The sequence below is a fragment of the Arthrobacter sp. NPDC058130 genome (assembly GCF_042884475.1).
Classification (GTDB): domain Bacteria; phylum Actinomycetota; class Actinomycetes; order Actinomycetales; family Micrococcaceae; genus Arthrobacter.
In genome coordinates this window covers 1-56,812 of record NZ_JBHVTV010000009.1, presented here as the reverse complement: position 1 = coordinate 56,812, position 56,812 = coordinate 1, and the positions used below count along the sequence as shown (strand labels likewise).

General features: G+C 67.9%; 48 protein-coding genes, 3 tRNA genes and 2 riboswitches (1 of these 53 cut by a window edge). Of the genes, 15 read left to right on the top strand and 36 right to left on the bottom strand.

All coding sequences use genetic code 11. The annotated features are described in order from the left end of the window. From ACFVTM_RS15350 to ACFVTM_RS15325, 6 genes are all read right to left on the bottom strand, one after another. A protein-coding gene (locus tag ACFVTM_RS15350) for an acyl-CoA dehydrogenase family protein (protein WP_390204380.1) crosses the window boundary here: on the bottom strand, positions 1-1,104 show its 5' portion. It extends 87 nt beyond the left edge of the window; only the first 1,104 of its 1,191 coding nucleotides appear in the window; its start codon is at positions 1,102-1,104; the stop codon falls past the left edge of the window. 213 nt (positions 1,105-1,317) lie between these two features. Next, positions 1,318-1,391 (bottom strand) — tRNA-Ile (locus tag ACFVTM_RS15345). A gap of 221 nt (positions 1,392-1,612) precedes the next feature. After that, positions 1,613-2,809, bottom strand: coding sequence for a glycosyltransferase (locus ACFVTM_RS15340; RefSeq protein ID WP_390204379.1), 1,197 nt, complete (start codon positions 2,807-2,809; stop codon positions 1,613-1,615). A 105-nt stretch (positions 2,810-2,914) separates the two neighbouring features. Next, on the bottom strand, positions 2,915-3,817 hold the full coding sequence (locus ACFVTM_RS15335) for a DMT family transporter (RefSeq protein WP_390204378.1): 903 nt from the start codon (positions 3,815-3,817) through the stop codon (positions 2,915-2,917). Continuing rightward, positions 3,817-4,440, bottom strand: coding sequence for a CDP-alcohol phosphatidyltransferase family protein (locus ACFVTM_RS15330; RefSeq protein ID WP_390204376.1), 624 nt, complete (start codon positions 4,438-4,440; stop codon positions 3,817-3,819). Before ACFVTM_RS15330 ends, ACFVTM_RS15335 begins: the two co-directional genes overlap by 1 nt. A gap of 55 nt (positions 4,441-4,495) precedes the next feature. Next, entirely contained in the window at positions 4,496-5,374 is an 879-nt protein-coding gene (locus ACFVTM_RS15325) for a phage holin family protein (protein WP_390204374.1), read from the bottom strand. Between the two features lie 184 nt (positions 5,375-5,558). Between ACFVTM_RS15325 and ACFVTM_RS15320 the strand changes: the two genes are divergently transcribed. Together ACFVTM_RS15320 and ACFVTM_RS15315 are read left to right on the top strand one after the other, a co-directional pair. Beyond that, positions 5,559-6,782, top strand: coding sequence for a multidrug effflux MFS transporter (locus tag ACFVTM_RS15320; protein WP_390204373.1), 1,224 nt, complete (start codon positions 5,559-5,561; stop codon positions 6,780-6,782). Positions 6,783-7,260: 478 nt separating this feature from the next. Continuing rightward, complete coding sequence (locus tag ACFVTM_RS15315) at positions 7,261-7,668, top strand: hypothetical protein (RefSeq protein WP_390204371.1); 408 nt, start codon at positions 7,261-7,263, stop codon at positions 7,666-7,668. Positions 7,669-7,798: 130 nt separating this feature from the next. Here ACFVTM_RS15315 and ACFVTM_RS15310 read toward each other — a convergent pair. The 7 genes from ACFVTM_RS15310 to ACFVTM_RS15280 all read right to left on the bottom strand — a co-directional run bounded on the left by ACFVTM_RS15310 (position 7,799) and on the right by ACFVTM_RS15280 (position 15,741). Continuing rightward, positions 7,799-7,871, bottom strand: a tRNA-Asn gene (locus ACFVTM_RS15310). 135 nt (positions 7,872-8,006) lie between these two features. Next, a tRNA-Asn gene (locus tag ACFVTM_RS15305) sits at positions 8,007-8,079 on the bottom strand. Between the two features lie 53 nt (positions 8,080-8,132). Beyond that, positions 8,133-10,091, bottom strand: coding sequence for a DNA primase (dnaG, locus tag ACFVTM_RS15300; RefSeq protein WP_390204370.1), 1,959 nt, complete (start codon positions 10,089-10,091; stop codon positions 8,133-8,135). A gap of 52 nt (positions 10,092-10,143) precedes the next feature. After that, positions 10,144-11,433, bottom strand: coding sequence for a deoxyguanosinetriphosphate triphosphohydrolase (locus ACFVTM_RS15295; protein WP_390204369.1), 1,290 nt, complete (start codon positions 11,431-11,433; stop codon positions 10,144-10,146). Continuing rightward, complete coding sequence (dusB, locus tag ACFVTM_RS15290; protein WP_390204368.1) at positions 11,426-12,604, bottom strand: tRNA dihydrouridine synthase DusB; 1,179 nt, start codon at positions 12,602-12,604, stop codon at positions 11,426-11,428. The genes ACFVTM_RS15295 and dusB overlap by 8 nt, the downstream gene beginning before the upstream one ends. A 78-nt stretch (positions 12,605-12,682) precedes the next feature. Further along, the gene (locus ACFVTM_RS15285) at positions 12,683-14,230 is read right to left on the bottom strand and encodes a YibE/F family protein (RefSeq protein ID WP_390204367.1); all 1,548 of its coding nucleotides are present in this window, start codon (positions 14,228-14,230) and stop codon (positions 12,683-12,685) included. A gap of 137 nt (positions 14,231-14,367) precedes the next feature. Then, on the bottom strand, positions 14,368-15,741 hold the full coding sequence (locus tag ACFVTM_RS15280) for an FAD-binding oxidoreductase (RefSeq protein WP_390204365.1): 1,374 nt from the start codon (positions 15,739-15,741) through the stop codon (positions 14,368-14,370). Between the two features lie 251 nt (positions 15,742-15,992). Here ACFVTM_RS15280 and ACFVTM_RS15275 point away from each other — a divergent pair, with 251 nt between their 5' ends. The 4 genes from ACFVTM_RS15275 to ACFVTM_RS15260 all read left to right on the top strand — a co-directional run bounded on the left by ACFVTM_RS15275 (position 15,993) and on the right by ACFVTM_RS15260 (position 20,100). After that, entirely contained in the window at positions 15,993-16,763 is a 771-nt protein-coding gene (locus ACFVTM_RS15275) for an alpha/beta hydrolase (RefSeq protein WP_390204363.1), read from the top strand. Then, positions 16,763-17,635 (top strand): DUF1295 domain-containing protein, encoded by an 873-nt coding sequence (locus ACFVTM_RS15270; protein WP_390204361.1) that lies wholly within the window; start codon positions 16,763-16,765, stop codon positions 17,633-17,635. The genes ACFVTM_RS15275 and ACFVTM_RS15270 overlap by 1 nt, the downstream gene beginning before the upstream one ends. A gap of 1 nt (position 17,636) precedes the next feature. Continuing rightward, the gene (locus tag ACFVTM_RS15265) at positions 17,637-18,590 is read left to right on the top strand and encodes a lysophospholipid acyltransferase family protein (protein WP_390204359.1); all 954 of its coding nucleotides are present in this window, start codon (positions 17,637-17,639) and stop codon (positions 18,588-18,590) included. Positions 18,591-18,660: 70 nt separating this feature from the next. Beyond that, entirely contained in the window at positions 18,661-20,100 is a 1,440-nt protein-coding gene (locus tag ACFVTM_RS15260) for a short-chain fatty acid transporter (protein ID WP_390204357.1), read from the top strand. Between the two features lie 85 nt (positions 20,101-20,185). Here the strand turns inward: ACFVTM_RS15260 and ACFVTM_RS15255 are convergent, their stop codons facing one another. From ACFVTM_RS15255 to ACFVTM_RS15245, 3 genes are all read right to left on the bottom strand, one after another. Then, positions 20,186-21,187, bottom strand: a complete 1,002-nt coding sequence (locus ACFVTM_RS15255) for a GNAT family N-acetyltransferase (protein ID WP_390204355.1) — start codon at positions 21,185-21,187, stop codon at positions 20,186-20,188. A 2-nt stretch (positions 21,188-21,189) separates the two neighbouring features. Then, entirely contained in the window at positions 21,190-22,575 is a 1,386-nt protein-coding gene (locus tag ACFVTM_RS15250) for a glycine--tRNA ligase (RefSeq protein WP_390204353.1), read from the bottom strand. Positions 22,576-22,708: 133 nt separating this feature from the next. Next, the gene (locus ACFVTM_RS15245) at positions 22,709-23,674 is read right to left on the bottom strand and encodes a DMT family transporter (RefSeq protein WP_390204351.1); all 966 of its coding nucleotides are present in this window, start codon (positions 23,672-23,674) and stop codon (positions 22,709-22,711) included. Positions 23,675-23,706: 32 nt separating this feature from the next. Here ACFVTM_RS15245 and ACFVTM_RS15240 point away from each other — a divergent pair, with 32 nt between their 5' ends. Further along, a complete protein-coding gene (locus ACFVTM_RS15240; RefSeq protein ID WP_390204350.1) occupies positions 23,707-23,943 on the top strand; it encodes an RNA-binding S4 domain-containing protein in 237 nt (78 codons plus the stop codon). An 18-nt stretch (positions 23,944-23,961) separates the two neighbouring features. On the opposite strand, the gene ACFVTM_RS15235 is transcribed toward ACFVTM_RS15240, so the two are convergent. After that, positions 23,962-24,618, bottom strand: coding sequence for an alpha/beta hydrolase (locus ACFVTM_RS15235; RefSeq protein ID WP_390204349.1), 657 nt, complete (start codon positions 24,616-24,618; stop codon positions 23,962-23,964). A gap of 94 nt (positions 24,619-24,712) precedes the next feature. Between ACFVTM_RS15235 and ACFVTM_RS15230 the strand changes: the two genes are divergently transcribed. Both ACFVTM_RS15230 and ACFVTM_RS15225 read left to right on the top strand, forming a co-directional pair. Next, positions 24,713-25,588 (top strand): SGNH/GDSL hydrolase family protein, encoded by an 876-nt coding sequence (locus ACFVTM_RS15230; protein ID WP_390204593.1) that lies wholly within the window; start codon positions 24,713-24,715, stop codon positions 25,586-25,588. A 91-nt stretch (positions 25,589-25,679) separates the two neighbouring features. Then, entirely contained in the window at positions 25,680-26,288 is a 609-nt protein-coding gene (locus ACFVTM_RS15225; RefSeq protein WP_390204348.1) for a hypothetical protein, read from the top strand. Between the two features lie 18 nt (positions 26,289-26,306). Here the strand turns inward: ACFVTM_RS15225 and ACFVTM_RS15220 are convergent, their stop codons facing one another. The 3 genes from ACFVTM_RS15220 to mmsB all read right to left on the bottom strand — a co-directional run bounded on the left by ACFVTM_RS15220 (position 26,307) and on the right by mmsB (position 29,388). Further along, a complete protein-coding gene (locus ACFVTM_RS15220) occupies positions 26,307-26,864 on the bottom strand; it encodes an isochorismatase family protein (RefSeq protein ID WP_390204347.1) in 558 nt (185 codons plus the stop codon). Positions 26,865-26,932: 68 nt separating this feature from the next. Next, positions 26,933-28,417, bottom strand: coding sequence for a CoA-acylating methylmalonate-semialdehyde dehydrogenase (locus ACFVTM_RS15215; protein ID WP_390204345.1), 1,485 nt, complete (start codon positions 28,415-28,417; stop codon positions 26,933-26,935). A gap of 68 nt (positions 28,418-28,485) precedes the next feature. Then, entirely contained in the window at positions 28,486-29,388 is a 903-nt protein-coding gene (mmsB, locus tag ACFVTM_RS15210; RefSeq protein WP_390204343.1) for a 3-hydroxyisobutyrate dehydrogenase, read from the bottom strand. A gap of 195 nt (positions 29,389-29,583) precedes the next feature. Here mmsB and ACFVTM_RS15205 point away from each other — a divergent pair, with 195 nt between their 5' ends. Next, positions 29,584-30,483 (top strand): LysR family transcriptional regulator, encoded by a 900-nt coding sequence (locus ACFVTM_RS15205; protein WP_390204591.1) that lies wholly within the window; start codon positions 29,584-29,586, stop codon positions 30,481-30,483. Positions 30,484-30,589: 106 nt separating this feature from the next. Here ACFVTM_RS15205 and ACFVTM_RS15200 read toward each other — a convergent pair whose 3' ends face one another. The 3 genes from ACFVTM_RS15200 to ACFVTM_RS15190 form a co-directional block, all read right to left on the bottom strand. Further along, entirely contained in the window at positions 30,590-31,969 is a 1,380-nt protein-coding gene (locus ACFVTM_RS15200) for an MFS transporter (RefSeq protein ID WP_390204342.1), read from the bottom strand. 166 nt (positions 31,970-32,135) lie between these two features. Next, positions 32,136-33,344 carry a homoserine O-acetyltransferase gene (locus ACFVTM_RS15195; RefSeq protein ID WP_390204339.1) on the bottom strand — a complete coding sequence of 403 codons (1,209 nt, stop codon included), beginning with the start codon at positions 33,342-33,344 and terminating at the stop codon, positions 32,136-32,138. A 12-nt stretch (positions 33,345-33,356) separates the two neighbouring features. Beyond that, positions 33,357-33,472: riboswitch (SAM riboswitch) on the bottom strand. A gap of 319 nt (positions 33,473-33,791) precedes the next feature. After that, entirely contained in the window at positions 33,792-35,108 is a 1,317-nt protein-coding gene (locus ACFVTM_RS15190; protein WP_390204338.1) for a bifunctional o-acetylhomoserine/o-acetylserine sulfhydrylase, read from the bottom strand. 63 nt (positions 35,109-35,171) lie between these two features. After that, positions 35,172-35,287: riboswitch (SAM riboswitch) on the bottom strand. 169 nt (positions 35,288-35,456) lie between these two features. On the opposite strand from ACFVTM_RS15190, the gene ACFVTM_RS15185 reads away from it, so the two are divergent. Then, entirely contained in the window at positions 35,457-36,095 is a 639-nt protein-coding gene (locus tag ACFVTM_RS15185) for a VOC family protein (RefSeq protein WP_390204337.1), read from the top strand. Positions 36,096-36,212: 117 nt separating this feature from the next. On the opposite strand, the gene ACFVTM_RS15180 is transcribed toward ACFVTM_RS15185, so the two are convergent. Then, positions 36,213-36,980, bottom strand: coding sequence for a CPBP family intramembrane glutamic endopeptidase (locus ACFVTM_RS15180; RefSeq protein WP_390204336.1), 768 nt, complete (start codon positions 36,978-36,980; stop codon positions 36,213-36,215). Between the two features lie 133 nt (positions 36,981-37,113). Between ACFVTM_RS15180 and ACFVTM_RS15175 the strand changes: the two genes are divergently transcribed. Continuing rightward, positions 37,114-37,794 carry a histidine phosphatase family protein gene (locus ACFVTM_RS15175; protein WP_390204334.1) on the top strand — a complete coding sequence of 227 codons (681 nt, stop codon included), beginning with the start codon at positions 37,114-37,116 and terminating at the stop codon, positions 37,792-37,794. A 20-nt stretch (positions 37,795-37,814) separates the two neighbouring features. On the opposite strand, the gene ACFVTM_RS15170 is transcribed toward ACFVTM_RS15175, so the two are convergent. The 5 genes from ACFVTM_RS15170 to tdh all read right to left on the bottom strand — a co-directional run bounded on the left by ACFVTM_RS15170 (position 37,815) and on the right by tdh (position 45,606). After that, the gene (locus ACFVTM_RS15170; RefSeq protein ID WP_390204333.1) at positions 37,815-39,041 is read right to left on the bottom strand and encodes an imidazolonepropionase; all 1,227 of its coding nucleotides are present in this window, start codon (positions 39,039-39,041) and stop codon (positions 37,815-37,817) included. A gap of 11 nt (positions 39,042-39,052) precedes the next feature. Then, positions 39,053-40,198, bottom strand: coding sequence for an NAD(P)/FAD-dependent oxidoreductase (locus ACFVTM_RS15165; RefSeq protein ID WP_390204331.1), 1,146 nt, complete (start codon positions 40,196-40,198; stop codon positions 39,053-39,055). Positions 40,199-40,224: 26 nt separating this feature from the next. Then, positions 40,225-42,621 carry a SulP family inorganic anion transporter gene (locus ACFVTM_RS15160; RefSeq protein WP_390204329.1) on the bottom strand — a complete coding sequence of 799 codons (2,397 nt, stop codon included), beginning with the start codon at positions 42,619-42,621 and terminating at the stop codon, positions 40,225-40,227. A gap of 632 nt (positions 42,622-43,253) precedes the next feature. Beyond that, positions 43,254-44,474 (bottom strand): glycine C-acetyltransferase, encoded by a 1,221-nt coding sequence (locus tag ACFVTM_RS15155; RefSeq protein WP_390204328.1) that lies wholly within the window; start codon positions 44,472-44,474, stop codon positions 43,254-43,256. Between the two features lie 85 nt (positions 44,475-44,559). Further along, positions 44,560-45,606 carry an L-threonine 3-dehydrogenase gene (gene tdh, locus ACFVTM_RS15150; RefSeq protein ID WP_390204327.1) on the bottom strand — a complete coding sequence of 349 codons (1,047 nt, stop codon included), beginning with the start codon at positions 45,604-45,606 and terminating at the stop codon, positions 44,560-44,562. Between the two features lie 123 nt (positions 45,607-45,729). On the opposite strand from tdh, the gene ACFVTM_RS15145 reads away from it, so the two are divergent. Next, complete coding sequence (locus tag ACFVTM_RS15145; protein ID WP_390204326.1) at positions 45,730-46,638, top strand: LysR family transcriptional regulator; 909 nt, start codon at positions 45,730-45,732, stop codon at positions 46,636-46,638. 2 nt (positions 46,639-46,640) lie between these two features. Here ACFVTM_RS15145 and gatB read toward each other — a convergent pair whose 3' ends face one another. The 4 genes from gatB to ACFVTM_RS15125 form a co-directional block, all read right to left on the bottom strand. After that, positions 46,641-48,146, bottom strand: a complete 1,506-nt coding sequence (gene gatB / locus ACFVTM_RS15140; RefSeq protein WP_390204325.1) for an Asp-tRNA(Asn)/Glu-tRNA(Gln) amidotransferase subunit GatB — start codon at positions 48,144-48,146, stop codon at positions 46,641-46,643. After that, entirely contained in the window at positions 48,146-49,744 is a 1,599-nt protein-coding gene (gene gatA, locus ACFVTM_RS15135) for an Asp-tRNA(Asn)/Glu-tRNA(Gln) amidotransferase subunit GatA (RefSeq protein ID WP_390204324.1), read from the bottom strand. The genes gatB and gatA overlap by 1 nt, the downstream gene beginning before the upstream one ends. A 5-nt stretch (positions 49,745-49,749) precedes the next feature. After that, on the bottom strand, positions 49,750-50,046 hold the full coding sequence (gene gatC / locus ACFVTM_RS15130; RefSeq protein ID WP_390204322.1) for an Asp-tRNA(Asn)/Glu-tRNA(Gln) amidotransferase subunit GatC: 297 nt from the start codon (positions 50,044-50,046) through the stop codon (positions 49,750-49,752). A gap of 190 nt (positions 50,047-50,236) precedes the next feature. Next, positions 50,237-51,697 carry a CitMHS family transporter gene (locus tag ACFVTM_RS15125; protein ID WP_390204321.1) on the bottom strand — a complete coding sequence of 487 codons (1,461 nt, stop codon included), beginning with the start codon at positions 51,695-51,697 and terminating at the stop codon, positions 50,237-50,239. A gap of 182 nt (positions 51,698-51,879) precedes the next feature. Between ACFVTM_RS15125 and ACFVTM_RS15120 the strand changes: the two genes are divergently transcribed. Further along, positions 51,880-53,649 (top strand): ATP-binding protein, encoded by a 1,770-nt coding sequence (locus ACFVTM_RS15120; protein ID WP_390204320.1) that lies wholly within the window; start codon positions 51,880-51,882, stop codon positions 53,647-53,649. Beyond that, entirely contained in the window at positions 53,642-54,313 is a 672-nt protein-coding gene (locus tag ACFVTM_RS15115) for a response regulator (protein WP_390204319.1), read from the top strand. The genes ACFVTM_RS15120 and ACFVTM_RS15115 overlap by 8 nt, the downstream gene beginning before the upstream one ends. Here the strand turns inward: ACFVTM_RS15115 and ACFVTM_RS15110 are convergent. The 3 genes from ACFVTM_RS15110 to ACFVTM_RS15100 form a co-directional block, all read right to left on the bottom strand. Beyond that, positions 54,310-56,058 carry a SulP family inorganic anion transporter gene (locus ACFVTM_RS15110; protein ID WP_390204318.1) on the bottom strand — a complete coding sequence of 583 codons (1,749 nt, stop codon included), beginning with the start codon at positions 56,056-56,058 and terminating at the stop codon, positions 54,310-54,312. The two genes, ACFVTM_RS15115 and ACFVTM_RS15110, sit on opposite strands and share 4 nt — an antisense overlap. 144 nt (positions 56,059-56,202) lie before the next feature. Then, positions 56,203-56,586, bottom strand: coding sequence for a RidA family protein (locus tag ACFVTM_RS15105; RefSeq protein ID WP_390204317.1), 384 nt, complete (start codon positions 56,584-56,586; stop codon positions 56,203-56,205). 135 nt (positions 56,587-56,721) lie between these two features. Further along, a partial coding sequence (locus ACFVTM_RS15100; protein ID WP_390204589.1) for an integrase core domain-containing protein occupies positions 56,722-56,812 on the bottom strand: 91 nt, incomplete at its 5' end.

The window sequence follows — 56,812 nt, the reverse complement described above, 5'->3', positions numbered from 1 at the left end:
GGCATCCGCGAAGACCTTGGCCATCTCGAAGTCCGTCACGATCCCGTTGCCGCCGAGGATGCTCCGGCCCAGGGCCACACTTTCGCGCATGCGGGCGGTGGTGAACGCCTTGGCTAAGGCAGACTGCTCGTCCCTGGCCTCGCCAGCGTCTTCCAGCTGGGAAAGCCTGACCATCATGCCCATGGAGCTGACCGCGTTGCCGAGGATCTGCACGAGTTGGTTCTGGACCAGCTGGAAGGAGGCAATCGGGCGGCCGAACTGGCTGCGTTCCACGGCGTAGCGCCGGGCGACGTCGAAGGCCGCGAGCTGCTGCCCCACCGCCTGCCAGGCCACGGCGAGGCGGGTGACCTTCAGGACCTTGTTGGTGTCGCGGAAGCTGTTGGCGTTGGCAAGCTTGAAGAAGTCCGGCACCACCACGTTCTCGAGCGTGATGTCGGCGTTCTGAACCGTGCGCAGCGAGATCTTGTTCTCGATCTTCGTGGCGCTGTAGCCCTCGGCCTTGGTATCGACCAGGAAGCCCTTGACCTGATTGTCGTCAACATCCCGGGCGTAGATGACCACCCAATCAGAGAAGGTGGCGTTGCCGATCCAGCGCTTGGCCCCGTTGAGGATCCAGTTCCCGCCGTCGCGCCGGGCCGTGGTCCGCGTTCCGCCGGCGACGTCGGAGCCGCCGAGGGGTTCGGTCAGGCCGAACGCGCCAATCTTCTTGAGCGAGTAGATGTCCGGGAGCCAGGCGTCCTGCTGCTCACGGGAGGCAAGGGCTTCGATGGAGCCTGTGAACAGCCCGTCGTGGACGCCCATGAACGTCGCGATCGACGTGTCCGCGCGGGTGGCTTCGGCATGCAGGATTCCGGCGAAAAGATTCGAGTAGCCCTGTCGCCGGACCGGGCTGACCAGGTCGATTTCGGCGAGCCTTGGGATCAGTTCCATGGGGAATTCGGCGCGGTTCCAGCAATCGACGGCGATCGGCCTGACCTCGCGGGCCAGGAACTCGCGGACCTCGGCCAGCCTGTCCTGCTCCTTCGCGCTGAGGAGCTGCTCGAACGCGAAGAAGTCGCCATCAGCGTAGGGCAGGTTGTGGATGTCGATTGCAGCTTTGGACATGATGTTCCCTCACTCGTGATCAGCGGCGACCTATCGGACGCGCGACTTCGCGCCGGCGATATGTTACTGCTCAGTAACATATCGCAGTTTGGAGGCGCCTGCAAGCGCCCGCACCCCACGGAAAAGGGAGCCGTGGCCGACGTCGAACGTCAGCCACGGCTCCCTTTTTCGTAGGGTGCGGGCTCTCCGGATGAGGAGGATTCCGCAGAAATGTAGGGCTACTCGGACTTGAACCGAGGACCTTAGGATTATGAGTCCCGCGCTCTAACCAGCTGAGCTATAGCCCCTTGCGCCCGGAACCAGGTCTGGCCCCGCGGGGGCCGGATTGATTCCGGGCAAAAATACTCTAGCAATAGTAAACGCATCACAGGCGCAGGCGGCCACCGGACGGGGGCCGGCGCGCTCCCGAAGCGCCAACCTTTTGCTTCCCTGCCTCAGCTTGCCTGCCTCGGCTGGCCCAGCTCAGCCCCGCACACCTCAACTGGGCCGCCGGATGCAACGTGCCTGCCTAGACGACCAGGTCGTCGTAGCTGGCGCCCCGGTAGATGTCCTCAAACGTCTGCAGCGTGCGCGCGATGCCGTGGTTCTCCACCATTTCGCGGCTGGTCTTGCCCATCGCCTCGCGCTCGTGTTCGGGCAGCGCGAAAACGCGCGCCAGCTTGGCGGCGAGGTCATTGCTGTCGTTGGGCGTGAAGAGGTAGCCGTTCTCCCCGTCGCGCACCAGGTGCGGCAGCGCCATGGCGTCGGCCAGCAGGACCGGCGTTGATGCCGACATCGCTTCGAGGGTCACGAGGGACTGGAGTTCTGCCGTGCCGGGCATGCAGAACACATCGGCAGTGATGTAGGCCCTGCGGAGGTCCGCGTCGCTGGCCAAGCCGAGGAATTTGACCCTGTCCGTCAGCCCGAGCCGGGCGACCTGGGCCTCGAGGGCCGGACGGACTTCCCCGCCGCCAACGATTTCCAGATGGATGTCCAGGTCCTTGGGCGTCTTGGCAACTGCGTCGATCAGGACGTCCACGTGCTTCTCTTCGGCCAGACGGCCGGCAAAGAGTACGGTGGGGCTGGCGTGGCGCTCCAAGGTTTCGTCCGGGCCCAGCTCGTAGGCGGCGGCATCGATGCCGTTGGAAAGCGGCAGCACCTTGCGGAGGAAGGCGTGCTGGTGCATGGCCTTGGCGGCGAGCGGAGTGGGCGTGGTCACGACGTCGGCCTGGCCCATGACCTTGCCCATGTCCTTCCAGGAGATGCGGCCGATGATGTTTTTGAACCATTGCGGGAACGGCAGGAAGGGGTTCAGGTTTTCCGGCATGAAGTGGTTCGTCGCCACCACCCGGATGCCGCGCTTAACAGCTTCGTAGAGGACGTGCTCGCCAATCATGTAGTGGCTCTGGATGTGCACCACGTCCGGCTGGATCCGGTCGAACAGGAGCCCGATTTCCTTTTTGATCTCCCAGGGGAAGGTGACCCGGAAGTACTCGTGCGTGGGCACGGAGTGGGAGCGCAGGCGGTGGACGGTGGCTTCCTCGCTGAACTCGCTGTAGCTCGCGCCCTTGCCTGGACGGCAGGCCAGGACGTGCACGTTGTGGCCGCGGGCCGTCATTCCCTTGGCCAGGCGGTAGCCGAACTGGGCGGCCCCGTTAACGTGGGGCGGGTACGTGTCAGCGGCAATCAGGATGGTCAGCGGAGGCTGGTTGTCGGGCTTGGTCACGTGGAGAGCTCCTGGTGGTCGCTGTGCGGGCAGCTGGATCAATGGTGGCCGGTTTGCGGTCGGCGCAGGCGCGCCGGGCCTGCAGCCGAAGTCTGGACAGACGCCCTAGGACCTGCCCGCGGCCTTCCGCGCGTCTTTCTTGCGCTTGGTGACTTCCGGGTGGTGTCTGGAGAGGGCTATGACTCCCACGATAGCAAGCAATGCGGCCGTCCCCATGGCAATAGCCGTCACAGGCTGGACATCCGGGCGCAGTTCGCCCAGGATCACGATGCCAATCGCGATGCCCACAATGGGATCGATCACAGTCAATCCGGCGATCACGAGGTCCGGTGGTCCGCTGGAGTAGGCGTTTTGGACAAACCACGATCCCAGGGCGCCGGCGGCAATAATCGCCACAACGCTGTACCACGGCACATTGAGCAGGAACTGTCCGTTGGGATCGAGCAGGTGTCTGCCGATGATGCGGGTCAGGACAGCCACGAAGCCGAACAGGACGCCTGCACCGAGGATGTAGACGAAGGCGCTCATTCGGTGCTTGAACAGTATGGCGAGTGTGCCGAAGAGCCCTACAGCCAGGGCCAGAAGCAGCACGATGGTCAGCTCGTCCGAGGCACTGACGTTGTGGTTCTCTTGGGTCGCGTTGACGGCCAGCAGTACGAACAGCGCTGAGCCGGTCACGCAGGCAGAGATCGCCACAACCGTTGCCCGGTTCATGCTCAGGCCTTGGTCCTTGGTGTTGACCACGGTGGTGATAACCAGGGCGATCGCGCCGATCGGCTGCACCACCGTCAAGGGGGCCATGACCAGGGCGGCGGCATTCATCGCCATTCCGGCGCAGAGCAGCAGGAGCCCGAAAACCCAGCGCGGATTGCGCGCGAGCCGCAGCAGGCCGTGGCTGCTCAGCGCCAGGCCACCGGTATCGGCTTTGACCGCGCTGCCCTGGCGCTGCGCACCAAAAGCCAGGCAGAAGGCGCCGAGGACGGCAAGCAAAACCGCAAGCCAGACCATCAGCGGGAGCCGCCGTCGTGCGCGCGCAGTTGCCTGCCCTTGCCGATGATAGCCCAGACATAGTTGTAGGCCGCGATCCAGTGCCCCACCAGGCCCAGGCCCAGGAAGATCCACGCGATTGTGGCGTAGACCTCGGCGGCGGGGACCGGGAGCTTGGACAGCACCAGCAGCGGTGTGCCCACCAGCAGCAGGCCCGTGCGGATCTTTCCGATGTGGCTCACCGGCAGGTCCGGGTGGCCGTGGAAATAGAACAGGGAAAGGGCCAGCAGGACCGCGTCCGGGACCAGTAGTGCCGCGAGATACCACCACTGGACGACGCCAGCGATCACGAGGGTGAACGCCACGGCGATCAGCGAGAGCCGGTCGGCAATGGGGTCCATGACCCGTCCGAGGTTGGACATTTGGTTGAAGCGGCGGGCAATGTAGCCGTCCACCCAGTCGGTGCTGGCCATGATGGCCAGCACAAGGGCGCCATAGCCGTACTCGTGCTCGGCCAGAACGAGCCAGATGAACAGGGGAACTCCAAGGAAGCGCACCACGGTCAGGACATTGGGGACCGTGAAGACCGCGTCGCGGTGGATGAGGGGCTGCCCGGGGCGGGCGCCAGCGCCGATGAACTTCATCGATTCCCCCTTTCCGTGGACGGCAACGGTTTGGCGTTCGGGTTCAGGGGCCGGCCTAGCCCTTCATCAGCCTGCGCACCAGGACCGCAATGGCGGCCCCGGACGCGGCGAGCACCGCAAGGGGCTTCCAGCGCTGCTTGAGCTTGGCGGCGAAGCCCTGCGCGTCAGCGGACGTGGGCGACCCCGACGCGGAGCGTGCTGAGGCGCGGAATCCTGCGATCTTGTCGCCGAGCTGCTCCTTGCCGTCGTGCAGCCGGGCCTGGGTGGCGGCAAGCAGGCCCTGGGCCTGGGTCTTGACGTCGAGTTCCCGGCCGAGGTTGTCCCGGACTTCGGTGAGATGCGTGCGCCGCTGATCCAGCCGGCGCAGGAGCTCGGCCTCTGTGGGGGCGGGTCCAAGGTCGGGCTTCGCGGCAGCTTTGGCTTCCTTTTCCGCCTTCGCCTTTGCGGCGGCTGCTTCCTTGGCGGCCTTCGCGGCCTTGTACTTTTCGGAGTTCGGGTCCAGGACCGAGGCGTCGAAGGCGGAGCCTTCCTTGGCGACGCCGAGATCGTGTTTGAGTCCCCGGATGGTCTCCTCGGGGACCAGCGGCATGAGGGCTTTGAACTTCCTCAGCCCGATCAGCGCCCCGATCGCGGCGATGATCAGGCAGACCGCGCAGACCAACAGGGCTGCGAGCCATGCCGGCATGATTGTGGCCAGACCCATGATCGCGGCCACAACGAGTCCGATCACCAGGAGTGCGACGAAGACCAGTGCGACGGCGAAGAAGGCGCCGGCGACGCCGAGCTTGACTCCCTTGCGCTTAAGTTCGGCCTTGGCCAGAGCAATCTCGTCATTGAGCTGCCGGGGCGCCAGCGTGAAGATCGTCTTCACGGTTTGCGGCAGCTCGGAGATCCGCAACCCGCTGTTTGTCCCGCCGCTGTGACGTCCGCTCATCGGTCCCGCCTAACTGGTGCCATCCGTCGATCCGCTCCCGCGGGCTTGCCGGGTCTGGACAGCTTCGCACAGACCCCGGTGTCAAAACTATCATTTCGGCTCTTGAGAGGCCTTTTCGGGCAAGGCGTGGCGCGCCCGCCCAGCCACCCGTCGGGTACGTTTGCGGGCCCTAGGATGGACCTCTGTGAGCACACCCCCCAATCCCGGTGATTCCCTGAGCCGACGTCGTAAATTCCTGTACATCCTGACGCTCGGCGCGTTGACGGCCCTCGGGCCGTTCACGGTGGATCTCTACCTGCCCGCGTTCCCGGCCCTGGAAGACAGCCTTGGCGTCTCCGAGGCCGCAGTGCAGCTGACGCTCACGGGAACGACCATCGGGTTCGCGCTGGGACAGCTCGTGGTGGGCCCTCTGAGCGATAAGTTCGGCCGGCGGCTGCCCCTGATCCTGGCGACGGCGGTCCACATCACGGCATCGCTGGGCGCCGCCCAGTCCACGGACATCGCCACGCTGGGCTTCTTCCGTATCCTTATGGGCATCGGGGCTGCCGGCGGCGGTGTGGTGGCCATGGCCATGGTCCGTGACCTGTTCAGCGGCTACGCCATGGTGCGGATGTTCTCGCGGATGGCCCTGGTCAACGGCCTGGCCCCGATCCTTGCCCCGGTCATCGGCTCCCAGTTGCTGTTGCTGATGCCTTGGCCGGGCATCTTCCTGTTCCTGGCCGCCTACGGGACCTGCGTCATCATCGCGGCCGTGTTCGTGATCCGGGAGACCCTGCCGCCGGAGCTGCGCGGCAAGACCGGGATGACGGCGCGCCAACGATACAAGGTGCTGTTCTCCGACCGGATCTTCGTGGGCCTGCTCCTGGTAGGCGGCATGAACTTCGCGGGCCTCTTCACGTATCTCTCCGCGTCCCCGTTCCTGTTCCAGAACGTCTACGGTTTCACGCCACAGCAATACGGTCTGCTCTTCGGCGTCAACTCCCTCGGCATCGTGGCGGGCGTGCAGACCAGTGCCCGCCTCATCAGGCGCGTCCCGCCGCAATGGATTCTTGCCTGCTCCACCGCCTGGATGTTCCTCATGGCGGTCCTTATCGTCGTCTTCGACCAGCTGGGTTTCGGGCTGTGGGGCGTCATGGTGCCGCTGTGGTTCTACATTCTCGGCGCCGGCTTCACCTTCCCCACCGTGCAGGTGCTGGCCCTGGCCAAGCACGGAGCCCAGGCCGGAACCGCGGCGTCCCTGCTGGGCGCGGCGACCTTCATGATGGCCGGCTTGGTCTCGCCGGTGGTCGGCTGGCTCGGCGTCGGGTCCGCGACCCCCATGGGCGCCGTCCAGGCCGCCTGCATCCTGCTGGCAGCCGCGGCGCTGTGGCTGGTGGTGCGGCCCAGCACGGTCCCCCCGATCCAGTAACGGGCTGCTCCCCCGGCTTCGCTTGGCTCACGTGGCTTCCCTTGGCTCACCCCGGGGAGACCCCTGGAGGACATGCCCACTCTTGAGGCCATCCCAGTGGGACATGCCCATTTTTCGCAGCCACCCGAGCTGGACATGCCCATTCTTTGCACCCACGACTGGGCACGCGGGGATCATGTCCACTCGCCGGGACCAGGACTGGGCAAGTCCCCCCCGGGGTTCTCCTCGGAATGACCACGCTTGAGACATGCCCATTCTTCGCGGCCACCCCAGTGGGACATGCCCATTCTTCGCGGCCACCCCAGTCGGACATGCCCATTCTCTGTGGCCAGGACTGGGCATAGTGGCATCATGTCCACTGGCCGGGACTAGGACTGGGCATGTCCCCTGGCGCTGCGGCCAGAGCGGCTCGTCACCCCTGGCCCCGGGACACACCTGCACCCTGTTCGACGTCCGCGGCTGGCGATAAAGTTATTTCATGCCCGACAGGCAGGACCACCAGCCCCTTCCGGCCACATGGCAGCGGTGCGACGCCGGAATCCTGCCCCTGTGGTGGGATCGGTTATGCAGCCAGACCAGTCCGCAGTCGGCGGCCCTGTACGCCTCCGGCCTGTTCACCGAAGACCGCCGCCGTCCGATTGCCCAGTGGTACAACCCCGCATACGACTCCGCCCTCCTGGTGGCGCCGGAAAGCTCCCCCGAGTGGCCGGTGCAAAGGTTCGGCATCTTCTATGCACCCCCGGGCGGCGGATTCACCCAGGTGCATTCAGCGCCCCACGAATGGCACCCGCGCGAGCCGCGGAAGTCCCCCACGGAGCGGGAGGCCTTCGAAGCCGCCGTCGCCGAGGCCCAGCGCTTCCTCCAGGTGGAAATGTACTTCGTCTGAGCCGGGCAAAAGCCCGGCAGCCGTCCCGGTCACCGCCAACGACCACAGCGGAAACAAAAACCACCGCAACAAAAGGGCGGAAATAAAAAAGGTCCCGCGGCGGGTTTTCACCAGCCGCGGGACCTGTCCGCTCCTCCTGCTGGACTTGAACCAGCAACCCTTCGATTAACAGTCGAATGCTCTGCCAATTGAGCTAAGGAGGAATGAAGCAGGTACGACATTAGCAAAGGTTTTGCCGGTAGGGAAATCGGCCGCGGGACCAGTGCCGGCAGGCGGTGAAATACCCCCTCCGGGTATAAAAAAGTCCCCGTTCCGGAACCCGGAACGGGGACTGCGCGCTCCTCCTGCTGGACTTGAACCAGCAACCCTTCGATTAACAGTCGAATGCTCTGCCAATTGAGCTAAGGAGGAATGAAGCGGGTATAAGCCTAGCAAACACCAGCCCGGGAAACGAAATCGGCGGCTCAGGCGTCCGCGCGCAGGGACCTCCGCTGCATCTCCAGCTGCATGAGCTCGCGATTTAGCCGCTGGAATTCCTCGGGATCGGCCGAGGCGTCCAGACGCTGCAGCTGGCCCATCTTCTCGGCCTTCACCCTGGTGATCTGGAGTTCGAACAGGCGCGCGAGAATGTCCTTGCAGTAGCGCTGGACGCCCTCGGGTGTGCTGGCCGGCAGCGGCACAACTGAGAGTTCGGACACGAGCGGCCGCAGCGGCTCGGGGACCTCGTGGAGCAGCTGCTCCACCCAGCGCACCGGATCCCCGGCGAACGCGAGTCCGGCGGCCCGGATGGCCTCGTGGATGGCGAGATAGGCGGGCGTGGAGAACCGCGCTTCCGAGAAACGCTGCCACGTCTCGCCCTCGAGCATGCCGGGCTCCTGCAGTGCGACCTCGAGCGCCTGGCGCTCCATCGCCGCCACGGGATCCCGCGGATCCGGCCGGTTGAAGGACGGAAGCACGGCCGACGGCGGCAAGGGGGCAACGCCCGGCCCCGGCCCCGCAAAGCCGCGGCCGGACCCGTAGCCCTGACCGCCGCCCTGGCCCTGCCCGTTCCCGTTGCCCTGACCGCCGCCCGGCGGGGCCGAGGCAGCCTGCGCGGCGCGCTTTGTCGCCGAGCCGACGGCCCTGCTGACCTCCTCGACCGGCATCCCCAGCCAGCCGGCCAGCTCCCTGGCGTAGGCCGGCCGGATACCGGCGTCGCGGATCTGCGCCACCACGGGCGCGGATTCGCGCAGGGCCGCGATCCGGCCCTCGACGGTGTCCAGGTTGTGCCGCCTCAGGGTGGCCCGGATGGCGAATTCGAACAGCGGGCGGCGGCTGCCGATCAGGTCCCGGACGGCGGAATCGCCCTTGGACTGGCGGAGTTCGCAGGGGTCTGCGCCGCTGGGTTCCACGGCCACGAATGTTTGCGCGACGAACCGCTGGTCCTCTTCAAAAGCTCGCAGCGCCGCCTTCTGCCCGGCGGCGTCGCCGTCGAAGGTGAAGATGACCTCTCCCCCGCTGCCGTCGTCGGAGAGCAGCCGGCGGGCGATCTTGATGTGCTCGGTGCCGAAGGCGGTGCCGCACGTGGCCACCGCCGTCGGGATGCCGGCCAGGTGGCACGCCATGACGTCGGTGTAGCCTTCCACCACCACGAGCTGGCGGTCCTTGGCGATGTTGCGCTTGGCGAGGTCGATCCCGTAGAGGACCTGGGATTTCTTGTACAGCGCGGTTTCGGGGGTGTTCAGGTACTTCGGGCCCTGATCGTCCTCGTAGAGCTTGCGGGCGCCGAAGCCGATGGTGTCGCCGGCGATGTCCCGGATGGGCCAGATCAGCCGGCCGCGGAAACGGTCGTAGATCCCCCGGCCGCCTTCGGAGAACATGCCGGTGAGCTTCAGCTCAGGGTCGGTGTAGCCGCGGCCGCGGAGGTGCTTGAGCAGCGAGTCCCAGCCCTGCGGCGCATAGCCCACGCCGAACTGTTCCGCCGCCGCACGGTCAAAGCCCCGTTGGTAGAGGAACTTGCGGCCTTCCGCCGCGCCCGGGGTGAGCAGCTGGGCACGGAAGTACTCGTCGGCGATCTTGTGCGCGTCCAGCAGCCGCTGGCGCCGGCCGATGTCCTCCCGGTTGGGCCCGGAGCCGCCGTCCTCGTAGTGGAGCTCGAAGCCGATCCGGTGGGCCAGCTTTTCCACGGCCTCGTGGAAGGAGGTGTGGTCCAGCTTTTGGACGAAGGAGATGACATCGCCGTCCTCGCCGCAGCCAAAGCAGTGGTACCGGCCAACCTGGGGCCGGACGGTGAAGGAGGGTGAACGCTCGTCGTGGAAGGGGCACAGGCCTTTGTAGGACCCCAGCCCGGCTCCCTTGAGCGTCACGTAGCCATCGATGACTTCCTTGATGTCTGTGCGCTGGCGTACTTCGTCGATGTCTTCGCGTTTGATCAGGCCGGCCACAGTGCCATCCTAGTCCCCGGGTACGACGCCGGTCCGCCAGCCATGGTCCCCGTCACCACAGCGACGGCAGGCTGCCCACGAGGCGCTCGTACATGGCCAGGGCCGAGCCGTCCGTCAGCGATGCGACCTGGTCGATCACGACGCGCAGCCGCGCACCGTCGTCCCCGGCGTCGAGCCAGTCGGCAGCGAACATCGGCTCGAGATGGCGTTCGCCCGTGGCGCTGAGTGCGGTGACGAGGGCATGCAGGACCTCGCGCTGGCGCTCATAGATAGGCTGCCGGTGTTCGGTGGTCATCACGAAAGTGGTGGCCAGGCCCTTCATCACCGCGATTTCCATGACGGTGTCATCCGGGACGATCAGCTCGGCGTTGTAGCGGGTCAGGTTTTCCGGGCCGTATACCGCACGGGTGGCCTCCAGGGCGCTCTGGCAGAACCGGCCGATGAGCTGGCTGGTCATGTCCTTGAGCGCCGCCATGGCTTTACGGCTGCCGTCGGCCTCGCGCACCCAGACGTCCGTGGCCTCCAGCCGGGCCAGCGCCGCGTCGATCGCGGCGGGTTCGTTGTGCGGCAGGTACCACTGCTTGGCGTAGCCGACGACCCGGGCGCGGTGGTCCGGGTTGTCCATCCAGCGCAGCTGGAAGTGGCCGGCGACGATCGCGTCCTCGACGTCGTGCACCGAGTAGGAGATATCGTCCGCCAGGTCCATGACCTGGGCTTCGAGGCAGGACCGGCGTTCCGGGGCGGCGTCGCGGATCCAGTCGAAGATGGGGAGGTCGTCCTCGTAGGCGCCGAACTTGCTGGTCCGCTCGCCGTGGATGACGGGCGCGTTCACGGCGGACCAGGGATACTTGGCGGCGGCGTCGAGGCTCGCCCGGGTCAGGTTCAGGCCGGCGGGCCTGCCGTCGGCGGCCAGGACCTTTGGCTCCAGCCGGGTCAGCAGCCGCAGCGTCTGGGCGTTGCCCTCGAAGCCGCCGATTCCATGGGCGACCTCGTTGAGGGCCGCCTCGCCGTTGTGGCCGAAGGGCGGGTGACCGAGGTCGTGGCTGAGGCAGGCGGTGTCCACGACGTCGGGGTCACAGCCGAGCGCGCGGCCCAGCTCACGGCCCACCTGGGCAACCTCGAGGCTGTGGGTCAGCCGGGTCCGGACGAAGTCGTCCGTGTCCGGGGCCACGACCTGGGTTTTCGCGCCGAGCCGGCGCAGCGCCGAGGAGTGCAGGACCCGGGCACGGTCGCGCTCGAAGTCCGACCGGTAGGTGCTCTTGGGCGGCTCTTCGACCCACCGGGCGCAGTCGCGGGAGGTGTAGCCGACCAGGAGGGGGGCGGTGGTCCGGGTCTCAGCCACCGGAGACGTCCAGTTCGGCGAAGGAGATGTCGCGGGTCTGCTCGTCGTCCAGCGTCCGGTTGAGCAGCCAGTCCTTGGGCAGCGCGGGCTTTTTGGGCGAGCCGGCGCGGCCGCGCGGGCCCTCGGCGTCGGTTCCCGGGTACGGCGAGTCGAGGTCCAGCTGGTCCAGGGTTCCGCGCAGCACCTCGAGGCTGGTGACGAGCGCCAGCTTGGTCCGCAGTTCGCTGCCGACCACATAGCCCTTGAAGTACCAGGCAATGTGCTTGCGGATTTCGCGCAGGGCCTTGCCCTCATCCCCGAACGTCTCGACCATGAGCTCGGCATGCCGGTACACGCTTTCGGCCACCTGGCGCAGATCCGGCCGGTAGCGCTGCTCGCTGCCCTCGAACGCGGCCATGAGATCGCCGAACAGCCACGGCCTGCCCTGGCAACCGCGCCCGACGACGACTCCGTCCACTCCCGTTTCGCGGACCATCCGGACGGCGTCCTCGGCGGACCAGATGTCTCCGTTGCCGAGGACGGGAATGTCCGGGAGGGCCTCGCGCAGCCGGGCAATGGCGGACCAGTCGGCCTGGCCGGAATAGAACTGCGCGGCCGTGCGGCCGTGAAGGGCGACGGCGGCGACCCCGGAATCGCGGGCGATCCGTCCGGCGTCGAGGTACGTCAGGTGGTCATCGTCGATGCCTTTGCGCATCTTGATGGTCAACGGAATGTTGCCCTTGGAGGCTTCCTTGACGGCGGTCTGGACGATCGAGGTGAAGAGGTCGATCTTCCACGGCAGGGCCGAACCGCCGCCGCGCCGGGTGACTTTGGGGACGGGACAGCCGAAGTTGAGGTCGATGTGGTCCGCCCGGTCTTCCTCGACCAGCATCCGGACGGCCTGGCCGACGGTCACGGGGTCTACCCCGTAGAGCTGGACGGAGCGGACTTTCTCGTCGTCGTCGTGCGAGATGATGCGCAGCGACTCCGGTGTGCGCTCGACGAGGGCACGCGAGGTGACCATCTCCGCCACATACAGGCCGCCGCCGTATTCACGGCACAGCCTGCGGAAGGCGGAGTTGGTGATGCCCGCCATGGGAGCCAGGATCACGGGCGTGTCCACGGTGATCGGGCCCAGCTTCAGGGGCGGGAGTTCCAGCTTGGGGGCGGGAGGCGTTGCTACAACAGTCACCCGACCATTGTCTCAAAGACGGGCAAATCGGCCGGATCCCGCTTCAGCTATGTGGAAACTACGGTTCGGCCCCCCGGTTCAGCCCCGCAGGGCGGCGCGCCGTCCGCGGCGCGTGGCAGGGCCGGAGTCGTCGGGCTCGCCGCCTGCGGATCCGCCGTCGTCAGCGGTTCCAACACTGCCGGTTCCAACACTGCCGGTTCCAACACCGCCGGACCCAACACCGCCGGACCCAACAAAGTCGGGCTCGACGCCGCCGTTGGCCGCCGCGCCTGCGAGCGCGGCGCCGGGAACCGCCGCATTCCCCCTGGCCCCATTCCCCTTGACTGCATTCCCTTTGACACCGGTGCCTTTGATTCCGGTGGCCTTGACCACCAGCACCGCGATCAGGGTGGTGACCGGCACGGCGAGGACGAGCCCCACGGAACCGACGAGGGTGCGGATGACTTCCTCGGAGAGTTCGGCGCTGGTAAGGGCGTCCCCGAGCGGGCGTTCATAGAGCATGACGAGGATCAGGACCGGCAGGGCGGCGCCGGCGTAGGCGAAGGCGATGGTGTAGACCGTGGAGGCGATGTGGTCGCGGCCGATCCGCATCGCGGAGGCGAACAGCTGCCGGGCGCTGGTCTCCGGGGCGAGTTCCCACAGCTCCCAGACGGCGGAGGACTGCGTGATGGTGACGTCGTTCAGCACGCCGAGGCCGGAAATGATCAGCCCGCACAGGATGATGCCGGAGATCGAGATGTTGTCCGAAATGTTGGTCAGCGTGGCGGCGTCGTGGCTGCCCACACCGGCGAGGTTGGCGGCGTCGGTGGCCCAGGCCGCCAGCAGCGCGGTAATGGCGAGGCCGAACATCGTCCCCAGCAACGCCGTCGACGTGCGGGCGGAGAAGCCGTGGGCGAAGTACAGCACCCCGATCATGATTACCGTGGAACCCACGAGCGCGAGCAGCAACGGCGGCTTCCCTTCGACCAGCCCGGGCAGCATGAACGAGACCAGCACGACGTAGGCGCCGACCAGTCCGATCAGGGCCCGCAGGCCACGCCAGCGCGCCACAGCGATCACCACGACGGCGTAGAGGACGGCGAGGAAGATGATGGGCAGCGTCCGGACAAAATCGACGAAGACATAGGCAGGCGCGCCCTGGCCCGTGGCGCCCTGGGCCTTGGAGAGGTTGAGGTAGCGGATGTTGTCCCCGGGTTTCACGCCGTGGGATTTCGCGACGTCAGGGTTGATGACCACCTTCACCGGGTTGCCGCCCTTGTCCGGCTCGGTGTACGCGAAGGTGCACTGCGATCCCTCTTGGGGGGCCTGCACGGCGGGGTCGCCACCGGAGGTGCCCTGCTGCGCGGCGGCGTCACCGCCCGTCTGGGCGTCCGAGCAGCTGCCGACGACGACCCGCTGGATCTTGCCGGTGTCAAACGTCACGCCCGGAGCCGCCGCATAGGGGCTGGCCAGGGTGATCCCTTCCTTGCTTCCCGACGGCCACATGAAGGCCATGGCCGCCAGGGTCAGCAGGGTCAGCGGGATCAGGATGGCAGCGAGGATCCAGTTGGCCTTCTTCCGCGCCGCGCGCGTCTGGGGCGTCGGCTCCGCATGGTCGGTGTGGGAATGCGAGTGTCCGGCGCCCATCAGCAGTTCAACCTCATGCCGAAAACTTTACGGCGTGGGCAGGACTGCACTGGACCAATGACGCCGGTCGAATGACGCCGCACCGATGAGCCGCACCGATGAGCCGGACGCTCCCGGTGCGGCGGAGGCCTGCCAGCCTAGGCGGGGGCGATGTTCTGGTTGACGTGGAAGAGGTTCTGCGGATCGTACTTGGCTTTGACCTCGCGCAGGCGGCTGTAGTTCGGTCCGTAATTCTCGGCAATCCTGGGCAGGTCGTCGCCGTCCATGAAGTTGATGTAGCCGCCGGGCGCCGAATGGGGCCGCAGGGCGGCCGCGTAGTCCCGCACCCAGGCTATGTTGGCCTCGTTGTCCGCGGGGTCCATCCACTGCGCCGCGATCACGGGCGAAAACTTCACGTTGCGGTTGGCGAACGCTGTGTCCGTGGCACCCACGCGCTGGACAGCACCATCGATGGGGTAGATGTGTACGGCGGTTTGCACGCTGGGGACCTTGCTGCCGTGTTGGATGTGGGCGGCGATGGCGCCGTCGTTGAGCTCCGTCAGGAAGTACGCTTTCCAGTAAGCCTGCATGCCCGGGGGCTGCAGCGGGTCGAAAGCCGTGTTCAGGGCGGGGTACGGCATTGGCCCCACCATGAATCCGGCCGGTTGCGCGGCATCCAGGAACGGCTGCCAGCGTGCCGGACCTTCCGCCGGGTCGCCGGTCCACATGCCGACGATGACGCACACCGGCTTGCCATGCCATTCCTCGGGCAGGAACGGCACCGGCGGCCCCTGATGGAAGCCCAGGAATGCCCCTAACTCTTCAGGGGCGGAGGCCATGTGCTCCCGGTAGAACTTGGCCACCGTCTCGGCATGCTCGATGGGGTAAATGATGATCCCGGCGTGGACCGTGTCCACGGGATGCATTTTGTACTCAAATGACGTCACGACGCCGAAGTTCCCGCCGCCGCCGCGCAGCGCCCAGAACAGGTCCTCGTTCTCTCGTTCGCTGGCGGTGAGGAACTTTCCTTCCGCCGTGACGACGTCGGCCGAGAGCAGGTTGTCGCAGCTGAGCCCATACTTGCGGCTCAGGTAGCCGATGCCGCCGCCGAGGGTCAGCCCGGCGATGCCGGTTGAACCGACAATGCCGCCGGGGGTTGCCAGCCCGAAGGCATGGGTCGCATGGTTGAAGTCGGCCCACGTCGCGCCGGCCTCCGCGCGCGCAGTCGCGGTTGCGGGATCGACCCGGACCCCGGTGGTGTTGGAGAAGTCGATCACCAGGGCGTCATCCCACGTGCCAAAGCCCGGAGCGCTGTGCCCTCCCCCGCGGACCGCCAAATCCAGGGAGTTCTCCCGGGCGAAGTTGACGCAGGAGATGACATCGGCCACCTGGGATACCCGGACCACCGCTGACGGCCTCTTGTCGATCATGCCGTTGAAGACAGCACGCGCCGCATCGTATCCGGCGTCGCTGGGCGTGATGACCTGCCCGCGGACTTGCTCGCGCAGGCTATCCAAAGATGTTCCGTTCATTTTCTGTACCGTCGATTTCGTCGTGAGCTTCGACCCGGACAGTTCTCTGCGCTCCCAGCCGGCGTGGCGCCCGGAGGTTTACTTGCACATGCCTACTCTTCCCGCATTCCCACGTCAAGGGCACTTTGGCGGGCCGGACCCATCGCCGCCGGCCCCGGCTCCGAATCCACACTAGGCACCCCCGTCTTGACGGGCCGGGGCTGCAACCTAGGGTTGGTAATTGACGGACGAAGGACCGGAGGGACACGCACGTGGCCATACGCAAACCAGACGACAGCGAACCGGAGGCGGGCAGATCCGGGCCGGCCGCCAAGGCCGTGCTGAGAATCGCCGAAGCCGCCGGGCAGACCCGTGGAGTCGCGCTGGTCCTGCACGGCGGACGGGCGGACAGCTACGATCCGGTCCGCGGCCGGCACCTGAGCCCGGCCCGGATGCAGCCCTTCGCCCGTGCCCTGAACCGGCAGGGCGGCCCGCACGGGCTGGCCGTGTGGACCCTGCGGAACCGGTACCGCGGCTGGAACGGCAAGGACATGTCCCCCGTACAGGATGCCCGCTGGGCGCTGTCCCGGATCAGCCAGGAACATCCCGGCGTGCCGGTGTACCTGCTGGGCCACTCCATGGGCGGGCTCACGGCGCTGTGCGTGGCGGACGACCGCCAAGTCGAGGCCGTCGTCGCGCTCGCCCCGTGGCTCAATCACGAAACCCCTGTCGAGCCGGTCACCGGCCGCCGGGTCCTGATCGTCCATGGCACCGAGGACCGCTGGACCAGCCCGGCGAACTCACTGGACTTCGCCCGGCGGGCCGAGGGCGTCGCCGCGTCCGTCGACTTTGTCTCCCTCAGGGGTGCCGGCCACTTCATGTTCCGTAGGGTGGCGTTGTGGAACGTGCTGGCGGACGGCTTCGTCCTGGCTGCCTTCGGCGAGGCCACGGGAGCGGACATCTCCACCGCCACGGCGGCGCTCCGCAGCGCTCTCGGCAGCGCTCTGCCGGCGGCCGGAGCCCGGATGCCGGTGGTGTTGTGATGCCGCCGTTTCCGCTTGAGGCCTTCCTTGCCAGCCTCCCGTGGGTCATCGCGGGACTCGTGGTGCTGCTGGCACTGACCTCCGCGGTTGCCGTGCGGCAGAGCCGGCACTCCGTCATAGACACCGTGTGGGGCCTTGGCTTCGTGGTGGTGGCGGGCATCTCCTGGCTGCTCTCCGCCGGATACGGCGACGCCGGCAGGCGGCTGCTGCTCCTCGCCCTGGTCGCGGTGTGGGGCATCCGCCTTGCCGTCCACATCGGGCTCCGCGCCCGCGGCGGCCACGAGGATCCGCGCTATGTGGACATGCTCGCCGCGGCTCCCGGATCACGCAATCTGTACGCCCTGCGCCGGGTCTACCTGCCCCAGGGCGTGGTGATGTTCTTCGTCTCGCTCACCATCCAGGTCGGCATGTTCGCCACCGGACGCGTGGGCTGGCTGGCCGTCGCCGGCGTCCTGCTCTGGATCCTTGGCTTCGTGTTCGAGACCGTCGGCGACTGGCAGCTGGCCCGGTTCAAGGCCGATCCCGCCAGGCGCGGCACCGTCCTGAACACCGGCCTGTGGCGCTACACCCGGCACCCGAACTACTTCGGCGACGCCGCCGTCTGGGCCGGGCTCTTCCTCGTGGCCGCCGATTCGTGGCCCGGCGTCCTGACAATCCTGTCCCCCGCCCTGATGATCTGGACACTCGCCGGCAAGACCGGGAAGCCGCTGACGGAAAAGGCAATGTCGGCGCGGCCCGGCTACAAGGAATACGTCGAGTCCACCTCCGGCTTCCTGCCCCTGCCGCCGCGCCGGCGGGCCGGCGGGCACCTGGCCGGCGGACACCAGGCACGCGGTGATCAGGCGGGCGGGCACCAGGCAGGCGGGCACTGACATGCCCGGGCAGGCCAGGTCAGCTGCCCCCTGCGGCCGCGGCTGGCGGCCGAAGCGGTGGAGGCCACAGCGGTGGAGGCCTCAGTCCAGCGACCGCTTCTACCGTTTCATCGTCCGCACCGGTCGGGCGCTGTGCTGGCTGTTCGGGATCCGCGTCTTCGTCACGGGCCAGGAGCACTTGCCGCAACCTGGACCGCCGGGAGCCTCCTCGCAAGATGCTTTCCCCCTGAAGGTTTCCGCCCTGGACGTTTCCCGCAGAGTCCCGTCGCGTCCAGTGGTGCCCGGCCAGGGTGCCGTCATCGCGATCACGCACTTCGGCTACCTCGACTTCGCCTTCGCCGAGATGCTGCTGTGGTGGAACAACCGTGCCCAGCTGCGCTTCCTCATCACGCAGGGAGCCGCCGACCACTGGTTCGCCGGGCCCGCTGTCAGCGCCGCCGGGCACGTCGTGGTCGGCTACGGATCCGGGACCCACGCCTACGACGCCGCGGTCGCCCGGCTGTTGAAGGGCGAATACATCGGCATCCTGCCCGAGGCCGGCGTGAGCCGCAGCTTTACCGTCCGCGAATGCAAGACCGGCGCCGTGCGGATGGCCGCCGAGGCCGGCGTGCCGATCATCCCGGTCTCCGTCTGGGGCTCCCACCGGCTGATGACCCGGCACCACGCCTTCTCGCCACGGCGCGCCTGGCGTGCCCCGGTCCGCATCCACGTGGGCGAACCCCTGCTTCCGGGCTCGCTCCCGGACCCGGCAGACGACGCCCAGCCCGCCACGGCGCGCCTGGCCAGGACTCTCCAGGACGGGATCGACGTCGGGATTGCCGACTTCCCGCTGAAACCGGCCCCGGGAGCATGGTGGATGCCGGCCGGACGCGGCGGCGGCGCGCCGACAGAGGAAGAACGACGCCGGCTCGACGAGGCCGACGGTCCGCGGCGCGCAGGTGCCAGGCGCCGATAAACCCCCATTCCGCCATCGTCTTGACTAAGCTCCATCGGGTACAAATCGCACTCAATGGAGAGGGACACCTGTGGCAAACACAGTCGTGACCAAGAACGGAATCGAAGAACGCGGACTCGCACGGATTGCCCAACGAATGGCGGCGTGGACGGAGAAATGGTTCCCGGACGCCTACATCTTCGCCCTCGCCGGCGTCGTCATCATCGGTGTGGCCGCACTGGCCATCGGCGCCTCGCCCCAGGCCATCGCCGACTCGTTCGGCAACGGCTTCTGGGACCTGACAGCCTTCACCCTGCAGATGGCCATGGTGGTCCTCACCGGCTACGTCGTGGCGACTTCCCCGCCCGTGGCGAAGCTGATCAACAGGCTGGCCCTGATGCCGTCGACGGCGCGGACCGCGGTGAGCTTCGTGGCCGTCCTGTCCATGTCCGTGTCCTTCCTCAACTGGGGCCTCAGCCTGATCTTCGGCGGCCTGCTGGCCCGCGCGATTGCCCGCCGCAGGGACCTGACCGTGGACTACCGGGCCCTGGGCGCGGCGGCGTTCATGGGCCTCGGCGCCGTCTGGGCCCTGGGACTGTCCTCCTCTGCCGCGCAGCTGCAGGCCACCGCCGCGTCGCTGCCGCCGGCGCTGCTGAAGATCACGGGCATCCTGGACTTCGGCTCCACCATCTTCACCTGGCAGTCGCTGCTGACACTGGTCGTCCTGATGGCCCTCACCACCGTGATCGCGCACTTCTCCGCCCCGCAGGGCGGCGCGATCCGCACCGCCGAGGATCTCGGCGTGGACCTCGACGACGAACCGAGCCAACCCGCGCCGCGGTCCCGGCCCGGCGAATGGCTCGAATACAGCAGGATCCTGCCGATCCTCGCCGGCGTCCTGACGCTCGGCTGGCTCGTCTCGCAGTTCCTTACCAAGCCCTTCCTCAGCGTGGTAAGCAGCCTCAACGGCTACCTGCTGGTCTTCCTGATCCTCGGCCTGGTCCTGCATGGCACGCCGCGGAACTTCCTGCAGGCCGTCACGAAGGCCGTCCCGGCGACCGCCGGCATCCTCGTGCAGTTCCCGCTGTACGCCGCGATGGCGGCCATCCTGACTAAGGCCACGGGCAACGGCGGGATGACCCTCTCCACCCACCTCGCGGCGTTCTTCTCGGACATCGGCAGCGACGGCGGCTTCGCCGTCGTCATTGCCCTCTACACGGCGGTCCTGGGCATCCTGGTCCCGTCCGGGGGCGGCAAATGGCTGGTGGAGGCGCCCTACGTGATGCAGTCGGCCACCGACGTGCAGATGAACCTCGGCTGGACCGTGCAGATCTACAACATCGCCGAGGCCCTGCCGAACCTGGTCAACCCGTTCTTCATGCTGCCGCTGCTGGCGGTGCTCAGGCTGCGCGCCAGGGACCTGGTGGGCTTCACGTTCCTGCAGTTTGTGTTCCACCTGCCGGTGGTCCTGTTGCTCGTCTGGCTGCTGGGGATGACCTTCGACTTCGTGCCGCCGGTCATGCCCAAATAGCCGGGCACCCTTAAACGAAAACTGACCCGCAGCTGCGGCCGTCGTCTTCATAACGGCCGGACCTGCGGGTCAGTTGGGTTAAGGCTTACGCCGGGTCGGCGACGACCAGTGTTTCGGAGCCCTGGACATGGGCCTTGCCGCTCTCGAGCAGCGGTTCGACGACGGCGCGCAGCGCGGTCATCGCGTCGTCCAGTTCCAGCATCACCGGGTGCTGGTAGGCGATCAGGGCCAAAAGGTCCCGGACGGCGGCCAGGGCTTCCTCCGTGCCCAATTTGGGCTCGTGTCCGAGGAAAACCTCACTCGGCTCGGCCGCGGCTGCACCGTTGCCGTCGGCGCTGGCGCCGGGAGTGCCCTGCGCGTAGCTGATGGCAAACCCCTCCAGCCGGCCCTTCCGGCTCGCCGCCACGCCGTGCCCGAAGGCACTGGCCTTGGGTGCCCGCAGCACGATCGCGCCGTGGGCGCCGCTGAGATCATCCAGGAACAACCGCTGCACCGTGGCGACGCTCAGCTCCCCCGGGCTGTCCCAGTCGTGCACCGCGGTGTAGTAGCGGCCCACGACGTCGCTGAGCTCTACCGAGCCGGTGGCCAGGTCTTCGACCTGGTCGGTGGCCGCGGACTCCGAACCGTCGCCGAACACCGGCAGCTTGAGCGGCGCAGGGTCAACGACGATCAGGCGGGAGCGCTGGATCGGGGCCAGGCCCGCGGCCTCGGCAAACGCCGCCCCGGGCGTGCCCGGCTCCACTTTGCAGCGCAATTTGGACACTCCCGACGGCGCCTGGGCGGCCTCGTGCCGCAGCATGCTCAGCAGCGTGGAGCCAAGGCCCGCTCGGCGGTGGTCCCGGGCGACCTCGACATACGCCCAGAGCCGTTCCGGATGCAGTGAGGCCTCGTGGACCACGGCCGCCGCCACGGGAACGGCGACCCCGTCCACGACGTCCTCGGCCACGATGCAGCGGCGCCATGGCGAGTTGCCCGAGGGCGCCAGCGTGCCGCGGAACTGTCCGGCCTGGACCGTCTCCGGACCGCCCCAGATTTCCAGCAGCGCGAGGTCGTCGCCCTCCCGCCACTCCCGGTATTCAATGGCCATGGTCAGGCGCCGATCAGCCGCGCGGCCAGGTAACCCTCCACCTTGTCCAGGGAAACGCGTTCCTGGCTCATGGTGTCGCGTTCGCGAATGGTGACGGCCTGGTCGTCCAGGGTCTCGAAGTCCACGGTGATGCAGAACGGGGTGCCGATCTCGTCCTGGCGGCGGTAGCGGCGGCCGATGGCGCCGGCGTCGTCGAACTCGATGTTCCAGCTCTTGCGCAACTGGGAGGCGAGGTCCTTGGCCTTCGGGGACAGGTCCTCGTTGCGGCTCAGCGGCAGCACGGCTGCCTTCACCGGGGCCAGGCGCGGATCGAGCTTGAGCACGGTGCGGACGTCCACGCCGCCCTTGGCGTTGGGGGCCTCGTCCTCGGTGTAGGCATCGATCATGAAGGCCATGAACGAGCGGGTGAGGCCGGCCGCGGGCTCGATCACGTACGGCGTGTAGCGCTCGTTCGTGGCCTGGTTGAAGTAGCTCAGGTCCGCGCCGGAAGCCTTGGCATGGGTGGAGAGGTCAAAGTCCGTGCGGTTGGCGATGCCCTCGAGCTCGCCCCACTCCGAGCCCTGGAAACCGAAACGGTATTCGATGTCCGTGGTGCCCTTGGAGTAGTGGCTGAGCTTGTCCAGCGGGTGCTCGAAGAAGCGCAGGTTCTCTTCCCGGATGCCCAGGCCCGTGTACCAGGACATGCGTTCCTTCATCCAGTACTCGTGCCACTGCTCGTCGGTGCCGGGCTCGACGAAGAATTCCATCTCCATCTGCTCGAATTCGCGGGTGCGGAAGATGAAGTTGCCCGGCGTGATCTCGTTGCGGAACGACTTGCCGATCTGGCCGATGCCGAACGGCGGCTTCTTCCGCGAGGTGGTCAGGACGTTGCCGAAGTTCACGAAGATGCCCTGGGCAGTTTCGGGCCGCAGGTAGTGCAGGCCTTCCTCGCTGGCGACCGGGCCGAGGTAGGTCTTGAGCAGGCCGGAGAATTCGTGCGGCTCGGTCCACTGGCCGCGGGTGCCGCAGTTGGCGCAGGCGATGTCCTTCAGGCCGTTCTCGGCGGGACGGCCCTTCTTTTCCTCGTATTCTTCCTCGAGGTGGTCCGCGCGGTAGCGCTTGTGGCAGGACAGGCACTCCACCAGCGGGTCGGAAAAGACGTCCACGTGGCCGGAGGCCTCCCAGACCTGGCGGGGCAGGATGACGGAGGAATCCAGGCCCACGACGTCTTCGCGGCCGCGGACCACGGACTGCCACCACTGGCGCTTGATGTTTTCCTTGAGCTCGGCGCCGAGGGGCCCGTAGTCCCAGGCAGAACGGGAGCCACCATAGATTTCACCGGCCTGGAAAACGAATCCCCGGCGCTTGGCGAGGGAAATGATCTGGTCGAGGACGGATTTTGCTGCCATGGGAACTCCAATTTCTACAGGGCCGCTGGGTGCGGTCCGCGGTGTCAGCCCCGGTCACCGGCTGGTTGCCGGGCGGGGTGATACGAACAGTGCGATGCGTCTGGGCGATGCAATCTCCAAGCCTACCGGCACGTTACCGCTTCAGCGCGCCCCGCGGCCATGGCAGGGTGGCCAGGATGATGGCACCGAGCGTCAACAGGGTGCCAAGGACTGTGGGAAGTGCGACGACCGTGCCGGGCGCCGGCAGCACCAGGTCCAGTCCGAGGGACCCCAGCAGCTGCCCGGCGATCATCCCGAGGCCGGTGACCAGCACCCCCAGGCTGCGGACCAGGAGAGCGCCGACGCCGATGAAGATGCAGCCAAGCGGCCCGCCAAGATACAACCACCACTGCGGCGGCAGCGGGTTGCCGGCGCCGGCCACGGCGAGCTTGATGAGCCAGGCCGCCCACAGCAGGGTGGCTCCGGCGATGAAGTTCACCAGTGTCGCGGCGATCGGGGAACCGTAGTGGACGGTGGCGGTGCCGTTCATGCCCTGCTGGAAACTCATCAGGAAGCCGGCCAGAACCGGCAGCAGCAGGGGAAGAAGGAGCTGCAGCCCGGATTCTTCGGCGCTGAACCGGGGTGACACGGCCCATGCGACGGCGGCGACAGTCAGTGCGCTGCCCAGCACCCGGATGCCCGTGATGGGCCGCTTCCCCGCGGGCCCGATTCCCAGCCGGTCCACCAGCAGTCCGCTGAGGGTCTGCCCGGTCACGACGGCCACGGTGAACAGGGCGACGCCGAGCAGCACCACGGTGAAGGACTGGGCGAAGACGAAGAGGGCCCCGATGCAACCGGCCAGAACGTAGTAGGGCGGAAACTGCCGTTCCCGCACGGCCGGCAGGATCCGTGCCAGCCCGGCCCGGCCCTTCGGCAGGGTCAGGGAAATTACGGTCATCACCACCAGTCCGATGCTGAAGCTGATGACAGCGGCGGCGAGGCCGTCCCCCAGCGCCGCCCCGAGCGCGCCGTTGATCCGGCCTTGGAGCGGGATGAACAGCCCCGCCGCGACGGCCATGGGCAGCCCCGCGATGATCGGGAGCCGGGGGGTGTGGGTCATGGGTGCCACCTTGGTCAGGCATCATTGCCTATATGAGCAATTCGGAATTCGAAGACATCACCATCCGCGACGACATGATCCGGCTGGGCCAGCTGCTGAAGCTGGCGAATCTGGTCGAGGACGGTGTGGAGGCCGCGGAGCTGATCAAGAACGGTCTGGTCAAGGTCAACGGCGAAATCGACGAGCGCCGCGGCCGCCAGCTTCACGACGGCGACACCGTCACCGTCAACAACCGGACCGTGCGGATCAGCGCGTCGGCAGCCTCCTAGCGGCCCGCCAGGGCGCGCCTACTTCCTGGAGTTGAGCACCACGTGCGTGAGGAACTCGGAGACGTGGCCGATTTCCTGCTGGTTGATGCCGTGCCACATGCCGGTGTAGAGGACCTTGGTGAGCTTCACGTGCTTGCGGACCCAGCCGACGGTGTAGTCGATCTTGTCCTCGGTGATCACCGGGTCCTGTTGGTCGCGGCCCCAGAACAGCGGCACGGTGCCGTCGAGTTCGCCGTCGCGGAAGCTGGGGTCATCACCGGCGTCGACGACAAAGCCTGACAGGCCGACGACGGCGGCGAAGTCCGCCGGACGCTGCCGCAGCAACGTCGTCGCCATGGCCATGCCCATCGAGAACCCCAGGAGCGTTACCGACGGGTGGTTGGCCTTGACGCCGTCGAGCCAGTCCTGCACATACGCCGCGGCGACCTTGACGGCGTCAAGCGAATAGTCAATGGACGCCGTCAGCGGGAACCACGTGAATCCCGGCCCCATGGGCAGCGGGGCACGCAACGAGGCCACCGCGAATTCCTGCGGCAGCATCTCCGCCAGGCTGAGCAGATCCTGTTCGTTGGCCCCGTAGCCGTGCAGCAGGACCAGCAGCGGTTTGCCGGCCCGCTCCTGCTCCGGCTTGGACCACAGGACGACGGGGGCGGGAAGGGCATCAGCGTGAGTCATGGAACCATTCTTACAGTTACCCGGCGGTAACAACCTACGGTGGCGTAGCTTAACGTGAACAGTGCAGGATAAGAGGGTGAGCGAAACCGAAGCCATGGAAAATTCACCAGACACCTCAGCAGATACCTCCGCGGATACCGTCATAACCCACCCGTGGACCCGCTATGTGGCCATGGGCGACTCCTTCACGGAAGGCATCGGTGACCCGGAACCGGCCAGCCCGGGCGGCCACCGGGGCTGGGCAGACCGGGTGGCCGAGGAACTCAGCCGCGGGCACAACGACTTCGCCTACGCCAACCTGGCCGTCCGCGGCCGGCTCCTGCAGCAGATCGTGGACCAGCAAATGGCGCACTGCCTGTCGCTCAAGCCGGACCTCATCACGCTCTCCGCCGGCGGCAATGACCTCATCCGCCCGGGCGGTGATCCGGACGTGCTGGCCGAAAAGCTGGACTCGGTGGTGCAGATCCTGAGCCTGGGCGGAGCCACCGTGGTCCTGTTCAACGGCCCGGACACCGGCTCCACGGTGCTGGGCCGGATCCGCAGCAAGGTGGCCATCTACAACGAGAACCTGCGCACGATCGCCGCGCGCCACGACGCCGTGATCGCGGACATGTGGTCGCTGCGGCAGCTCAATGACCCGCAGATGTGGAATGTTGACCGGTTGCACTTCTCGCCGCTGGGCCACCACACGATCGCGGCCATGGTGTTGGACTCCCTGAATGTCCAGCACACCCTCCAGCCCCTCTCGCCCAAGCCGCTGCCGCAGCGCAGCTGGCGCGAGGCGCGCACCGGAGACCTGGTGTGGGCCAAGGAATACTTTGTGCCATGGGTGGTGCGGCGGCTGCGGCACCGCTCATCGGGCGACGGCGTGACGGCCAAGCGGCCTTTGGCCGGGCCGGTGTTCGGTCCCGGCGTTCCGCTCGGTTCCGGCGAAGGACCGCCCGGCGCAGAGGATGCGGTGCGGTCCTGAGCCCGCGGGGCATAAGCTGGAGGAACACTTCTCCGGCGGCGATAGTTGAGCCAGCAGACGAGAAGGCCCAGCAGCTGAAAGGCCCCATACCGTGAGCAGTTTGTTCTTCTGGATCATCGTGTTGTCGTTCCTGATTCCCGTGGCCATGCGCCTCTACCGCAGGTCCGCCCGCGGCCGGAACCAGGGCACGCCCGGACAGTTCGGCGGGTTCCCCGGCACCCCGGGAAACAACAACCAGAGCAACCAGCCGCGGGATGGCTACACCCAGCAGGACTACTTTGGCGGCTTCGGCCAGCTCGGCGCTCCCAGGCAGCCGGGGCCGGGAAACGGGCAGTACCCGAACCAGCAGTACCCAAACCAGCAGTTCCCGACCCCCCGGTTCCCCAACCAGCCGTTCCCGACCGAGCCGTACCCCGGTCAGCAGTACCCCAACCCGCCGTATTCCGGTCCGTCCGGCTACCAGTCCCCGGTTCCCTACGAGGACAGCCCCGAATACTTGAACAACCCGCCGCAGCCGCAGCGGCAGGCACCCCAGACTCCCCCGGCGCCGGACGCAGCACAGCCGCAGGCACCCCAGGCGCCGTCGGCCCCGCAGGGCTACCGGGCCCGCAAGCTTGCCGAACTCGACCAGCAGTACAGTGACGGCAAGCTGTCCATGGAGGACTACATGGCCCAGCGCGCTGAAATCATGAAGGGCTAGGACCCGCCGGCTGGACCATCACGGGCCGGCGAAGTCGACGTCGGCCGCTTTGACCGTTCCTGCCGTCCGCCCCGGGGCCTTGTGGTACTGCCAGTACAAATTGGTGTGGGCCACCACCAGTTCCGGCGGCGGCGCGCCAAAATCGGTCAGGTCCTCGGTGGTGTGGGCGTCGGCCACCAGTGTGACATCGTAGCCGCGGGTGATCGCGCCGTGGAGGGTCGAGCGGATGCATTCGTCCGTCTGCGCTCCGGCCAGGAAGAAGCGGCCGATGCCGCGGTCGGCAAGCACGGACTCCAGGTCGGTCGCCTCAAAGGCGTCGCTGTATTCCTTGGCCACGAGCGGTTCCGAATCGCGCCGCACAAGCTCGGGCACATACTGCCAGCCGTCGCTGCCCGGGGCCAGTTCCTCGCCGTTGTGCTGAACCCAGACGACGGCCACCCCGGCGCCGCGCGCCTTGTCCACGAGGGCAGCGATGGTCGCAACGACGTCGTCGCGGCGGTAGGCCTCCGCGACGACGCCGACCTGCATGTCGACAACAAGCAATGCCGTGTTGGGCCGGTTGATGAGCGTGGTCACAATGCCTCCCGGTTCCTGGGTGTCCCTGCCCGCCCACTCTAGCCCCGGAGCCCGACAGCAACGAGGGGTCAGTCGATCTGGGGGAAGCCGAGGTCGATCACCGAGGTGGACGGGTCCGGCCAGCGGGTGGTGACCACCTTGCCGCGGGTGTAGAAGCGGATGCTTTCCGGTCCGTACATGTGGGTGTCGCCGAAGAGCGAATTCTTCCAGCCGCCGAAGGAGAAGGTGCCCACCGGCACCGGGATGGGCACGTTGACGCCCACCATGCCGGCCTCGACGTCGAACTCGAACTGCCGGGCGGCGCCGCCGTCGCGGGTGAAGATGGCCACGCCGTTGCCGAACTCATTGTCGTTGACCAGCCGCACGGCGTCCGCATAGGTTTCGACCCGGACCACCGAGAGGACGGGGCCGAAGATCTCGTCGTCGTAAACCTTCATGCCGGGCTTGACGTGGTCGATCAGGCTGACGCCGATGAAGAACCCGTTGGAATCGAACCCCTGCTCGCGGCCGTCCACCACCACGGTGGCGCCCTCGTTGGCGGCGCCGGCGACGTAGGAGGCCACCTTGTCGCGGTGCTCGGCGGTGATCAGCGGGCCCATCTGGGAGGCCGGATCCGTGCCGGGACCGATCCTCAGGGTGGCCATCCGGGTGCTGATCGCGTCCACGAGTTCATCCGCGATGCTTCCGACGGCGACCAGGACGCTGACGGCCATGCAGCGCTCCCCGGCGGAGCCGTAGGCGGCCGAGACGGCGGCGTCGGCGGCCATGTTCAGGTCCGCGTCCGGCAGCACCACCATGTGGTTTTTGGCCCCGCCCAGGGCCTGGACGCGCTTGCCGTGATCAGCGGCGCGCTTGTAGATGGACTGGGCGATCGGCGTCGAGCCGACGAAGCTCACGGCCTTCACCTCGGGGTGTTCCAGCAGGACGTCGACAGCTTCCTTGTCGCCGTGGACCACGTTGAGCACGCCCGCCGGCAGGCCGGCCTCGGCGAAGACCTCGGCGATGAAGACGGCGGCGGACGGGTCCTTCTCGCTCGGCTTGAGCAGGACGGTGTTGCCGCAGGCCAGGGCGCTGCCGATCATCCACAGCGGCACCATGGCCGGGAAGTTGAACGGCGTGATGCACGCGACGACGCCGACCGGCTGGCGGACCGAGTGGACGTCGACGCCGCCGGAGACCTGCTCGGAGCGTTCGCCCTTGAGCATGTGGGACAGCCCAGTGGCGAATTCGATGTTCTCCAGGCCGCGGGTGATCTCGCCCTCGGCGTCGGAGAGGACCTTGCCGTGCTCGCTGGTCAGCAGGGCGGCCAGTTCGGGGCGGCGCTGCATGAGCAGTTCGCGGACCTTGAAGAAGATGCCGGTGCGCCGGGCCAGGCTCGTGGCGCGCCAGCCGGGCAGGGCTGCACGGGCAGCCTGGATGGCTTCCTCGACGCGGGCGGCGGAGGCCAGGGCGACCTCTTTCTCCTGCGCGCCGGTGGCGGGGTTGAAGACCGGGCCGAAGCGCTCGGCGTCCGAAATCAGGGCGCCGTTGATGAAGTGCGGAATGCGTTCCATGGGGATGGTTCTCTTTCGTGAAAGGCGGTGCGGCCGCGAAGGGCGGGTCGGGAAAGGGCGCGGAGCGCCTAGTTGGCGGGGTCGAGGCTGCCGTCGACGAGCTTGACGATCATCGAGCAGTCCTGGCCGGACTGGCCGGAATCGATCAGCCGCTGGAAGAGCTGCTGGACGTGCTCGCCGAGTTCCAGCGGGGTGCCGGTGTCGCGCGCGGCGCTGATGGCCAGCCCGATGTCCTTGTTGGCCAGCTCGGTGGTGAACGTCGGGGCAAAGTCGTTGTTGGACGCCGCGGTGGGCACCACACCGGCCACGGGGTACCAGGTGCGCAACGCCCAGCTGTCGCCGGAGGAGACCGAGGCGATGTCCCAGAAGACCTGCTTGTCCAGGCCGAGCCGGTCGGCAAGGACCGCGCCCTCGGCGGTGGAGGCGAGGTTGATGAAGAGCATGAGGTTGTTGCAGATCTTCGCGGCCTGGCCCGTGGTGGCGCCGCCGGTGGGGATGATGTTCGCCGCCATGGGGCGGATGTATTCGGTGGCATCGGCGACGGCGTCGGCCTCGCCGCCGACCATGAACGTCAGGGTGGCGGCCTTCGCGCCGCTCATGCCGCCGGAGACGGGCGCGTCGACAAAGCGGAAGCCGGCGGCAGCGGCGGCGTCGTGCAGGGCCTGGGCGGAGGCAATATCGATGGTGGAGGAATCCACCAGCAGGGTCCGGGTGTCCGCGTGGGACAGGACGCCGCCCTCGCCGAGGTAGACGGCGCGGGCGTGCTCGCCCTTGGGGAGCATGGTGAAGACGACGTCGGCGCCGGCGACGGCCTCGGCGATGCTGCCGGCGGCCTTGACTCCCCCGGCCTCGGCGGCGGCAACGGCTGCGGCGTTGAGGTCGAAGCCGCGGACATCGTGTCCGGCCTGTGCGAGGTTGACCGACATGGACCCGCCCATGTTTCCCAGTCCGATCCAGGCGATAACTGCCATGGCTTAAGCTCCTTTGCTTGGTGGTTGCCGTGGGCTCCGGTGTGAAAGCCGAGGCCATCCGTGTCCACCATCACACCCTGCTAGAGTGCAATCAAGGGGAAAAATCACAGAGGCTATGTGCACAGATGCACACACGCTGCACGGGCTTCCCTATCCGCTGACAACACACTCGCTGAAGAGGGGCCACCCGTGGACTTGCGACGGCTTCCGAGCCCCGATGACCTGCTGATCCTGCTGACGGTGGCTCGGCTGGGCCGGTTCAACGCCGTGGCGGAGACGCTCGGGACCACTCACACCACGATTTCCCGCCGCGTCCTGGCCCTGGACAAGCAGCTCGGCGGCCGGACGCTGGAACGCAGCCCGCACGGCTGGGAGCTGACCGAGCTCGGCAGCCAGGCCGTCGCGGCGGCCGAGGCCATCGAGGGCACCCTCGGGGCCCTGTCCAGCAGCATTGCCCGGTCCGGTGACGTGGTGTCCGGCCTTGTCCGGATCAGCACTCCGGACGGTTTCGGCGCCGAATTCCTGGCGCCGGCCCTCGTCCGGCTGCAGCGGGCGAATCCCATGCTGAACGTGGAGTTGCTCAGCGCCACGCGCAAGGTCAGCCAAAACCGCTCCGGCGTGGACCTGGAAGTGGTGGTGGGCAACATGGAAACCACCAATGCCAGGGCCATCTTCCTGAGCAACTATTTTCTCCGGCTGTACGCCAGCGAAGGTTATGCGCAGGAGCACGGGCTGCCGGCAACGCTCGACGACGTCCGGCAGCACGGGTTTGTCTCGTACGTCGAATCGGCGCTCCAGGTCGCGGAGCTGGGCCACCGATCCACGCAGCTGCCGGTGCCGCGCTCCAGCTTCCAGGCCACCAGTGTGTTCGCCCAGCTCGAGGCCGTCCGGCGGGGCGCAGGGATAGGCCTGCTGCCCAATTTCCTCGTGGCGGGCAGGCCCGGCTTCCTGCCCGTCCTGCCGGACGATTTCCAGCGCCAGCTGCCCATCTGGGCGGTGGCCCGGCCCGAGTCGCTGCGCTCAGCCCCCGTCCGCGCAGTGCTCGAGGCGATCCGCGGCGAAATTCGGGAGCGCCAGGACGTCCTGGCCGCCTGAGTCCGCTTAAAAACAGACTGCCCGTATCCGCGGGGTGCGCGGATACGGGCAGTCTGGCCCATTGTGGTTTTGGCGGCCATTTTTCCCTGGCTGGGCTTTCCCGGGACTACCGCTTGCCGGCGGCGAGGAGGTCTGCGGTGCCCTGGGCGTCGGCGGCGTCGACGTCGTGGAGCGAAATGCCGCGGGTCTCCTTGAGGAAGAAGACGGCCACCATCGTTACCAGGCAGGCGCCGAGCAGGTAGAGGGCCACCGGGACGGAGGACTTGAACTGGCTCAGCAGGGCCGCGGCGATGATCGGGGCCATGGAACCGGCAACGATCGAGGTGACCTGGTAGCCCAGGGAAACACCCGAGTAGCGCATCCGCGTGGGGAACATCTCGGCCATGATGGCCGGCTGGCCGGCGTACATCAGGGCGTGGAAGAGCAGGCCGATGGTGATCGCGGCCAGGATGATGAAGTCGTTCTTGGTGTCCATCATGGGGAAGGCGAAGAAGCCCCAGGTGCCGCCGAGGATGGCGCCGGCCATGTAGACCGGCTTGCGGCCGAAGCGGTCCGACATGCGCCCGACCATCGGCACCACGGCGAAGTGGACGACGTGCGCGACCAGCAGCAGGAGGAGGATTCGGGAGGTGTCCGTCTGGACAATGACCTTCAGGTACGTGATCGAGAACGTGACCACGAGGTAGTAGAGGATGTTCTCCGCGAACCGCAGGCCCATGGCGGTGAATACGCCGCGCGGGTAGCGGCGGAAGACTTCGGCTACGCCGTAGCCCTTCTTCTCGATGGTGACTTCCTTCTGCGCCTCCAGGAAGATGGGGGCGTCCGTGACCTTGGTCCGGATGTAGTAGCCGACCAGCACGATCACGGCGGAGAGCCAGAAGGCCACGCGCCAGCCCCAGCTGAGGAAGTCGGCGGAGGACAGGGTGGCGGACAGGGTGAACAGCACCGCCGTGGCCAGCAGGTTGCCCAGCGGAACGGCGGACTGCGGCCAGCTGGCCCAGAAGCCGCGGGACTTGCTGGGGCTGTGCTCGGCGACGAGCAGGACGGCGCCGCCCCACTCGCCGCCGACGGCGAAGCCCTGGGCGAAGCGCAGGAAGACCAGCAGGGCCGGCGCCCAGTAGCCGATCTGCGCGAAGGTGGGGAGGCAGCCCATCAGGAAGGTCGAAACGCCCACCAGGATGATGCTGAGCTGGAGCAGCTGCTTGCGGCCGAACTTGTCACCGAAGTGGCCGAAGACGATCCCGCCGATGGGGCGGGCGACGAAGCCGACAGCGTAGGTGAGGAAGGCTGCGATGATGCCGTCCAGTTCCGTACCCGAATTGGGGAAGAACATCTTGCCGAAGACCAGGGTGGCCGCGGAGGCGTAGAGGAAGAATTCATACCATTCAACCACCGTGCCGGCCATGGAGGCCGTCACTACCTTCTTCAGGCCGGACGACTTGACCTCGGTTGCTTCAGCGCGCCTCGCGGCGTTTTCCGTACTCATCGTGACTCCTTTGGCGTCTCCATCGACACCCTGTGGACCATTGGACTGAGGACGCCTGTGATGCAGGGCACATGGCGTCATTCACCCCGAGTATGGACGCTCCCGCCCCTGGCCTCAACGGCCATTAGTGCAGAGCCTATCTGCAAAAATGCACAAACGAGGCTGCCTAGTGGCCGAAGAAGGTCTCCCGCAGCTGGTCGCCGAGCTGGCCGATTTCGGTCAGGAACCCGTCGTGGCCGATCGGCGCCTCAATGATGTGCAGTTCCGCACCGCCGGGCAGGGCATCGGCCAGTTCGCGGGTCTGGGCCGGGAAATACAGTCGGTCCGAGTCCACGGCAGCCACCAGGAACTCGGCGCTGGCCGGGGCCAGCGCCTCCGGCAGGCTTCCGCGCCCCCGGCAGACGTCGTGGCTCATAAGGGCCTCGGTAATGGCGATGTAACTGTTGGCGTCGAAGCGCCGGACCAGCTTGCTGCCCTGGTGGTCCAGGTAGCTTTCCACCTGGTAGCGCCCGCGCCCGGCCAGGGATCCGGCTTCCAGCGGCGCCTCCGGCGCCTGCGGGTTCCGGCCAAACCGGCCATCCAGTTCGGCCGCGGAGCGGTAGGTGATGTGGGCGATGCGGCGGGCGAGGGCCAGCCCTGCTTCGGGCTCCGGGCCGCCGTAGTAGTTTCCGCCATTGAAATGGGGGTCCTGGCGGATGGCCAGGGTCTGGGCCTGCGCAAAGGCAATCTGTTCGGCGGTGCTGCTGGGGCCGACCGAAATCACGGCGCAGCGCCGGACCCGGTCCGGGTACGTGACGGCCCATTCAAGGGCGCGCGCGCCGCCGAGCGAGCCGCCCACCACGGCGTACCAGCTGCCGATGCCCAGGGCGTCGGCCAGCCGTGCCTCGGCGGCGGTGGTGTCCCGCAGCGTGACGAGCGGAAACCTCGATCCCCAGGGGCGCCCGTCCGGGGCCGGGGTGGAGGGTCCTGTGGAACCGTAACAACCGCCCAGGATGTTGATCGAAACGACGAAGTACTTGTCCGTGTCCACGGGAGCCCCGGGTCCGGCGAGCTGCTCCCACCAGCCGGGCTCCTCGCTGGCGCCACGGGTGACATGTGTGTCGCCGGTCAGGGCATGTTCAATGAGCACGGCGTTGGAGGCGTCCGCGTTCAGGGTCCCCCACGTTTCGAAGCCGAGGACCACGTCCGGCAGCAGGATCCCGGATTCGAGCTGCAGGTCACCGATCCTGACGTACTGGACGGTCCCGTCCGGCACACGGGAAGCAGTGTGGGCGGGGGCAGTTTCCGGCGTGCTTTCCGGCGCCGTTGCGGCGGCAACAGGGCTCGGGGCTGGATTGGTTTCGGTTTCACCGCTGCGGGTGACGGCAATCGTCATAATGAGGACCTAACTTCGCGCTTGCCTGCCGTCAGCTGACCGGCAGGCCAGGTCTTCACCCGGGGCACCCCGCCGCAAATGGAGGGTTGCCGGCCAGCAAGCCGGGGCTGTCGCTGGCACTCATGACCTGGTACGAGTCTACGAAACGGGGTGCGGAAATGACGAAGATTGTGACTTCCGTGTGACAGCCGGGCGATCCCCGTGTCGATCCAGCCCGTCGAGTTCGCCGGAACCCTGCATCCAGCCCGTCGAGCTCGCCGGAACCGTGCATCCAGCCCGTCGAGGTCGCCGGAAGCCTGCCCAGGCGCCGCAAGGTTACGGCGACTGCGACGGGTTCCGGCGAACTCGGCGTGTCCCGCGCCGGCGAACTCGGCGTGTCCCGCGCCGGCGAACTCGGCGTGTCCCGCGCCGGCGAACTCGGGGCCGGCGGCTGCCAGAGAGCCCCGGTCAGGCGCCCTTGGCGGCGCGGAATCCGGCGTCGAGGTCCGCGAGGATGTCGTCGATGTGCTCCAGGCCCACCGACAGCCGCACCAGCCCGGGATTCACCCCGGCGATCTCCTGCTGCCCGGGCGAGAGCTGGCTGTGCGTGGTGGACGCCGGGTGGATCACCAGGGAGCGGACGTCGCCGATGTTCGCGACGTGCGAGTGCAGTTCGAGGGCATCGACGAACCGCTTGCCGGCCTCCGCTCCCCCGGCGATGTTGAAGGCGACGACGGCGCCGGTCCCCTTGGGCCCGTACTTACGGCCGCGCTCGTACCAGGGGCTGGACGGCAGCCCGGCATAGGCGACCGATTCGACGTCGTCCCTTCCCTCCAGCCACTGCGCCACCTTGGTGGCGTTGGCCACGTGGCGTTCGACGCGCAGGCTCAAGGTTTCGATGCCCTGGGCGATGAGGAAGGCGTTGAACGGGGACACGGCAGAGCCGAGGTCGCGCAGGAGCTGGACCCTGGCCTTGAGGATGTAGGACAGGTTGGCGCCCAGCGCGCCGTCCGCACCGAGGTCCCGGGCGTAGACCAGGCCGTTGTAGGTGGGGTCCGGGGTGTTGAAGCCCGGGAACCGGCCGGGGTCCTTGCCGAAGTCGAACTTGCCTGAATCCACGATCACACCGGCGATCGCGGCGCCGTGGCCGCCAAGGTACTTGGTGGCGGAGTGGACCACGATGTCCGCGCCCCACTCGATCGGCCGGATCAGGTAGGGGGTGGAGAGCGTGTTGTCCACGATCAGGGGCACGCCGGCCTCGCGGGCCACCCCGGCGACGCCTTCGATGTCCAGCACGTCCTGGCGCGGGTTGGAGACCACCTCGCCAAAGAACAGCTTGGTGTTGGGCTGCACGGCGTCCCGCCAGTGGTCCAGGTTGTCCGGATCCGCGACAAAGGTCACGGAGATGCCGAACTTCTTCAGCGTGTGGGCGAGCAGGTTGTAGGTTCCGCCGTAGAGGCTGGGGCTGGCCACCACGTGGTCCCCGGCTTCAGCGATGTTGAGGATCGCGAAGGTCTCAGCGGCCTGGCCGGAGCTGAGCAGCAGGGCCGCGAGGCCGCCTTCAAGGCTTGCCACGCGCTGTTCCACGGCGTCCTGGGTGGGGTTGCCGATCCGGGTGTAGATGGGGGCAATTTCGGCGAGCGCGAAGCGGTTCGCGGCGCTTTCGGCGCTCGGGAACACGAACGACGTCGTCTGGTAGATGGGCAGGGACCGCGCGCCGGTGGCGGAGTCGGCCTCCTGGCCGGCGTGGATCTGGCGGGTTTCGAAGGACCAGGCAGTGGACAATTGACGCTCCTGAGGGTACTGGGCACAGCCCCGGCCAGGGCCGTTCGGCCCTTACCGGCGCAGGCGCCGCGCTTGCCTTCCGGCGGGCGCCGGAAGGCCAGGTCCTCACCCGGGGCACCCCACCGCGAGACGAGGGTTGCCGGCCAGCAAACCGGGGCTTTGCGCTGGCGCTCATGACCTTGCTTCAGTGTAGGAATGGCGGCGGAGCGCTGGATAGCTTTGTGACGAAGATGAAGGCGGCGGCCCACGACTGCCCCGCGGGACGCCACCGCGGCCGCCCCGGGACGTCCCACGACGGTAAGGCAAGCCTAAGCTGAGAGCTCCATCACAAAGTGCCAAGATGAGGGCATGCGCATGGATCACGTCTCTTACGCCTGTGAACACGATGGCTTGGCAGCCACCACTGAACGTATTGCGTCTGCCCTCGGCGTCGAAGCCGTAAAGGGTGGAGTGCACCCCCGTTTCGGGACACGCAACATGATTATCCCGCTCGCCGGACACAAGTACCTGGAAGTCGTGGAGGTCCTGAACCACCCGGCGTCGGACAAGGCCCCGTTTGGCCAGGCTGTCCGGGCACGCTCCGAAGCGGGCGGCGGCTGGATGGGGTGGTGCGTCGAGGTTGACGATCTCGCCCCGTTCGAGGAGCGGCTCGGCCGCGCGGCCGTGAACGGCAACCGGAAGTTTCCCGACGGCCGTGAACTGGTCTGGAAGCAGATCGGCATCCTGGGGCTCATCGCCGACCCCCAGGTGCCCTACATGCTCAAGTGGGAGGGCGATCCGGGACTGCACCCGTCCAACGCCTACGCGAGCGAGGTCAAGATGTCCGCGCTGACCATTGCCGGTTCGGCAGCGCGCGTGACGGAATGGCTGGGTGAGCCGGTGGAAAAGCCGCTGGAAGACGTCGCCGTGAACTGGATCGCGCCGCACGGTACCCCCGGCATCCTCTCGGTCACGTTCGAGACCGCCTCCGGAGCGGTCACGATCTAACGCTCCACCTGCCCCACGCTTCGGCCGCCATCCCCTGGGTGCCAACGATGTCACCCAGGAGATGGCGGCCGAGATTATTTAACGCCCGCCCTTAAGAGCAACGCTTGGGGAGCCGGCTCAGCCCAGGCCCACGGCCTTGCCGAACAGGCTGAACCCCACGAACGCCACGGTATCCAGGATGGCGTGCGCGATCACCAGCGGCATCACCCGCTTGGTCCGCGTGTAGAACAGCGCGAAGATGACGCCCATGACCGCGTTGCCGATGAACGGCCCGAACCCCTGGTACAGGTGGTAGCTGCCGCGGAGCAGGGCACTGGCGATGATTGCCGCCGGCATGCTCCAGCCCAGTTTCCCGAGCCGGTCCAGCAGGTAGCCCACCACAATGACTTCCTCCACGATCCCGTGCCGGATCGCGGACAGGACCAGCACCGGCACCGTCCACCAGTACGCGTCCAGGGCGCTGGGGATGATCGCCGTCGTGATCCCCAGCGCCCGGCCGGCGGCGTAGAGTCCCAGGGACGGGATGCCGATGAGCGCGGCGAGTCCCAGCCCCTGCAGGAGGTCCTTCCCGGGCCGGGCGAAGTCGAAGCCGATCTTCCGGAACGCCGAGGTTCCGCGCTCTCCGGCCGGCCAGTGTTCGGTGAGGAAGTAGATCACAAGGGCCACCGGGGCCAGGGCGAAGATGATGTCCAGCAGCTGGTAGGTGAGGTCGAAGTATTCGCGCGGGCTCTGCGAACGGTTCAGCGTGGACGTCCCCTGGGCCAGCGGCGCCTTGGTCATCTTGTCCAGCAGCTGCACCAGGGAGTAGACCGCGGACTGTCCCAGCGACAACCCCAGGACAATCAACACTTCGAACCGCAGCCGACGGCGGGAGGGAACCAACATGTTTCTATCTTGCCTGCAGTTGCCGATAGTTTGCTGGTGCCCCGGCTGGACAGGGTCACCGGCTGGGGCGGGGCCGGCGGTCCCGGCCATGCCGGCACGGCCGGCTTTGGCGAGAGCCCTATGCTTGGGGATTATGAGTGCGCCCCGGAAGATCATCATGATCCGGCACGGCCAGTCTGCCGCCAATGCCGATACCTCGATCTACAACCGTGTTCCGGACTACCGGATTCCGTTGACGCCGCTGGGTCTGGAGCAGGCAACCGCGGCCGGCGACGAGGTCAAGCGCCAGCTGGACGGGCGTCCGGTGTGCGTCTACGTCTCCCCGTACCTGCGCGCCTACCAGACCCTCGAGGCGCTCAACCTTGGCCCGCTCGTGGAGCGGGTGATCGAGGAACCGCGGCTGCGGGAACAGGACTGGGCCAACTTTCAGATCGCCGGCGATATTGAGGACCAGAAGGAGCTCCGGAACGCCTACGGGCATTTCTTCTACCGCTTCCGCGAGGGCGAGTCCGGTTCCGATGTGTACGACAGGATTTCCTCCTTCATGGAAACCCTGCACCGGCACTGGTCGAAGCCCAACTACGCCCCGAACGCGTTGTTTGTGACGCACGGATTGACCATGCGGTTGTTCTGCATGCGCTGGTTCCACTGGTCAGTGGAATATTTCGAGTCCTTGAACAACCCGGAGAACGCCGAGGTCCGCACGCTGCTGCGCACGTCGCGCGGGAAGTACGAGCTCGACAAGCCGTTCACGCAGTGGGAGCAGCGGCGCGTGGACGAAACCGTCCTCGACGCTCCGCCCATGATGTTCTAGCCCGCGCAACGCCCGCCGGGCTACCGGACCGCCTGCGCAACGCCCGCCCGCCACACCGCGTGCGTCAGCGGGATGCCGGGGCGGTACGCCAGGTGCGTCGCCGACGGCGCGTTCAGCAGGTGCAGGTCCGCGCGGTGCCCGACGGCGATCGAGCCCACCGCGCGTTCGCCGTCGACGTCGTTCCCGGACTCCCGCCCCAGGGCCAGGGCGCCGCCGTACGTCGCGGCGCGCACCGCCTCATGGACGCTGAGCCGCATCTGCAGCACGGCGGTGGTGACGCAGAACGCCATGGAGCTGGTGTAGGACGTACCGGGGTTGCAGTTGGACGCCAGCGCGATCTGCACGCCGGCGTCGAGCAGGTCCCGGCCCGGGGCCAGCGGCTGCCGGGTGGACAGGTCGCAGGCCGGCAGGCACGTGGCCACCGTGCCCCGGATGCCGGACCCGCCCGAGCCGCCATTGGGGTCCCACCCGGACCAGGTGGCGGCCAGGGCGTCGACATCCGCCGCCGAAAGGTAGTTCACGTGGTCCACGCTCGCGGCGCCGACTTCCACCGCCAGCCGGACGCCGGGGCCCTCGCCCAGCTGGTTGCCGTGGACGCGAAGCCCAAGTCCGGCGGCCTTGCAGGCCAGGAGCACCCGGCGCGACTGGTCCTCGTTGAAGGCGCCCTGCTCGCAAAAGACGTCGGCCCAGCGTACGTAGGGCCGGACCGCGGCGAGCATCGGCCCGCAGACCATCTCGGTGTATTCCTCCGCGTCCACCCCGGCCGGCACCAGGTGCGCCCCAAGGTAGGTCACCTCGTCCGCGACGGTCGAGGCGATGCGGGCGCTGCGGGCCTCGTTCTCGAGGTCCAGGCCGTAGCCGGTTTTGGTCTCCAGGTAGGTGGTGCCCTGGGCGACGGCCTCGGCCACGCGGCCCATCGCCAGGCGGGTGAGGTCGTAGTCGGATGTGCTCCGGGTGGCACCGGTGGTGACGGCGATCCCGCCGGCGCTGTAGCTCTGCCCGGCCATCCGGGCCTCGAATTCGGCCGTGCGGTCCCCCGCGAAGATCAGGTGGGTGTGCGAATCGACCCAGCCCGGCAGCAGCGCGCGGCCGCCGGCGTCCACGGCCTCGTCGGCCGCCGGGGCCCCGGCCGCGGGGCCGAGCCAGGAAATCCGCTCGCCCTCAATCACCACCGCCGCGTCGCGGAGGACACGGTGTTCCGCGTCCTGGGTCATCAGTTCAGCGATATTGGTAATGAGGGTGCTCATGGGTCCATTCTTCAGCGCCGGATGGACCAGCGGGTCGCGGCCAGCGCCTCCGCTGTCCGGGATGCCGGACTGGCCTCTGCACTCGACGCCCGGGCCGGGGACCCGGTGGCGGGCTCCTGGCCGGCGCCTTGCCCGGCGAGGATCAGCCCGGCGGCCAGTTCGGCGATCCCGGAGGAGGTCTGGAAACCGTACCCGCCCTGGCCGGCGAGCCAGAAGAATCCGGTGGCCTCGGCGTCGAACCCCACCACGGGGACGCCGTCGGCCGCCTCCGTCCGCAGCCCCGTCCAGGCCTTGCGGACGTCCCGGATCCCGAGCGTGGTGATCGCGTTGAGCCGGGCGACGAGCCGTTCGATGTCGCCGGGGTAGGGCCGGGCGTCCTCGGCGCCGCTCGGCACGTGCTCCGAGGGCGAAATCAGGACCTGGGAGTTATCCGGCCGGAAGTAGAAGCTGTCGTCCGCCGCCGCCACCATGGGGCACGCGGGCGGGAGCGGATGCTCGACGTCGACGATCGCCGCGGTGCGGCGGTACGGCTGGAGTCCGAGCTTCTCGACGCCGCTGAGGACGGCGAGCTCGTCCGCCCAGGCGCCGGCGGCGTTGACCACGACGGCGGCCTGGAAGCCTTCCTGCCCCGCGCCCAGTTCCCAGCCGGTGCCGAGGCGCTGGGCCGAATGGACCCTGGCGCCGGTGATGATGTCCACGCCGCCGGCCTCGGCGCGCCGCCGGTGGTCCTCGAGCAGCACCGGGGCGTTGCAGGCGAAGGATCCGGTGTCCAGGCCGGCGGCGCTGAACGAGTCCGGGACCAGCACCGGGCACAGGTCCAGGGCCTCGGCGTGGGTGATCCTTTGCATGTGTCCGCTTGCCTCCGCCCGGACGGTGGCATCGTCCCCGATCAGCATGAAGCTGCGCGGCGAGAGCACCGGGTCCGGGCGGTCAGCGTCCTGGGCGGCGATGAGGTCCAGCGTCCGGACAGTGAGTTCCTGGACCACGGGCGGGCCGTAGCTGGGAATCAGTTGCCGGGCCGAGCGGGCCGAGGTGTGGTAGGCGAGGGTCTGCTCGGCTTCGATCAGGGCCACGCTGCATTGCCCGGCCAGGGTGGAGGCAAGGGACAGTCCGGCGATACCGCCGCCGACAATTACGACATCGTAATGAGCTGACATGGGTCCATCCTTGCAGATGGTCCGCGTCAGGCCACGCCAACACCGACGCTCGGGTGGCCGGCGTCGTCGGTGGCCCGAGGAAGCGGGTCCAGGTGGCTGATGCCGGTAGGGTTCACCTGCAGGACCTGGGCAGTGGCAATGTCGTAGAACAGCCCCGTCAGGTGCAGCTCGCCCGACTCCAGGGCCTGCTGCAGGCTGTGGTGCCCCCGCAGCTGCTCCAGCTGGATGGCGACGTTGACCATGGCCAGCTGGTCCGCCTCCCCGTACCCGGCGTTCGCCGCATCGGCCTGCACCGGGTGGCCCGCGCGGAACGCGGCCATGCTCGGCCGGGCGTGGTCCAGCCAGACGTCGACCGGGGTGCGGCCGGCCCCGGCACCGGTTGAGTGCCCGGCCCCAAACTCGGGTGAGTGCCCGGCCGAGTGCTTCGGCGCCGTCAACGCCTCAGCCATCAGGGCGGACATCGCTCCACAGCCGGAGTGCCCGCAGATGACCACGGACTTCACGGAGAGTTCCTTGAGCGCGAATTCGAGGGCGGCTTCCACCGAGGGGTCAAGGCCGTCACCGCCCGCGGCGTTGCCTACGACGTTGCCCACGTTGCGGACGGTAAAGAGGTCACCGGGGCCGCTGCTGGTGATCAGGTTCGGCACCAGCCGGGAGTCGGCGCAGGTAAGGAACAGCGTGTCCGGGTCCTGCCCGGCGGAGAGTTCCTGAACGTGGGGACGGAGCAGGTGCGCGTGGCGGCGGTGGTAGCTGTCCACGCCGGCCAGCACCGGGCTCAGCGGGCCGGGCAGCTCTGGCGTCGGGCCCGCATGGCCGGTCCGCCCGTGCCGCTGCCAACTGCGCCAGGGGGCAAATCCGCCGCGGAGAGCCGAGCGTGAACTGCCCCGCGCCGGCGGCCGGTCCTGTGCCTCGCGAAGGGTGGCGGTGCCGCTTTCCTCGATCTCCACGGTGCCGCCGTTGCTGACGTGGCGCCGGCGCCAGGCGTCCAGGGTGTCATGGACCGGGTGGTCAAGGAAGTCCACCTCCAGCTCGACGGTCACGTGCGATCCCGGCGGCACGGACGCGAGCACCTGGCTGAGGCGGGGCAGTGAAAGGAAGCTGCAGGAGCCGTCAATGACTACCCGCCAGCGCTGGTCGTCCCGGGCGCCGAGCGGTTCGGCGTGGATCCCGGCGCGGACCACGCGCCACAGGACGGACGCCATGGCCAGGGCGAGCCCGGTGATCACGCCTGCCAGGAGGTTCACGAACACCACGGTCAGCAGCGTGACGGCGTAGATGGCCAGGTCTCCGGTGACGCGGGCCGTGGTGAAGTCCGCCACCTTCACCAGCCGCACGCCGATGATGATCAGCAGACCCGCCAGGACAGCCACCGGAACCAGCTCGATGACGCTGGCCAGCAGAAGCGAGAAGACCAGGACCCAGACGCCGTGAAGAATGGCGGACTTGCGGGTCCGCGCCCCGGCTTCGAGGTTGGTGGCGCTGCGAACGATGACCCCGGTGATGGGAAGGCCGCCCAGCATGCCGGACGTGACGTTTGCGGCGCCCTGGCCGACGAGTTCACGGTTGAAATTTGTTCGTTCGCCGTGGTGCATCCTGTCCACGGCTACCGCGGAGAGAAGCGACTCGACGCTCGCCACCAGGGCGATGGTCACGACGCCGACGGCGATGGCGCTCCAGTGTCCGCCCGGCAGTTGCGGCAGGGACAGCGCGTCCAGCAGGGACCCGTCGAAGGTGATCCGGTCGACGTCGGACGTCAACGGCAGCGACAGCGCCGTGGCGGCGACCACAGCCACCAGGGGTGCGGGGACGCGCCGCAGGGACGCCGGCACGTACTTCCAGCCCAGCAGCAGCAGGATCACGGCGACGCCCAGGACCGCTGCCTGGGGGTCCAGCGAGGCGATGCTCGCCGGCAAGGCCTTGACGTTCTGCCAGGCTGATTCGCCGGCCTCGGCGCCGAGCAGCACATGGGTCTGCTGCAGCACGATGATGATGCCGATGCCGGCCAGCATGGCGTGCACGACCACCGGGGCGATGGCCAGGGCCACCCGGCCAACCTTGGCGATGCCGAGCAGGGCCTGCAGGACCCCTGCAGCCGCCGTGATGGCGCAGGTGGCCGGCCAGCCGAACTGTTCGATCAGGCCCGCCACAATGACGGTCAGGCCTGCGGCGGGGCCGCTGACCTGCAGGGGCGAGCCGCCCAGGGTGCCGGCCACGATCCCGCCGATGGCTGCGGCGATCAGCCCGGCCATGACCGGCGCGCCGGACGCCGCCGCGATGCCCAGTGACAGCGGGACCGCCACGAGGAAAACTACAAGGGACGCCGGTAAGTCCCAGCGGAGCCCGGACGTCAGGGCTGTTCGGAGGGGAATCCGGCTGCCAGTGGCAGCGGCTGGGCGTGGATCCGTGACGGCGGGTGCGGGCATTTCAGTCCTTGGCTCGTTGGGCGGGTCCTGATCCACGCTATTGACGCCGCCGCCGGGCCCGCAAGGATGCCTGCCGTGAGAAGAAACACGAGGTCAGAGCCGTAAGAATCGCCGTAACAGAGTCTTTGCTGCCCCGCCCCGGTCCCGGTCGGGCACGGCCTCATGGGCCGGTCTGGCCCCCGAAAAAATCCCGGCCAATTTCAAGTCATATGGGTATTTGGGGCCTGTTTGTGGATCTGGTCCCGAAAAGAATTTTCCCGCGCGGCGGCCGTTTGCGGGAATTGAGTCCAGTCGGGGCCTCCCCGGGAAAGGCCTCGGTGGATCATTCGAAGATGGCTGAAGTGCCATATCCACGCCTCACACCACTGGACATGTCCCTCGTTGCCGCGCGCCGTCCCGGGACATGCCCTCCCCTGGTCCGCACTACTGGACATGTCCCGAGTTGCCGCCTGCCGGCCAGGGACATGCCCTCCCCTGGTCGTGGCCGTTGGACATAGTGGCATCATGTCCAGTCCTCGCTGCCGGAGCTGGGCAAGTGCCGCGGGGAAGCACCGGACAAGCACCTGGAGGAAGCCGGGACGAACGGGCAAGGCCGGACCCCTTGTAATTGAACTGGGGCCCGGCCTCGGGGATCAGGCGGCGCCGGCTGCGGCGACAGCAGCGCGGCTGCGCACGAACGCCTGGACGCAGGCTTCGACGTCGTCGGCGCTGTGGGCGGCGGAGAGCTGGACGCGGATCCGGGCGGCGCCCTTGGGGACCACCGGGTAGCTGAATGCCGTCACGAAGACGCCGTGGTGGAGCATGGCGTCAGCGACTTTGGCGGCCATGACGGCGTCGCCGAACATCACCGGGACGATCGCGTGCTCGCCGGGGAGCAGGTCGAAGCCTTCCTCGCTCATGCGGTTCCGGAACTGCTCAGCGTTGGCGAAGAGCTTGCCGCGCAGTTCGCCGGAGTTTTCCACGAGGTCCAGGGCCTTGAGCGTGGCCGCGACGATCGCCGGGGCCAGCGAGTTGGAGAACAGGTAGGGGCGGGCCTTCTGGCGGAGCATGGCGATCACTTCGCTGCGGCCGGAAACGTACCCGCCGGAGGCGCCGCCGAGGGCCTTGCCGAAGGTGCCGGTGTAGATGTCCACGCGGTCCGAGACTCCGGCGTGTTCCGGCGTGCCGGCACCGGTGGCGCCCATGAAACCGACGGCGTGGGAATCGTCCACCATGACCAGGGCATCGTACTTTTCGGCGAGGTCGCAGATCGCTTCGAGCGGGGCCAGGAAGCCGTCCATGGAGAACACGCCGTCGGTGACGATGATCTTGCGGCGGGCCGGGTTCTCCTGGGTGGTGGCCGCAATCAGCTTCGCTTCGAGGTCGGCCATGTCCTGGTTGGCATAGCGGAAGCGCTGGGCCTTGCAGAGTCGGATGCCGTCAATGATGGAGGCGTGGTTCAGGGCGTCGGAGATGACGGCGTCTTCCGGGCCGAAGAGCGACTCGAAGACGCCGCCGTTGGCGTCGAAGCAGCTGGAGAACAGAATGGTGTCCTCCGTGCCGAGGAACGCCGAGACGCGCTGCTCCAGGGCCAGGTGCAGGTCCTGGGTGCCGCAGATGAAGCGCACGCTGGCCATACCGAAGCCGCGCTCGTCCATCGCGGACTTGGCGGCGGCGATGATGTCCGGGTGGTCCGCGAGGCCCAGGTAGTTGTTGGCGCAGAAGTTCAGCACGTCCGCGCCGGACTCGCCGATCTGCCCGGCCTTGATGCGGTTGGCCTGCGGCGAGTCGATGTGCCGCTCGGTTTTGAACAGGCCGGCGCTGCGGATCTCATCGAGTTCGTGCTGCAGCTGGTCCTTGATGGCTGAATACATGGGTTGGCTCCTCAGCTGGTTGGATGCGGGGGCAAAATGCTGTGCGTGGCAGTGCGGGTCGGAAGGGGTCTGGAACGGGGCTGGCCTAGAAAACGGTCCAGTCGAGGACCACCTTGCCGCCGACGCCGGCGCGGGCCACTTCGAAGCCCTTCTCCCAGTCGGTGGCCGGCAGCGTGTCCGTGACGACGGCGGAGATGTTCGCGTGCAGGACGGGGTTGGAAGAGAGCATGGCGCTCATCGCGTACCAGGTCTCGAACATCTCGCGGCCGTAGATGCCCTTCATGGTCAGCATGTGGGTGACCACCTTGCCCCAGTTGATGTCGATGGACTGGCTGGGCAGTCCCAGCATCGCGATCCGGCCGCCGTGGTTCATGTTGTCGATCATCTCAGGCAGCGCGGTGGGGTGTCCCGACATTTCCATGCCGATGTCGAAGCCTTCGCGCATGCCCAGTTCCCGCTGGGCGTCCTTGACCCGCATCTTCGAGACGTCGATCGCGAGGTCGACGCCGAGCTGCTTGGCCAGTTCGAGGCGGGGGGCGGAGACATCAGTGATGGCGATCTTGCGGGCGCCGGCGTGGCGGGCGACGGCGATCGCCATCAGGCCGATGGGGCCGGCGCCGGTGATCAGGACGTCCTCGCCGACCAGCGGGAAGCTCAGCGCGGTGTGGACGGCGTTGCCGAAGGGGTCGAAGATGGCGCCCAGTTCCGGCGTGACGGAGGGGTCCTGGTGGACCCAGACGTTGGTCTCGGGGATGACGACGTACTCGGCGAAGGCGCCGTCGCGCTGGACACCGACGCTGACGGTGTTGATGCACATCTGCCGGCGGCCGGCGCGGCAATTCCTGCAGATCCCGCAAACGATGTGGCCCTCGCCGGAGACGCGGTCGCCCACCTTGACGTCCAGGACGTCCTCGCCGATTTCCACGACCTCGCCGTAGAACTCGTGGCCGGCAATCAGGGGGGCGTTGATGATGCCCTGCGCCCAGGCGTCCCAGGCCTGGATGTGCAGGTCCGTGCCGCAGATGCCGGTGGTCATGACACGGATCTTCACGCCGCCGGGGCCGGTCTCCGGCTCGGGACGGTCGACGAGCTCGAAGCCTGCGTGGGCACCGGCCTTGTAGAGAGCCTTCATGGGCCTTCCTAACTGTAAGTTCTGTGGGACAACTCACCCCATTACACCCACCAGAAAGCATTAGCACAACCGAATTTTTCTCAATCGACGATTTAGAAAACGCTGTTGCATAGAATGGCTGGCATGGAAATCCACCAGTTGGAGATGCTGCGCGAACTCGGTGCCCTGGGCAGCGTCAAGGCCGTCGCCGAAACCCTCCTCGTTACCCCGTCGGCAGTGTCCCAGCAACTGGCTGCACTGCAGAAGACCGTGGAAGTGCCGCTGACCCGCAAGGAGGGCCGCAACCTGGTGCTGACGGAGGCGGGGCAGGTCCTGGCGGACGCCGGGGCCGCCGTCGTGAGCGCGATGGCCGATGCGAAGATGGCGATCGGCGCCTACCACGGCTCGCCGGTCGCGCCGGTGACGCTCAGCGGTTTCCACAGCGCCGGCCAGGCGCTCTTCGCGCCGCTGGCCCGGCTCCTGGACGGACCGGGTCAGCCGCGGATCCTGCTCTCCGACGAGGACGTGGCCCAGCAGGACTTCCCGGCCCTGACGGCGCGCTACGACCTGGTGCTGGCGCACCGGATGGACCACAGCCCGCGCTGGCCCGAGGAACGCGTCGCGGTGATCCCGCTCGCGCACGAGCCGCTGGACGTGGCCCTGCCGGCCGGGCACCGGCTGGCCGGGCAGCGCGCGTTAACGGCAGGGGACGTGGTGGGCGAGGCGTGGGTGACCAGCCGGGCCGGCTACTCCCCCGCAGACGTGCTGTCCGCCGTCGCGGCCGTCTCCAGCCGTGAGCTGAACATCGTGCACCGGATCAACGACTATTCGACCGTGGCGGCGCTCGTGGCGGCCGGCGGCGTGATCGGCCTGCTGCCCCGGCACACCGCGCGGCCGGTGCTGAACCCGGACATTGTGCTGCGGCCGCTGGAGGGCATCAGCACCCGGCGCCGGATCGACCTGCTGGCCAGGCCGGAGAACCTTAAACGCACATCGGTCATGATGGTCTGCGAAGCACTGCAGACCATCATGACCGATTTGGTGGGTGGCTAGGGCTAGCCCTCGACGCCGAGGCGCTGAAGGATCAGTTCACGGACGCGGGCTGCGTCGGCCTGCCCACGGGTGGCCTTCATGACGCCGCCGACGATCGCGCCGATCGCCTGGAGCTTGCCGCCGCGGATCTTGTCCGCGACGTCGGGCTGCGCGGCGAGGGCCGCGTCGATCGCTTCCAGGAGGGGGCCGTCGTCGGAGACCACGGCGAGGCCGCGCTTCTCGACGATTTCCGCCGGGGTGCCCTCGCCGGCGAGCACGCCGTCCAGGACCTCGGAGGCCATCTTGTTGTTGATCTTGCCGTCCTCCACCATCTTGTTCAGTTCCACGATGGTGGCCGGTGCGACACCGAGCTGGCCGGGATCGACGTCGGCGTTCTTGGCGCGTCCGACGATCTCGCCCATCCACCACTTGCGCGCCACCGTGGCGGTGGCGCCGGCGGCGATGGTTTCCTCGATCTCATCCATGACGCCGGCGTTGACGACGTCGCGGAACTCCAGGTCCGAATAGCCCCAGTCCGCCTGCAGGCGCTTGCGGCGGGCGGCCGGCGGCTCGGGCAGGGTAGCGCGGAGTTCCTCGACCCATTCACGGGACGCGGTGATCGGGACCAGGTCAGGTTCCGGGAAGTAGCGGTAGTCGTCGGCGTCGGACTTGGCGCGGCCCGACGTCGTGGTCCGCGTGTCCTCGTGCCAGTGCCGGGTTTCCTGGGTGACCGGCTCGCCGGAGTCCAGGACGGCGGCGTGCCGCTGGATCTCGTAGCGGACGGCGTGTTCGACGGCGCGCAGCGAGTTGACGTTCTTGGTTTCCGAGCGGATGCCGAAGCGTTCGCGGCCGTGCGGGCGCAGCGAGACGTTGGCATCGCAGCGGACGTTGCCGCGTTCCATCTTCGCGTCCGAGACGCCGAGGTTCTTGACGATTTCGCGGACGGCGGCCACGTAGGCCTTGGCCAGCTCGGGGGCGCGGCTGCCGGCACCCTCGATCGGCTTGGTGACGATCTCGACCAGCGGCACACCGGAGCGGTTGTAGTCCACCAGGGAGTAGTCAGCGCCCTGGATGCGGCCGGCGGCGCCGCCCATGTGGGTGAGCTTGCCGGCGTCCTCCTCCATGTGCGCGCGTTCGATCTCGACGCGGAAGACGGTGCCATCGGAGAGCTCGATGTCCAGGTAGCCGTCGTACGCGATGGGCTCGTCGTACTGGGAGGTCTGGAAGTTCTTCGGGGTGTCCGGGTAGAAGTAGTTCTTCCGGGCGAAGCGGCACTTCTCGGCGATCTTGCAGTTCAATGCCAGGCCGATCTTGATCGAGGATTCGATCGCGGTCTTGTTCACCACGGGGAGGACGCCGGGCATGCCGAGGTCCACCTCGTTGACGTTGGTGTTCGGCTCGTCGCCGAAGACGTTCGGGGCGGAGGAGAACATCTTGGTCTTGGTGTTGAGCTCCACGTGGACCTCGAAGCCCAGGACGGGATCGTACTTCTCCATCGCCTCTTCGAAGCTGAGGGTTGCGTCAGTCATTAGTGTGAACCTCCGTGGCTCAGTGCGGCGCCAGCCGCGGAAGAAGCAGCCGCAGAAGAAGCAGCCGCAGAAGAAGCAGCAGTAAGGGAAGGTGCCTTGTCCAGTAGCGGGCCGCCCCACTGCTCCTCGAGCAGGGATTCCAGGACAGCGCCGACGCGGTAGAGCCGGGCGTCCTGGCGGGCCGGGGCCAGCAGCTGGATGCCGACCGGCAGGCCGTCCTCATCGGCCAGGCCGCCGGGCAGGGAGAGCCCAGGCACGCCTGCCATGTTTGCGGGGATAGTGGCGACGTCGTTGAGGTACATCGCCAGGGGGTCGTTGAGCTTCTCGCCCAGCTTGAAGGCCGTGGTGGGGGCCGTCGGGGAGATCAGCACGTCGGCCTTGGCGAACGCGGCCTCGAAGTCGCGCTGGATCAGGGTGCGCACCTTCTGGGCCGAGCCGTAGTAGGCGTCGTAGTACCCGGCGCTCAGGGCGTAGGTGCCCAGGATGATGCGGCGCTTGACCTCGTCGCCGAAGCCGGCGGCGCGGGTGGCGCCCATGACGCGTTCGATCGTCAGCGGTCCCTCTTCGGGCAGGACCCGCAGGCCGTACCGGACGCCGTCGAACTTGGCCAGGTTGGAGGAGGCCTCCGAGGGCATGATCAGGTAGTAGGCGCCCAGCGCGTACTTGAAGTTGGGGCAGGAGACCTCGACGATCTCGGCGCCCGCGCCCTTGAGCAGCTCGAGGGATTCGTTGAAGCGGTTCTCGACGCCGGCCTGGTAGCCCTCGCCGTGGAGCTCCTTGATGATGCCGATCTTCATGCCCTCGACGTTGCCTGTCCGGGCGGCGGCGACGAGGTCCTCCAGCGGGTCCGGGAGTGAGGTGGAGTCGCGGGGATCGTGCCCGCCGATGACCTGGTGCAGCAGGGCCGAGTCCAGCACGGTGCGGGAGACCGGGCCGATCTGGTCCAGCGAGGAAGCCATGGCGATCGCGCCGTAGCGGGAGACCCCACCGTAGGTGGGCTTGACGCCGACCGTGCCGGTGACGGCGCCGGGCTGGCGGATGGACCCGCCGGTGTCCGTGCCGAGGGCAAGCGGGGCTTCGAAGGCCGCGACGGCGGCAGCGGAGCCGCCGCCGGAACCGCCGGGGATGCGCTCCAGGTCCCACGGGTTGTGCGTGGGGCCGTAGGCGGAGTGCTCGGTGGAGGAGCCCATCGCGAACTCGTCCAGGTTGGTCTTGCCCAGGATCGGCATCTTGGCGGCGCGCAGGCGCTCGACGACCGTGGCGTCGTAGGGGCTGTTCCAGCCTTCGAGGATCTTCGAGCCGGCCGTGGTGGGCTGGCCGATCGTGACGATGAGGTCCTTGACGGCGATCGGCACGCCCGCGAGGACGTGGAGCTCTCCGGCGGCGGCACCGCCTGCGGCGCGGATCGCGTCCACTTCGGCGGCGACGGCGAGCGCCTCGTCGGCGTTGACGTGCAGGAAGGCGTTGACCTTGCCGTCGACGGCGGCGATGCGGTCCAGGTACGCCTGGGTGACTTCGACGGCGGTGATCTCGCGGGCGGCGAGCTTCTCGGCGAGCGCGGCGGCGGAGAGGCGGATCAGTTCGTTGTTCTCAGTCATGGTCTTTACTCCTCATCCAGGATTGCCGGGACCTTGAAGCGGCCCTCGTACGCGTCGGGGGCACCGGAGAGGGACTGCTCGGCCGTGAACGTGTGGCCCACGACGTCCTCGCGGAACACGTTAGTCAGCGGAATCGGGTGTGACGTGGCCGGGACGTCGTCACCGGCAGCCTCACTGACGGACTTCACTGATTCGACGATGACGGCGAGTTCGCCGGCCATCCTGTCGAGCTCTTCGGCACTCATCTCGATGTGCGCGAGTTGCGCGAGATGCGCGACGTCGTCGCGGTTGATCGCAGCCATGGATCTCCCCTGCAAGGTAAGGATTATTTTCCGTCCCAGTCTACGTGGGTTGAAGTGTCGTTACCGCCCGGCTGAATCGCCGGCTGTGGTCGTCTTGCCGGCGGCAGACAGACAAGAAAGCAGGGTGCGGAAAATCTTCCGCACCCTGCTATCTCGTTGTATGTACTTGTGGTGCTCCTTGGCTTGCTTGCTAGCCGATGCCGATGGCTCCTGTCAGGACTCCTACTCCCAGCATGACCAGGGAGATGACGGCTGTGCGCCAGAGGACCTTCTTGTGGTGGTCGCCCAGGTCCACCTTGGCCAGGGAGACCAGGAGCAGGATGGCCGGAACCAGGGGGCTCTGCAGGTGGAAGGGCTGGCCGGTGATGGAAGCGCGGGCCATGTCGGCGGCGCTGACGCCGTAGTGGGCCGCCGTCTCGCTGAGGACCGGCAGGACGCCGAAGTAGAAGGCGTCGTTGCTCATGAAGAACGTCATCGGGATGCTCAGCACACCGGTGATGATGGCCATCAGCGGGCCCATGTCGGACGGGATGATCTGGACCAGCCATTCAGACATTGCCTTGACCATGCCCGTGCCGTTGAGGACACCGGTGAGGACCGCGGCGGCCATGACCATGCTGACGACGGCGACAATCGAGGGAGCGTGCGCGATCAGCTGGGCGCCCTGGTCCTTGACGTTGGGGAAGTTGACCAGCAGGGCGATGGCGGCGCCGACCATGAAGACGAACGGAAGCGGAATGATGTTGGCGACGAGCGTCACCATGACCGCGACGGTCAGGCCGAGGTTGAACCAGAACAGCTTGGGGCGCAGGGTCTTGCGGTTGGGGTCCAGTGCGGTGTCGGCCATGGCGGAATCCTTGTCATCGACGAGGACGTCGGTCCGTTCCAGGACTGCAACGGAGGATCCCTCCGGGGAGAGTGCCGGGTTCCCGGCGGGACCAGAGCCCTTGCGGCCGCGGCTGGTTCCGGAACCGCCGGTGGTGCCGCCGTCGAACCCTTCAGCTGAATCCGGGACGCCCCAGATTTCCGGTGCGACGGCGCGGAGGCGGTTGCGCTCCTGCAGGCCGAGCAGCCAGGAGAAGACCAGCACCACAATGAGGCCTGCGATCAGGGACGGGACCATGGGAACGAAGACATCGTTGACGTCGATCTTCAGCGCGGTTGCGGCGCGGGCGGTGGGACCGCCCCACGGCAGGATGTTCATGGTGCCGTTGGCCAGGCCGGCCACACAGGTCAGGACCACGGGGCTCATCTTGAGCCGCAGGTAGACCGGCAGCATGGCCGCGGTGGTGAGGATGAAGGTGGTGGAGCCGTCGCCGTCGAGGGACACGGCTGCGGCGAGGATGGCCGTGCCGAGGACCACCTTGGCGGGGTCATTGCCGAGCTTGCGGAGGATGAACCGGACCAGCGGGTCAAAGAGTCCGACGTCGATCATCAGGCCGAAGTAGATGATCGCGAACATCAGCAGCGCGGCGGTGGAGGTCATGGACTTCATGGAGTCCATGACCATGGGACCGATGCCGAGGCCCGCGCCGGCGAAAAGCCCGAAGATTGTGGGGACGATGATGAGCGCCAGTACGGGCGTCAACTTCTTCGTCATGATCAGCACCATGAAGACCGCGATCATGGCGAATCCTAGTAATACCAGCACGGCCGGCTCCTTCTTCTTTGAATGGCACCACTCCGGTGTGATGCGCACTACAGACGTTAGAGTGGCGCCCGTCACGGCTGGGCCTTTGGCTCAATTGATTGGCATACTGCTTATTGCATGCATTTTGCGCATTTTGCTCACCATCCGATTAACCCAGTACCGAACTCCCAGGCAGGAGCCCGATGAAGCGCCGCACACCTCTGCCGGCCCTGCGCTTTTCCACGCAGACGCTGCTGCTGCAGCTCGGCGTGGTGGCGCTGGTGGTGCTGCTGAGCAGCGCCGTCCACGCGTGGCTGACCTACGACCGGCTGGGCCGCGAGGCGGAGAACCAGGCGCTGACGCTGGCCCGGACGGTGGCATCGGACCCGTCGGTACGGGCAGAGGTCCAGTCCATCAGCGCCCAGCCGGCCGCTCCCCCGGCGGCCGAACTGCTGGCCGGTCCGCTGATGGCCGCCGCCGAGGGGGCCCGCACCCGCACCGGGGCCCTGTTCGTGGTCATCACGGACGAGACCGGCATCCGGCTGGCGCACCCGGACGCGGAACGGCTGGGCGAAAAGGTCAGCACCGACCCCTCGGAGGCCCTTGCCGGCAAGGAGGTCACCACCCGCAACACCGGCACGCTGGGCCCGTCCGCCGGCGCCAAGGTCCCGGTGTTCGCCCCGGATTCCACGGCGGTGGTGGGTGAGGTGAGCGTGGGCTACTCCACGGAAACGATCAGCCAGAGCCTGGCCCGGGACATCCTCCCGATCGCCGTCACGGCCGCCGGGGCGCTGCTGGCCGGCGTGCTGGCGTCCTTCCTGCTGCGGCGGCGGCTCCAACGCCTCACCCTCGGGCTGGAGCCTGAGGAGATCAGCACGCTGGTCCACGACCAGGTGGCAGTGCTGCAGGGCGTCGACGACGGCGTGATCGGCGTCGCGGCCGACGGCCGGGTCAGTGTCTTCAACGCGGCCGCCCAGCGGCTGCTCGGTGTCCCGGACCTCGCGGGCACCGCCTGGGCCGCGGCTCCGGTGCCGGCGCAGCTCAAAGCCCTGACCCGCGCCGATGCGGCCGAGGGCGATGCCGTGGAACTGGTCGCTGGCGGCCGGGTCCTGGTGGCGAGCGCCCGCAAGGCCCTGCATCGCCGCGAGGATCTGGGCTGGGTGGTGATGCTGCGGGACCGGACCGAGCTGCAGCAGCTGACCCGCCAGCTCGACGCCGTCGGCACCATGTCCGCGGCCCTGCGGGCGCAGCGCCACGAGTTCGCCAACCAGCTGCACACGATTGCCGGTTTCATGAGCATCGGCCAGCCCCAGCAGGCCCAGGACTACCTCGCCAAACTGGCGGGCACCGGGCCGCTGGCGTTCCCCGTGGACCAGGCCGAACTGCTCCAGGACCCGTACCTGCAGGCCTTCCTCGGCGCGAAGGGCGTCGAAGCGGACGAACGTGGCGTGAGCCTGCGCCTCGGCCCGGAATCCGTGGTCCGCGGCCACGTCACCGAGCCCCAGGACGTCACCACCGTCCTGGGGAACCTGATCGATAACGCCGTGAACGCCGCCGTCGCCGGGTCTGCGGCCGAGCGCTGGGTGGAAGTGGAGGTGCTGGACGAGCCGGGCACCGACGGCGGCCCCGGCACGCTGCACATCGTCGTCGCGGATTCCGGCGACGGCCTGGGCGCGGGAATCACGGCGGAGGGGGCGGAGGCGGTGTTCTCGGAGGGCTTCACGACGTCGGAACGGCCGGCGCGGGCCGGCGCCGGGCAGGGCCTGGGGCTGGCGTTGTCCCGGCAGCTCGCGCGCCGCCGCGGCGGGGACGTGCGGATCCTGGACCCGGGCTCCCCCGGCGGCCCGGGGGCCGTGTTCGTCGCCACGCTGCCGGGGACCACGCTTCCGGGGCCAACGCTTCCGGGACCAACGCTTCCGGGACCAACGACTGCGGGGCCCGGCGGGCCACGCGGAGAGGACAACGATGTCTGAGGATTTCAGGGTGCTGATTGTCGATGATGACTTCCACGTCGCCAAGCTGCACGCCGCGTACGTGGATTCGGTGGCGGGCTTCCTGGCGCTGCCGCCGGCGGGCTCGGCGTCGCAGGCCCTGCAGGCCATCCACAGCCTGCGCCCGGACCTGGTGCTGCTGGACGTCTACCTCCCGGATGCTTCGGGCCTGGACCTGCTGCACCAGCTGGACGTCGACACCGTGATCCTCAGTGCGGCCTCGGACACGGCCTCGCTGCGGCTCGCGTTCCGCCGCGGTGCGCTGGGCTACCTGCTCAAGCCCTTCACAGCCGAATCCCTCTCGCAGCAGCTGCGCTCCTATGCGCGCTACCGGCGGATCCTGGCGCAGCCGGGCTCCGTCAGCCAGGAGACGGTGGAACGCGCCAAGCGCGCCCTGATTCCGGGCGACGTCGTCGCCTCGGCGCGGCCCCGTTCGGCCACCGAGGCCGCGGTGCTCGAATCCCTGGTTCCCGGCGAGCAGTATTCCGCCGCCGACGTCGCCGCCCGGGTCGGCGTGTCCCGGGCCACCGCCCAACGGTATCTGTCCGCGCTGGCGGACGACGGCGCCGTCGACATCCAGCTGCGCTACGGCACCACCGGGCGGCCCGAGCACCGTTACGGGATTCCCGCCGCGACCGGCCGCTAGCTGGCGTCCGGCTCCGTCTGCGCGTCCGCCTGCTCCGCGTCCGCCTGTTTCTGCGCGTCCGTTTGCTCCGCCTCGACGGCTCTGTGGATGTTGCCGTGGATCATCTCCGCCCCGAGGCGCCCGATCACGCCGTCGCGCTCCAGGACTGCCCGGACGGCGGGCTTCAGCCGGGTCAGGCGCAGGTTGACGTCCGCCTCGCGGGCCAGGCTCACGATGTCCGCCATCTTCGCCGCCCCCTGCGAGTCGACGAAGTTGATTCCGCCGCAGTCGAGCACTATCCCGGTGAGTCCGCGCGTGGTCTGGATGACCTCGCGCAATCGGTCCTCCAGGGCGTCGGCGGTGGCGAAGAACAGGCCGCCGTCGAACCGGATGACGGCAATGCCGGGAACGGTCTCGTCGTCGGGGTGCTCACCGGATTCGCGGAAGACCTGGGTGCCCGGTTCTCGGCTGAGGGAGGGCATCTCCGGGTGGGTGGCCACCCGGACCAGCCAGATGAGCGAGAGCCCGATCCCGATGACGACGCCGGCGAGCACGCCGAAGATGAGGGTACCGATGATCGCTGCGACCGCAATCCAGAAATCGAACTTCTGCACCCGGGCGAGCCGGCGCATCTCCGGCACGTTCATCATGCCCATGACCACGGCCTCGATGATCAGCGCCGCCAGTACCGGCTTGGGCAGGATCGAGAACAGCGGCGCCAGGAAGAGCAGCGTGAGCAGGACGGTGACCCCCGAGGTGAGGGAGGCAAGCCCGGTCTTCGCCCCGGAGTGGTCGTTCAGCGAGCTCGCGGACAGGCTGGTCGAGACGGGCATCCCCTTGAACAGTCCCGCGGCGATGTTGGCCAGTGACTGGGCAATGGATTCCTGGTTGATGTCGATCTGGTACCGGTGCTTGGCGGCGAATGCCCGGGCATCCCCGGCGGTCTGGGAGAAGCCGATCAGGACCAGGGCCACTGCTGCCACAGCCACGGTACCCACGTGGTCCCACATCAGCTGGCCGTCCGGGACCTGAAGCGAGGGCAGCCCGCTGGGGACGTCGCCCACGAGGGCCACGCCCTTGGCCCCGAGATCGAAAAGGGCCGCGGCCAGCAGTCCGCCCACCACCAGGACCAGGGCGCCGGGAACCCTGGGCGCGATGGCTTTGAGTCCGAAGACGACGACCAGGGCGATCACGCCAACAACTACTGTCGCTTGGTGCGCTTCGCCCAGGGTCCCCAGCCATGACCACAGTTCCTGGATCGGGTTCGAGCCGGTGACCTCGGTCCCGGTGAGCTTGGGAAGCTCCCCGATCACGACGTCGATCGCCGCGCCGAAGAGGAATCCGGTGACCACTGCCCTGGAGAGGAACTGCGCAATCCAGCCCATCTTCAGGACGGCAAGAAGCAGGAACAGGATCCCGGAGGCAAGGGTGATTCCCGCGACGAACGAGGCGACATCCTGCTCGGCGGTGATGCCTGCCGCAAGGACGGCACTCGCGGCCACCGCCGCCAGACCGGAACTCGGCCCCATCGAGATCTGCCGGCACGTGCCGAAGATCGCGTACACGATGGCGCCGGCGGCCGCGGCATACAGGCCGTTCTGCAGCGGTACGCCCGCGATTCCGGCGTATCCCAGGTTCTTGGGAACGATCAGGGCCGCCACCGTAACTCCGGCGATCAGGTCGCCGCGAAGCCAGGTGCGGTCATATGAGCGGAACTGGCCAATGATCGGGACCCCGGTGGGGCCCCTTCCTTTCGCCCTGGTCATGCGCCAGTCATACTCCAAGTCCGAAAGTTCCACCAGAGTCCGGTGTCCGGCGCTGGGCACAAGCAACGCGGGGTCACGTACGGCCCATCCGGGGTGTCGGAATGGGCTGTAGGTGACTCCGCGTTGTTGCGGGTTGGTGCGGAGTTAGCTGGCGCTCTTCTGGGCGACGAGTTCGATCTCGACGAGCATCTTGGGGTCCAGGAACGGCAGCACGTGAACCAGGGAGAGAGTCGGGCGGATGTCGCCGAAAACCTCGCCGTGGGCCCGGCCGGCCTCTTCCCATTTGCTGATGTCCGTCAGGTACAGCTTGGACTGCACCACGTCCTCGAAGCCGAAGCCGGCCTCGGCGAGCACGGCGCCGAGCTTCTGCAGGATGTAGCTGGTCTGGGTGTAGAAATCATCGCCGACAATTCCGTCGTCGCCGCTGGCGGCCGTCGCGGAAATGTACAGGGTGTTGTCCACCAGGACAGCCCGGGAATAGCCGAGTGTCTGTTCCCAGGTGGAGCCGGTGCCGAAGGTTTTGCGCATGGTGTGCCTTTCGCAGTTGCCGCAGGGATCGGCACAACTGTAGGTCGCGAGGCACTTCTGCCGCCAAACCCGGCGGCTTTGTGTCGGGCGGGCCGGCAGAGTGGCAGATGGGCCCCGCCACGGGGCCTAGATGTACTAACCCGGTTGGTTGGTGACGCGGCTGGCGGGTGAGGCGCCTTTGAGGGCGGTGTGGGGCCTGTGGTGATTGTAGTGCTCGATGAAGTCC

Bases quoted from the DNA above. Each gene is read 5' to 3' on its own strand.
- ACFVTM_RS15325 (WP_390204374.1), bottom strand. From the start codon at position 5,374: ATGAGCGGACGTCACAGCGGCGGGACAAACAGCGGGTTGCGGATCTCC.
- ACFVTM_RS15195 (WP_390204339.1), bottom strand. From the start codon at position 33,344: ATGACGATTGCCGTCACCCGCAGCGGTGAAACCGAAACCAATCCAGCC.
- ACFVTM_RS15110 (WP_390204318.1), bottom strand. From the start codon at position 56,058: ATGACCAGGGCGAAAGGAAGGGGCCCCACCGGGGTCCCGATCATTGGC.
- ACFVTM_RS15255 (WP_390204355.1), bottom strand. From the start codon at position 21,187: ATGGCCATTGAATACCGGGAGTGGCGGGAGGGCGACGACCTCGCGCTG.
- gatC (WP_390204322.1), bottom strand. From the start codon at position 50,046: ATGGCTGCGATCAACCGCGACGACGTCGCGCATCTCGCGCAACTCGCG.
- gatA (WP_390204324.1), bottom strand. From the start codon at position 49,744: ATGACTGAGAACAACGAACTGATCCGCCTCTCCGCCGCCGCGCTCGCC.
- ACFVTM_RS15240 (WP_390204350.1), top strand. From the start codon at position 23,707: ATGAGCAATTCGGAATTCGAAGACATCACCATCCGCGACGACATGATC.
- ACFVTM_RS15250 (WP_390204353.1), bottom strand. From the start codon at position 22,575: ATGGCAGCAAAATCCGTCCTCGACCAGATCATTTCCCTCGCCAAGCGC.
- ACFVTM_RS15200 (WP_390204342.1), bottom strand. From the start codon at position 31,969: ATGAGTACGGAAAACGCCGCGAGGCGCGCTGAAGCAACCGAGGTCAAG.
- mmsB (WP_390204343.1), bottom strand. From the start codon at position 29,388: ATGGCAGTTATCGCCTGGATCGGACTGGGAAACATGGGCGGGTCCATG.
- ACFVTM_RS15105 (WP_390204317.1), bottom strand. From the start codon at position 56,586: ATGCGCAAAACCTTCGGCACCGGCTCCACCTGGGAACAGACACTCGGC.
- ACFVTM_RS15335 (WP_390204378.1), bottom strand. From the start codon at position 3,817: ATGGTCTGGCTTGCGGTTTTGCTTGCCGTCCTCGGCGCCTTCTGCCTG.
- ACFVTM_RS15145 (WP_390204326.1), top strand. From the start codon at position 45,730: ATGGAAATCCACCAGTTGGAGATGCTGCGCGAACTCGGTGCCCTGGGC.
- ACFVTM_RS15120 (WP_390204320.1), top strand. From the start codon at position 51,880: ATGAAGCGCCGCACACCTCTGCCGGCCCTGCGCTTTTCCACGCAGACG.
- ACFVTM_RS15115 (WP_390204319.1), top strand. From the start codon at position 53,642: ATGTCTGAGGATTTCAGGGTGCTGATTGTCGATGATGACTTCCACGTC.
- ACFVTM_RS15180 (WP_390204336.1), bottom strand. From the start codon at position 36,980: ATGTTGGTTCCCTCCCGCCGTCGGCTGCGGTTCGAAGTGTTGATTGTC.
- ACFVTM_RS15245 (WP_390204351.1), bottom strand. From the start codon at position 23,674: ATGACCCACACCCCCCGGCTCCCGATCATCGCGGGGCTGCCCATGGCC.
- ACFVTM_RS15155 (WP_390204328.1), bottom strand. From the start codon at position 44,474: ATGTATTCAGCCATCAAGGACCAGCTGCAGCACGAACTCGATGAGATC.
- ACFVTM_RS15160 (WP_390204329.1), bottom strand. From the start codon at position 42,621: ATGCCCGCACCCGCCGTCACGGATCCACGCCCAGCCGCTGCCACTGGC.
- ACFVTM_RS15230 (WP_390204593.1), top strand. From the start codon at position 24,713: ATGGAAAATTCACCAGACACCTCAGCAGATACCTCCGCGGATACCGTC.
- ACFVTM_RS15270 (WP_390204361.1), top strand. From the start codon at position 16,763: ATGCCGCCGTTTCCGCTTGAGGCCTTCCTTGCCAGCCTCCCGTGGGTC.
- gatB (WP_390204325.1), bottom strand. From the start codon at position 48,146: ATGACTGACGCAACCCTCAGCTTCGAAGAGGCGATGGAGAAGTACGAT.
- ACFVTM_RS15285 (WP_390204367.1), bottom strand. From the start codon at position 14,230: ATGGGCGCCGGACACTCGCATTCCCACACCGACCATGCGGAGCCGACG.
- ACFVTM_RS15280 (WP_390204365.1), bottom strand. From the start codon at position 15,741: ATGAACGGAACATCTTTGGATAGCCTGCGCGAGCAAGTCCGCGGGCAG.
- ACFVTM_RS15170 (WP_390204333.1), bottom strand. From the start codon at position 39,041: ATGAGCACCCTCATTACCAATATCGCTGAACTGATGACCCAGGACGCG.
- ACFVTM_RS15265 (WP_390204359.1), top strand. From the start codon at position 17,637: ATGCCCGGGCAGGCCAGGTCAGCTGCCCCCTGCGGCCGCGGCTGGCGG.
- tdh (WP_390204327.1), bottom strand. From the start codon at position 45,606: ATGAAGGCTCTCTACAAGGCCGGTGCCCACGCAGGCTTCGAGCTCGTC.
- ACFVTM_RS15235 (WP_390204349.1), bottom strand. From the start codon at position 24,618: ATGACTCACGCTGATGCCCTTCCCGCCCCCGTCGTCCTGTGGTCCAAG.
- ACFVTM_RS15175 (WP_390204334.1), top strand. From the start codon at position 37,114: ATGAGTGCGCCCCGGAAGATCATCATGATCCGGCACGGCCAGTCTGCC.
- ACFVTM_RS15165 (WP_390204331.1), bottom strand. From the start codon at position 40,198: ATGTCAGCTCATTACGATGTCGTAATTGTCGGCGGCGGTATCGCCGGA.
- ACFVTM_RS15215 (WP_390204345.1), bottom strand. From the start codon at position 28,417: ATGGAACGCATTCCGCACTTCATCAACGGCGCCCTGATTTCGGACGCC.
- ACFVTM_RS15315 (WP_390204371.1), top strand. From the start codon at position 7,261: ATGCCCGACAGGCAGGACCACCAGCCCCTTCCGGCCACATGGCAGCGG.
- ACFVTM_RS15185 (WP_390204337.1), top strand. From the start codon at position 35,457: ATGCGCATGGATCACGTCTCTTACGCCTGTGAACACGATGGCTTGGCA.
- ACFVTM_RS15330 (WP_390204376.1), bottom strand. From the start codon at position 4,440: ATGAAGTTCATCGGCGCTGGCGCCCGCCCCGGGCAGCCCCTCATCCAC.